Source organism: Streptomyces sp. NPDC028910 (assembly GCF_055564955.1).
The window spans coordinates 1-55,870 of sequence record NZ_JBVHVF010000028.1; the positions used below are offsets into that span (position 1 = coordinate 1).

Annotated in this window: 50 protein-coding genes (1 of these 50 cut by a window edge); 25 read left to right on the top strand and 25 right to left on the bottom strand. The window is 73.9% G+C overall.

The window, feature by feature from the left end; translation table 11 throughout:
• Positions 1–96: 96 nt before the first annotated feature.
• Complete coding sequence (locus ACZ4TV_RS27430; RefSeq protein ID WP_468137667.1) at positions 97–1,485, bottom strand: DUF6777 domain-containing protein; 1,389 nt, start codon at positions 1,483–1,485, stop codon at positions 97–99.
• 300 nt (positions 1,486–1,785) lie between these two features.
• On the opposite strand from ACZ4TV_RS27430, the gene ACZ4TV_RS27435 reads away from it, so the two are divergent.
• A complete protein-coding gene (locus ACZ4TV_RS27435) occupies positions 1,786–3,072 on the top strand; it encodes a streptophobe family protein (protein ID WP_468137668.1) in 1,287 nt (428 codons plus the stop codon).
• Positions 3,073–3,153: 81 nt separating this feature from the next.
• Here the strand turns inward: ACZ4TV_RS27435 and ACZ4TV_RS27440 are convergent, their stop codons facing one another.
• On the bottom strand, positions 3,154–3,855 hold the full coding sequence (locus ACZ4TV_RS27440; RefSeq protein WP_468137669.1) for a hypothetical protein: 702 nt from the start codon (positions 3,853–3,855) through the stop codon (positions 3,154–3,156).
• A 7-nt stretch (positions 3,856–3,862) separates the two neighbouring features.
• A complete protein-coding gene (locus ACZ4TV_RS27445; protein ID WP_468137670.1) occupies positions 3,863–6,205 on the bottom strand; it encodes an FHA domain-containing protein in 2,343 nt (780 codons plus the stop codon).
• A gap of 178 nt (positions 6,206–6,383) precedes the next feature.
• Between ACZ4TV_RS27445 and ACZ4TV_RS27450 the strand changes: the two genes are divergently transcribed.
• The 5 genes from ACZ4TV_RS27450 to ACZ4TV_RS27470 all read left to right on the top strand — a co-directional run bounded on the left by ACZ4TV_RS27450 (position 6,384) and on the right by ACZ4TV_RS27470 (position 11,663).
• Positions 6,384–7,466 carry a cation diffusion facilitator family transporter gene (locus ACZ4TV_RS27450; protein WP_468137671.1) on the top strand — a complete coding sequence of 361 codons (1,083 nt, stop codon included), beginning with the start codon at positions 6,384–6,386 and terminating at the stop codon, positions 7,464–7,466.
• Positions 7,467–7,520: 54 nt separating this feature from the next.
• Positions 7,521–8,000 carry an NUDIX hydrolase gene (locus ACZ4TV_RS27455; protein WP_468137672.1) on the top strand — a complete coding sequence of 160 codons (480 nt, stop codon included), beginning with the start codon at positions 7,521–7,523 and terminating at the stop codon, positions 7,998–8,000.
• A gap of 48 nt (positions 8,001–8,048) precedes the next feature.
• A complete protein-coding gene (locus ACZ4TV_RS27460) occupies positions 8,049–9,302 on the top strand; it encodes a Tm-1-like ATP-binding domain-containing protein (protein WP_468137673.1) in 1,254 nt (417 codons plus the stop codon).
• A 157-nt stretch (positions 9,303–9,459) separates the two neighbouring features.
• Positions 9,460–11,049 (top strand): serine/threonine-protein kinase, encoded by a 1,590-nt coding sequence (locus ACZ4TV_RS27465; RefSeq protein ID WP_468137674.1) that lies wholly within the window; start codon positions 9,460–9,462, stop codon positions 11,047–11,049.
• Entirely contained in the window at positions 11,046–11,663 is a 618-nt protein-coding gene (locus ACZ4TV_RS27470; protein WP_468137675.1) for a hypothetical protein, read from the top strand. The genes ACZ4TV_RS27465 and ACZ4TV_RS27470 overlap by 4 nt, the downstream gene beginning before the upstream one ends.
• Before the next feature lie 167 nt (positions 11,664–11,830).
• Here the strand turns inward: ACZ4TV_RS27470 and ACZ4TV_RS27475 are convergent, their stop codons facing one another.
• Positions 11,831–13,120, bottom strand: coding sequence for an ATP-binding protein (locus ACZ4TV_RS27475; protein WP_468137677.1), 1,290 nt, complete (start codon positions 13,118–13,120; stop codon positions 11,831–11,833).
• A 160-nt stretch (positions 13,121–13,280) separates the two neighbouring features.
• Here ACZ4TV_RS27475 and ACZ4TV_RS27480 point away from each other — a divergent pair, with 160 nt between their 5' ends.
• Both ACZ4TV_RS27480 and ACZ4TV_RS27485 read left to right on the top strand, forming a co-directional pair.
• Positions 13,281–14,744 carry a glycosyltransferase family 39 protein gene (locus ACZ4TV_RS27480; RefSeq protein ID WP_468137762.1) on the top strand — a complete coding sequence of 488 codons (1,464 nt, stop codon included), beginning with the start codon at positions 13,281–13,283 and terminating at the stop codon, positions 14,742–14,744.
• 112 nt (positions 14,745–14,856) lie between these two features.
• Positions 14,857–15,633, top strand: a complete 777-nt coding sequence (locus tag ACZ4TV_RS27485; RefSeq protein WP_468137678.1) for a trypsin-like serine peptidase — start codon at positions 14,857–14,859, stop codon at positions 15,631–15,633.
• 15 nt (positions 15,634–15,648) lie between these two features.
• Here ACZ4TV_RS27485 and ACZ4TV_RS27490 read toward each other — a convergent pair whose 3' ends face one another.
• The 5 genes from ACZ4TV_RS27490 to ACZ4TV_RS27510 form a co-directional block, all read right to left on the bottom strand.
• A complete protein-coding gene (locus ACZ4TV_RS27490) occupies positions 15,649–16,839 on the bottom strand; it encodes an acyltransferase family protein (protein WP_468137679.1) in 1,191 nt (396 codons plus the stop codon).
• A 155-nt stretch (positions 16,840–16,994) separates the two neighbouring features.
• Positions 16,995–17,480: an NUDIX hydrolase gene (locus tag ACZ4TV_RS27495; RefSeq protein WP_468137680.1), complete on the bottom strand. Its 486-nt coding sequence runs from the start codon at positions 17,478–17,480 to the stop codon at positions 16,995–16,997.
• A gap of 82 nt (positions 17,481–17,562) precedes the next feature.
• Positions 17,563–19,212 (bottom strand): apolipoprotein N-acyltransferase, encoded by a 1,650-nt coding sequence (gene lnt, locus ACZ4TV_RS27500; protein ID WP_468137681.1) that lies wholly within the window; start codon positions 19,210–19,212, stop codon positions 17,563–17,565.
• A gap of 163 nt (positions 19,213–19,375) precedes the next feature.
• The gene (locus tag ACZ4TV_RS27505; RefSeq protein ID WP_468137683.1) at positions 19,376–19,891 is read right to left on the bottom strand and encodes a hypothetical protein; all 516 of its coding nucleotides are present in this window, start codon (positions 19,889–19,891) and stop codon (positions 19,376–19,378) included.
• A 194-nt stretch (positions 19,892–20,085) separates the two neighbouring features.
• A complete protein-coding gene (locus tag ACZ4TV_RS27510; protein ID WP_468137764.1) occupies positions 20,086–21,105 on the bottom strand; it encodes an FAD-dependent oxidoreductase in 1,020 nt (339 codons plus the stop codon).
• Between the two features lie 206 nt (positions 21,106–21,311).
• Here ACZ4TV_RS27510 and ACZ4TV_RS27515 point away from each other — a divergent pair, with 206 nt between their 5' ends.
• Both ACZ4TV_RS27515 and ACZ4TV_RS27520 read left to right on the top strand, forming a co-directional pair.
• Positions 21,312–21,905: a TetR/AcrR family transcriptional regulator gene (locus tag ACZ4TV_RS27515; protein ID WP_468137684.1), complete on the top strand. Its 594-nt coding sequence runs from the start codon at positions 21,312–21,314 to the stop codon at positions 21,903–21,905.
• Positions 21,902–22,828, top strand: a complete 927-nt coding sequence (locus ACZ4TV_RS27520) for an ADP-ribosylglycohydrolase family protein (protein ID WP_468137686.1) — start codon at positions 21,902–21,904, stop codon at positions 22,826–22,828. Before ACZ4TV_RS27515 ends, ACZ4TV_RS27520 begins: the two co-directional genes overlap by 4 nt.
• Here ACZ4TV_RS27520 and abc-f read toward each other — a convergent pair.
• Together abc-f and ACZ4TV_RS27530 are read right to left on the bottom strand one after the other, a co-directional pair.
• A complete protein-coding gene (abc-f, locus tag ACZ4TV_RS27525; protein ID WP_468137687.1) occupies positions 22,798–24,408 on the bottom strand; it encodes a ribosomal protection-like ABC-F family protein in 1,611 nt (536 codons plus the stop codon). The genes ACZ4TV_RS27520 and abc-f overlap by 31 nt on opposite strands.
• A 165-nt stretch (positions 24,409–24,573) precedes the next feature.
• A complete protein-coding gene (locus ACZ4TV_RS27530; protein ID WP_468137688.1) occupies positions 24,574–25,380 on the bottom strand; it encodes a glutamate racemase in 807 nt (268 codons plus the stop codon).
• A 939-nt stretch (positions 25,381–26,319) separates the two neighbouring features.
• Here ACZ4TV_RS27530 and ACZ4TV_RS27535 point away from each other — a divergent pair.
• The 5 genes from ACZ4TV_RS27535 to ACZ4TV_RS27555 all read left to right on the top strand — a co-directional run bounded on the left by ACZ4TV_RS27535 (position 26,320) and on the right by ACZ4TV_RS27555 (position 32,664).
• Positions 26,320–27,498, top strand: a complete 1,179-nt coding sequence (locus tag ACZ4TV_RS27535; protein WP_468137689.1) for a glycosyltransferase — start codon at positions 26,320–26,322, stop codon at positions 27,496–27,498.
• Between the two features lie 247 nt (positions 27,499–27,745).
• Positions 27,746–28,255 (top strand): DUF6643 family protein, encoded by a 510-nt coding sequence (locus ACZ4TV_RS27540; protein WP_468137690.1) that lies wholly within the window; start codon positions 27,746–27,748, stop codon positions 28,253–28,255.
• Positions 28,256–28,304: 49 nt separating this feature from the next.
• The gene (locus ACZ4TV_RS27545; protein ID WP_468137691.1) at positions 28,305–29,129 is read left to right on the top strand and encodes an MOSC domain-containing protein; all 825 of its coding nucleotides are present in this window, start codon (positions 28,305–28,307) and stop codon (positions 29,127–29,129) included.
• 300 nt (positions 29,130–29,429) lie between these two features.
• The gene (locus ACZ4TV_RS27550; RefSeq protein WP_468137692.1) at positions 29,430–30,047 is read left to right on the top strand and encodes an Rv1733c family protein; all 618 of its coding nucleotides are present in this window, start codon (positions 29,430–29,432) and stop codon (positions 30,045–30,047) included.
• A gap of 157 nt (positions 30,048–30,204) precedes the next feature.
• Positions 30,205–32,664 (top strand): right-handed parallel beta-helix repeat-containing protein, encoded by a 2,460-nt coding sequence (locus tag ACZ4TV_RS27555; RefSeq protein WP_468137693.1) that lies wholly within the window; start codon positions 30,205–30,207, stop codon positions 32,662–32,664.
• Here the strand turns inward: ACZ4TV_RS27555 and ACZ4TV_RS27560 are convergent.
• Entirely contained in the window at positions 32,606–35,011 is a 2,406-nt protein-coding gene (locus ACZ4TV_RS27560) for a hypothetical protein (protein WP_468137694.1), read from the bottom strand. The genes ACZ4TV_RS27555 and ACZ4TV_RS27560 overlap by 59 nt on opposite strands.
• Before the next feature lie 274 nt (positions 35,012–35,285).
• Between ACZ4TV_RS27560 and ACZ4TV_RS27565 the strand changes: the two genes are divergently transcribed.
• Entirely contained in the window at positions 35,286–35,774 is a 489-nt protein-coding gene (locus ACZ4TV_RS27565; protein WP_468137695.1) for an SRPBCC family protein, read from the top strand.
• A 25-nt stretch (positions 35,775–35,799) separates the two neighbouring features.
• Here the strand turns inward: ACZ4TV_RS27565 and ACZ4TV_RS27570 are convergent, their stop codons facing one another.
• On the bottom strand, positions 35,800–36,972 hold the full coding sequence (locus ACZ4TV_RS27570; protein WP_468137696.1) for a PLP-dependent cysteine synthase family protein: 1,173 nt from the start codon (positions 36,970–36,972) through the stop codon (positions 35,800–35,802).
• Between the two features lie 199 nt (positions 36,973–37,171).
• On the opposite strand from ACZ4TV_RS27570, the gene ACZ4TV_RS27575 reads away from it, so the two are divergent.
• The gene (locus ACZ4TV_RS27575) at positions 37,172–37,720 is read left to right on the top strand and encodes an ATP-binding protein (protein WP_468137697.1); all 549 of its coding nucleotides are present in this window, start codon (positions 37,172–37,174) and stop codon (positions 37,718–37,720) included.
• A gap of 115 nt (positions 37,721–37,835) precedes the next feature.
• Here the strand turns inward: ACZ4TV_RS27575 and ACZ4TV_RS27580 are convergent, their stop codons facing one another.
• The gene (locus ACZ4TV_RS27580; RefSeq protein WP_468137699.1) at positions 37,836–39,095 is read right to left on the bottom strand and encodes an ROK family protein; all 1,260 of its coding nucleotides are present in this window, start codon (positions 39,093–39,095) and stop codon (positions 37,836–37,838) included.
• A gap of 43 nt (positions 39,096–39,138) precedes the next feature.
• Entirely contained in the window at positions 39,139–39,792 is a 654-nt protein-coding gene (locus ACZ4TV_RS27585) for an alpha-ketoglutarate-dependent dioxygenase AlkB family protein (protein ID WP_468137700.1), read from the bottom strand.
• Positions 39,793–39,830: 38 nt separating this feature from the next.
• On the opposite strand from ACZ4TV_RS27585, the gene ACZ4TV_RS27590 reads away from it, so the two are divergent.
• From ACZ4TV_RS27590 to ACZ4TV_RS27600, 3 genes are all read left to right on the top strand, one after another.
• On the top strand, positions 39,831–40,574 hold the full coding sequence (locus tag ACZ4TV_RS27590) for a maleylpyruvate isomerase family mycothiol-dependent enzyme (RefSeq protein WP_468137701.1): 744 nt from the start codon (positions 39,831–39,833) through the stop codon (positions 40,572–40,574).
• A 102-nt stretch (positions 40,575–40,676) separates the two neighbouring features.
• Positions 40,677–40,928: a DUF6332 family protein gene (locus ACZ4TV_RS27595; RefSeq protein WP_468137702.1), complete on the top strand. Its 252-nt coding sequence runs from the start codon at positions 40,677–40,679 to the stop codon at positions 40,926–40,928.
• Between the two features lie 67 nt (positions 40,929–40,995).
• Complete coding sequence (locus ACZ4TV_RS27600; protein ID WP_468137703.1) at positions 40,996–41,487, top strand: hypothetical protein; 492 nt, start codon at positions 40,996–40,998, stop codon at positions 41,485–41,487.
• Here the strand turns inward: ACZ4TV_RS27600 and ACZ4TV_RS27605 are convergent.
• Positions 41,478–42,470, bottom strand: a complete 993-nt coding sequence (locus ACZ4TV_RS27605; protein ID WP_468137705.1) for a spherulation-specific family 4 protein — start codon at positions 42,468–42,470, stop codon at positions 41,478–41,480. The two genes, ACZ4TV_RS27600 and ACZ4TV_RS27605, sit on opposite strands and share 10 nt — an antisense overlap.
• Positions 42,471–42,635: 165 nt before the next feature.
• Positions 42,636–43,334, bottom strand: coding sequence for a TetR/AcrR family transcriptional regulator (locus ACZ4TV_RS27610; protein ID WP_468137706.1), 699 nt, complete (start codon positions 43,332–43,334; stop codon positions 42,636–42,638).
• Positions 43,335–43,495: 161 nt separating this feature from the next.
• Here ACZ4TV_RS27610 and ACZ4TV_RS27615 point away from each other — a divergent pair, with 161 nt between their 5' ends.
• Positions 43,496–43,954, top strand: coding sequence for a nitroreductase/quinone reductase family protein (locus tag ACZ4TV_RS27615; protein WP_468137707.1), 459 nt, complete (start codon positions 43,496–43,498; stop codon positions 43,952–43,954).
• A gap of 85 nt (positions 43,955–44,039) precedes the next feature.
• Here ACZ4TV_RS27615 and ACZ4TV_RS27620 read toward each other — a convergent pair whose 3' ends face one another.
• Together ACZ4TV_RS27620 and ACZ4TV_RS27625 are read right to left on the bottom strand one after the other, a co-directional pair.
• Complete coding sequence (locus ACZ4TV_RS27620) at positions 44,040–44,282, bottom strand: hypothetical protein (protein ID WP_468137708.1); 243 nt, start codon at positions 44,280–44,282, stop codon at positions 44,040–44,042.
• A 272-nt stretch (positions 44,283–44,554) separates the two neighbouring features.
• Positions 44,555–45,901, bottom strand: coding sequence for a geranylgeranyl reductase family protein (locus tag ACZ4TV_RS27625; protein ID WP_468137709.1), 1,347 nt, complete (start codon positions 45,899–45,901; stop codon positions 44,555–44,557).
• Between the two features lie 181 nt (positions 45,902–46,082).
• Here ACZ4TV_RS27625 and ACZ4TV_RS27630 point away from each other — a divergent pair, with 181 nt between their 5' ends.
• Together ACZ4TV_RS27630 and ACZ4TV_RS27635 are read left to right on the top strand one after the other, a co-directional pair.
• Positions 46,083–47,447, top strand: coding sequence for a M20/M25/M40 family metallo-hydrolase (locus ACZ4TV_RS27630; protein WP_468137710.1), 1,365 nt, complete (start codon positions 46,083–46,085; stop codon positions 47,445–47,447).
• A 115-nt stretch (positions 47,448–47,562) separates the two neighbouring features.
• Positions 47,563–48,258 carry an MBL fold metallo-hydrolase gene (locus ACZ4TV_RS27635; protein ID WP_468137711.1) on the top strand — a complete coding sequence of 232 codons (696 nt, stop codon included), beginning with the start codon at positions 47,563–47,565 and terminating at the stop codon, positions 48,256–48,258.
• A gap of 67 nt (positions 48,259–48,325) precedes the next feature.
• On the opposite strand, the gene ACZ4TV_RS27640 is transcribed toward ACZ4TV_RS27635, so the two are convergent.
• The gene (locus ACZ4TV_RS27640) at positions 48,326–49,363 is read right to left on the bottom strand and encodes an NUDIX hydrolase (protein ID WP_468137712.1); all 1,038 of its coding nucleotides are present in this window, start codon (positions 49,361–49,363) and stop codon (positions 48,326–48,328) included.
• 198 nt (positions 49,364–49,561) lie between these two features.
• Between ACZ4TV_RS27640 and ACZ4TV_RS27645 the strand changes: the two genes are divergently transcribed.
• On the top strand, positions 49,562–50,548 hold the full coding sequence (locus ACZ4TV_RS27645; RefSeq protein ID WP_468137765.1) for a LacI family DNA-binding transcriptional regulator: 987 nt from the start codon (positions 49,562–49,564) through the stop codon (positions 50,546–50,548).
• A 185-nt stretch (positions 50,549–50,733) separates the two neighbouring features.
• On the opposite strand, the gene ACZ4TV_RS27650 is transcribed toward ACZ4TV_RS27645, so the two are convergent.
• From ACZ4TV_RS27650 to ACZ4TV_RS27670, 5 genes are all read right to left on the bottom strand, one after another.
• Complete coding sequence (locus ACZ4TV_RS27650; protein WP_468137714.1) at positions 50,734–52,032, bottom strand: DUF6986 family protein; 1,299 nt, start codon at positions 52,030–52,032, stop codon at positions 50,734–50,736.
• Between the two features lie 174 nt (positions 52,033–52,206).
• The gene (locus ACZ4TV_RS27655; protein ID WP_468137715.1) at positions 52,207–53,169 is read right to left on the bottom strand and encodes an electron transfer flavoprotein subunit alpha/FixB family protein; all 963 of its coding nucleotides are present in this window, start codon (positions 53,167–53,169) and stop codon (positions 52,207–52,209) included.
• A gap of 58 nt (positions 53,170–53,227) precedes the next feature.
• The gene (locus ACZ4TV_RS27660; protein ID WP_468137716.1) at positions 53,228–54,013 is read right to left on the bottom strand and encodes an electron transfer flavoprotein subunit beta/FixA family protein; all 786 of its coding nucleotides are present in this window, start codon (positions 54,011–54,013) and stop codon (positions 53,228–53,230) included.
• Positions 54,014–54,213: 200 nt separating this feature from the next.
• Positions 54,214–54,783, bottom strand: a complete 570-nt coding sequence (locus tag ACZ4TV_RS27665) for a flavin reductase family protein (RefSeq protein ID WP_468137717.1) — start codon at positions 54,781–54,783, stop codon at positions 54,214–54,216.
• Positions 54,784–55,062: 279 nt separating this feature from the next.
• Positions 55,063–55,440 carry a TlpA family protein disulfide reductase gene (locus ACZ4TV_RS27670; protein ID WP_468137718.1) on the bottom strand — a complete coding sequence of 126 codons (378 nt, stop codon included), beginning with the start codon at positions 55,438–55,440 and terminating at the stop codon, positions 55,063–55,065.
• Positions 55,441–55,679: 239 nt separating this feature from the next.
• Here ACZ4TV_RS27670 and ACZ4TV_RS27675 point away from each other — a divergent pair, with 239 nt between their 5' ends.
• Positions 55,680–55,870 carry the 5' end (the start) of a lysophospholipid acyltransferase family protein gene (locus ACZ4TV_RS27675; protein ID WP_468137720.1) on the top strand. Its footprint extends 532 nt past the window's final position, so only the first 191 of its 723 coding nucleotides appear in the window; the start codon lies at positions 55,680–55,682; its stop codon lies off the right edge, out of view.

Sequence of the window (55,870 nt, forward strand, 5' to 3'; positions counted from 1 at the left end):
AGGGAGAAGAGAAGAAACCGAACGGCGCACGCTCCCCCCCCCCCCCCACCCCCCTCCCCCCCCCCCCCCCCCCCCCCACCCCCCCCCCCCCGCGGGCTACTGCTGGATGCTGTCGCCGGGCAGGACCGGCGAGGGCGGCGGCGGAGGCGGCGGCGCGGGCGGAGACGGAAGCTGAGGCTCCGGGACCGTGAGCTCCGGTTGGGGCTGCGGCGCGGCCGTGGTCGGCGCCGGGAGCGGCGCAGGCGTTCTCTCCTCGCCCGGCGGGGTCCTGTCGACCGGCGCGGTCGGTGACGGGGGTGGCGGGGTCGGCGACGGGGTCGGCTCACCCGGCGGGGTCCTGTCGACCGGCGGCGACGGGGTCGGCGACGCGGGCTTGTCCGTCGGGGACGGCGCCGGGGTCGGCGACGCGGGCTTGTCCGTCGGACTCGGCGTCGGCGACGCCGGCTTGTCCGTCGGAGTCGGCGTCGTGGTCGGCGTGGTCCGGTCGGTCGCCGTCGGCGTCGGCGTCGTGGTCGGCGTCGTGGTCGGCGTCCTCCCGTCGGTCGGCGTCGCGGTCGGCGTCGTGGTCGGCGTCCTTCCGTCGGTCGGCGTCGTGGTCGGCGTCCTCCCGTCGGTCGGCGTCGTGGTAGGCGCGGTCGGGAACGGCGTCGTCGGGAACGGCGTGGTCGGGGGCGTCGGGATCACCGGCGGCGGGACCTGCTTGTCGCCCTTGCCCTTGTGGTCACCGCGGTCGCGCTCGTACCAGCGCCGGTGGTGGTGGTCGTAGATCACGAACTTGTTCACGACGGTCACGGACGGTGCGATCACGACGACCTTCGAGGGCTGGTACGTGTTCCACGCCTGCCCGAAGCGCTTCGGATTGGCCTTCAGCGCCACGGGCGGATCGAGCGGGTTCCCGCACGCGCAGCGCACCCGGGGCACCCCTCGGTCGTCCACCAGCACGGCCGTCCCGGCCTGGAGCACGGCCTGGTAGCTGGTGGCGCTGCCGTCGCGGTAGCCGTGGTTCGTGACTCGGGTGTCCATCCGGGTCTGGACCGGGGTGAGGGAGCGGAGGTAACCGGGGACGGCCGTCGGCTGGAGGCCGAGCGCCGAGCCGAAGGCGGCGTTCTTGGCGGGCTGCGCGGACAGCACGCTGACCTGCTTCTCGACGTCGCAGCTGGGGATGTTCTTGGTGCCTTCGTACACGCCTGGCGCGGCGCCGCTGACGCTCCTGGTGGCCGTCGTGGTGCCCGAGGTCTCGGTGCCCGTGTCGGGGGTGGTGCGGCCGGGGGACGGCGGCTGGGTCGGGGACGGCGGCCGGTCCGCCGGCGGCGGCGTGGCCTCCTTCGTGGCGGTCGACTCCGTGAACGGGTCGGGCCCGGAGGCGGCGGCCGGCTGGAGGAACACCTCGGCGCCGGCGTCGGTAGTGCCGTCGGGCCGGATCAGCACCACGGCCAGGGTCACTGCCGCCGCCACGGCCACCAGGGCGGTGGCGAGCCGGGGCACGGACCGCCACCAGGGTCCGCCGGACGGACCGCCGGAAGGGCCGCCGGGCCCACCGGGCCCGCCGGGCACACCAGGGCCGACCGGCCCACCGGGCGGCGCCGGTGGTGGCGGTGGTGGCGGCCCCTGCTGCCCACCGGAGAGCGGGCCGGAAGGGGGCCCGGTGGGGCGCTCTGATGACGGCGGCTTGCCGGAAGGTTGTGTGCTCACGGGCTCTTCTTCCCAGGAGGAGGGAGTTCCCTGCGGACCATTGTGTGCGCCGTCCGGGTGGTGCCCGCAAGCCGAGGATGTAACGGTTGCAGGGTGAGTCAGACGCCGAGATCGCCATCGTCCAGGGGCGCCGCCAGGGCATGGCGCGACGCCCTCGTCGCCGTCCTCGCGGGTTTCGCGGTGATGACCGCGGTCGCGGCGGCCGGTCTGGCGTCCGCGGGCGCGGGCGACCTGCCCGGCGGTGCGTTCCCCCGCGTGATCGCCGCGGTCGTCGTGATGGCGGCCGGCGGCTCGGTCGAGGTGGCGGGCGAGGCCGGTTTCCTGGCGGGGGCGGACGCGAGCCTGTCGGTACTCCCGCTCTCGGTGAGCCTGGGCGGCGCACTCACGGCCGGCTACTGCTTCCTGCGCCCCCTGCACAACCGGGCCGTGGCCCGGCCCCGCGAACTCGTCGGCCGCGCCGTCCCCTTGGTCGTTTTGTGGCTCCTCGCGCTGACCGGCGCCGGGCTCCTCGCCCGCCAGACCTTCGGCATCTCCACCGACGACTCCCCCCTCGGGACCATCAGCGAACTCCTCGACGCCGCCCCGACGGTGGGCTTCCGGACCGACGTGGCCGCCACGCTCGTCTTCGGACTGCTGTGGATCCTCGGCCTGTTGTTGATCGCCCTGCTGGTCTCGCGCCGTGCGCCGCTCCCCGCCGGGTTGGTCCGCTTCCACGCCGCGCTGCGCCCGGCCGCCTTCGCCACGATGCTGCTGCTCCTCGCCTACGTCGTCCTCGGCGTCGGCGTCGGCCTGGTGGTGGCCGCGACCCAGGGCCACCCCGCGCGGACCCTGGCCGTGGTCCTGCTCGGACTGCCGAACCTCGCCTGGCTCGCGCTCACCCTGGGCTTCGGCGGCGCGTGGAACGGCAAGGTCGAGGGCCCCTTCGGGCTGCCGATGCCGCAGCTGCTGGACCAGGTCCTGCGCGGCTCCGACCTGTCCACGGTCGACGTGGCCTCGCTCGCGGAGCGGGACTCCCGCGTGTGGTGGCTGGTCGCGGTGGCCGCCGTCCTGCTGCTCGTCACGGGCGTACTGGCGGCCGTACGGTCCCCCGCCCACGTCCGCCCCTGGCAGCACGCGGTCCACCTGGGCGTGGCGCTGGCGCTGGCCACCCTGGCGGTCTGCCTGCTCGGGCGCGTCCAGGCGCAGTTCGGGCTCTCCCTGCTGGGCATCGGCGAGGTGGACGAGCTCAGCGGCAAGGTCGGGCTGAGCCCCGTCCTGTGGCGCACGGTCGGCCTCGGCCTCCTGTGGGGTGCGGTGGCGGGCTTCCTGGGCGCCCTCCTGGCCCGTCCCCTGCACCGCCGCGGCCGGGTCGACGAACCGGCCGCGGCACGGAAGGCCTAGCCCTGAAGCCCCAGCCCTGACCCGGTCCCACCGACCCGCCGCAGGCCGCAGCTCGCCCCCCTCCCCCACCCCCCTTATTCCTCACTCTTCACCGGGCTCATTGGTTCCCACGATCAAGGTCGGGTCGTTCGGGTTGTGCGTCGCCACGATCCGGGTCGGGTCGTGCGCCACCTCCCGTTCGGGCCGCCCCACGGCCGGGCCGGCTGGTGGCTGATCCGCTCCTTCGGCGGGCACACCGCCCGCGTCCGTTTCCGCCGCTGCCCGCTCGCGCCCGGCGGGGGCCCCCGGTCCCGCGACGACCGCGTAGGTCGTCGGGCGGGTGCCGTCGTCGTACAGCCACCGTCCCGCCGTCTCGTCGTAGACCCACACCGACTCCCCGTCCAGGACCACCCCGGCCCGCAACCCGCGTACGGACCGCCGGAAGGTTGCGGCGTCGGCCCGCCCCGCGGCGAGGTCTTCCACGGCCCGCCGGTAGCGCTCCAGTGCGTCGGCGCTGCGCGTGAGCAGCGGCCGCGCGTCCTCCGCACGGCTCGCCGGCTGCCCCCCGGCCGTCGGCGGCGGCTGCGGCACGGTGACCAGCAGGCGCCCGTCCACCCAGGCGGACCACCCGTTGGAGCACAGGATCTCGCCCCACTCCCCGCGCCGGGACAGCAGCTGCACGGGCAGGAAGGGGTCCAGGCGCGCGGTCGGCCGGGACACGTCGGGTGCCTCCCAGGCGGCCAGTCCCTCCTGCGGCACGACATGGGTGGGGCGGAAGTCCAGGTCGCCCTCCGGGTCGGTCATATACGTCCTACTTCCGCATGATCGCGGGCTCGTGCCGGCGCAGCAGCCGGGCGATCAGCACTCCGAACAGTACGGACAGCGCCGCCAGCATGAAGGCGCTGAGCAGCCACAGCCCGGGATCGTGGTCGAACAGCGGGTCCTGGGCGAGCCTGCTGGGCACGATCGCGCCCACGTCGATGGTGCCTGCCATGGCGTTCATGGCCCAGCGTGACGGCACGAACCAGGCGAGCTGTTCGAGGACCAGGACGCCCGAGATCTTCAGCACGGCGCCGCAGAAGACGACATTCACGATGACGAGGAGGACCAGCAGCGGCATGGTGACCTCCTCCTTGCGCACGAGGGCGGAGACCAGCAGTCCGAGCATCATCGCGGTGAAGGACAGCACGGCCATCGCGAGGGTGATCTCGATCAGCGGCGGCAGGAAGACGCCCCTGCCGTCCGGGGCGCTGAGCTTCACTCCGGCGAGGCCGACCAGGGTGATGACCACGGCCTGGACGACCGTGATCGCGCCCAGCACCCCCACCTTGGACATCAGGTAGGCGGTGCGGGACAGGCCGACCGCGCGTTCGCGCTGGTAGATGACGCGTTCCTTGACGACTTCGCGCACCGCGTTGGCGGAGCCGGTCAGCACGCCGCCGATGTTCAGGATGAGCAAGGTGTTGAGCGCCGTCTCCGCGGTGAGGGCGCTGCCGGCCACCGCGCGGGCCATGGCTCCCATCACGAAGGGCAGCGCGACCATGATGACGAGGAAGATCCGGTCGGCACTGAGCGCCGCGACGTACCGCCGGATGAGGGTGGAGAGCTGGGAGCCCCAGCTCTGTGCCTTGGGCGGCGGTGGCCGGACGGTATCGGCGGCCCTGTCCGCGTCCCCGGTGAGGCGGGGCTGGCGGGCGGTGACCTCGACGTAGCGGTGGTGCAGCGGCGAGGCCCGGTACTCCCCCGCCCAGTCGCGGCCCCGCTCGTTCTCGAACGCCTCGAAGGCTTCGGGCCATTCGTCGAAGCCGAAGAAGCCGAGGGCCTCGTCGGGCGGCCCGTAGTACGCGGTGCGCCCGCCGGGGGCGAGGAGCAGCAGCCGGTCGCAGACGTCGAGGCTGAGCACGCTGTGGGTGACGACGATCACGGTGCGCCCGTCGTCGGCGAGGCCGCGCAGCATGTGCATCACGGAGCGGTCCATGCCGGGGTCGAGGCCGGAGGTGGGTTCGTCCAGGAAGAGCAGCGAGGGCTTGGTGAGCAGCTCCAGGGCTACGGAGACACGTTTGCGCTGACCGCCGGAGAGGCTGTGGATGGACTGGTCGGCGCGCTGTTGGAGGCCGAGTTCATTGATCACCTCGTCCACCCGGGCCCGGCGCTCGGCCTTGGCGGTGTCCTGCGGAAAGCGCAGTTCGGCGGCGTAGGTGAGGGCCCGCCGGACGGTGAGCTGGGTGTGCAGGATGTCGTCCTGGGGGACCAGCCCGATGCGGCTGCGCAGTTCGGCGTAGTCGTGGTAGAGGTCACGTCCGTCGTAGACGACGGCGCCCTGGTCGGCGGGGCGCAGTCCGGTGAGTGCGCCGAGCAGGGTGGATTTGCCGGCCCCGCTGGGGCCGACCACGGCGAGCAGGCACTTGGCGCCGACGGGGAAGGAGACCTGGTCGAGGAGGACCTTGCGGCCGTTGTCGACGGCGACGGTGAGGTCCTGGACGTCGAGGGAGATCTCGCCCGTGTCCACGAACTCCTGCAGCTGGTCTCCGACGAGGGACAAGGCCGAGTGGCCGATGCCGATGATGTCGCCCTCGGCGACGGGCGCCCGGTCGATGCGGGCGCCGTTGAGGTAGGTGCCGTTGTGGCTGCCGACGTCGACGATCTCGTGGCTGCCGTCGGCGAGGACGCGCAGTTCAGCGTGGCGACGGGAGACGACGAGATCGTCGATGACGAGGTCGTTGTCGGGGGCGCGGCCGATGCGCACGGCGGTCGTGGGCAGGGGCCGGACGGTGGTCGGCGCCCGGAAGGTGCCGGTCATCGCGGGGTTCGAGACGGCGGACGGCCGGGCGGCGGGAGGGGCGGTCACCACGGCGCGTGGACCGTCGGCGGCACTGCCGAAGCGGAGTTCGCTGCCGATGCCGAGATTCCACTCGTGGATGCGGCGGCCGTCGGCCCAGGTGCCGTTGGTGCTGCCCTCGTCCTCCACCGTCCAGTGGTCGCCTTCGGGGCGCAGGATCGCGTGGTGCCAGGAGACGCGGTCGTCCTGGAGGCAGATCTCGCAGTGCGGGTCCCTGCCGACGTGATACGTCCGGCTCGGGCTCATCGGAATGGAGCCCGTGTCGGTTTCCAGGAGGAGCTCGGGCGCGGTCGGCACACCGGGTCGCTGGACCATGAGCAAATTTTCCCACGATCACGCCGACCTGGCACCGGCCGAACATCACCGCAGGTCAGAGGGCTGTTATGGGTAATGACAACGGTCCCCGTTGCAGCCTTTGCCCATCGCGCCGGGGTGCGCTTCACTTCACGCGACGGGACCGAAGAGACGGTGCCGCGACGGGACGGGGGACGCCATGAGCGGGCACGACCACACGCACGGCGATCAGGGCCAGGAGCTCGGCCATGACCACGGGCTGAGCCACGCGGGCCACGCGGGTCACGCGAGTCACGCGGGTCACGCGGGTCACGCGGGCCACAGCCACGGTGTCGCCGCCGACGCCGACCGGCGCTGGCTCGCCATCGCGCTCGGCCTGATCGGCGCGTTCATGGCCGTCGAGGTGGTCATCGGCATCCTGGCGCACTCCCTGGCCCTGATCTCCGACGCGGCCCACATGCTGACCGACGCCGTCTCGATCGTCCTCGCGCTGATCGCGATGCGGCTGGCCGCCCGCCCCGCCCGCGGCGGATTCACGTACGGCCTCAAGCGGGCGGAGATACTCTCCGCCCAGGCCAACGGCCTGACGCTGCTCCTGCTGGCGGTCTGGCTGGCGTACGAGGCGGTGCGCCGGCTGATGGATCCGCCGCCGGTGGAGGGCGGGCTGGTCCTGGTGACGGCGCTCGCGGGCATCGTGGTCAATGTGGCAGCGGCCTGGTGCATCTCCCGGGCGAACCGCTCCTCGCTCGCCGTCGAGGGCGCCTACCAGCACATCCTGAACGACCTGTTCGCCTTCATCGGGACGGCCGTGGCCGGTCTGATCGTGCTGACGACCGGATTCCGGCAGGCCGACTCGATCGCCACGCTCGTGGTGGTGGCGCTGATGGTCAAGGCGGGCTACGGCCTGGTCCGCGAGTCCGGCCGGATCTTCCTGGAGGCCGCGCCGGCCCATGTGGACCCGGACGCGGTCGGTGACCGGCTCGTCGGGCACCCGCCCGTCACCGAGGTGCACGACCTGCACATATGGACCATCACCTCGGGACAGGCGGCGCTCTCCGCGCACGTGCTCGTGGAGCCGGCGGGTGACTGCCATGCCGTACGCCGGGACCTGGAGCGGCTGCTGGCCAAGGAGTACGGGATCACGCACACCACCCTCCAGGTGGACCACGCGCAGGACGCCCTCCTCACGGTCGGCCGCGCGGGCGAGGGCCCGTCGGCCCCGGACTCCCACTGTGCGGACGCGCACGGGCCGGTCCACCGGCACGGCCCGCACGAGCACTGACCGCGCTCGGGGCAGGATCACTGGCCGGTGTCCGTACGGGGCATGCATGGACCCATGACGTACAAGCGCAGTGCCGGACTGCTCCTGTTCCGGCGGACCGGCCGGGAGCCGGAGCCCGGAGTCGAGATCCTGCTCGGGCGCATGGGCGGCCCGCTCTGGGCAGGGCGGGACACCGGGGTCTGGGCCATCCCCAAGGGCGAGTACGCGCCGGACGAGACGCCCCGGGACGCGGCCCGCCGGGAGTTCACCGAGGAGATCGGGCTGCCCCCGCCGGACGGCGAGTACCTGCCGCTGGGCGAGGTACGCCTGAGCAGCGGGAAACTGGTGACCATCTGGGCGGTGGAGGCGGACCTCGACCCCGCGCTGATGGTGCCCGGGACCTTCACCATGGAGTGGCCGCCGCACTCCGGGAACGTACAGGAGTTCCCGGAGTTGGACCGGGTGGCCTGGTTCACTCCCACGGAGGCTCAAAACATGCTGATCCCCTCTCAACTTCCCTTCCTGGAGCGTCTGTTGGGGCTGCTGAAGGGTTGACCTGAGCTGGTACTTGCCAACATCCCCACCTGCGTGGACATTGCACACATGACGAACGTCGTGCTGGTGGGAACCCTGGACACCAAGGGTGTGGAGTACGGCTGGCTGCGCGAGAGGCTGCTGCGCGCCGGCGTCGAGGTGGTACTGGTCGACACAGGAATCATGGGCGAACCCCGGGTGCCCGCCGATGTACCGCGGGACGCGGTGGCCCGGGCAGCGGGAACGGAACTGTCGCACCTGCGCGCGGCCGCCGACCGGGGCGCGGCCGTGACCACGATGGCCCGGGGCGCGGAGGCGACCCTGTTACGCCTGCACGCGGAAGGCAGGCTGCACGGAGTGCTCGCGATCGGCGGCAGCGGCGGTACCTCCATCGCCACGCGGGCGATGCGCGCCCTGCCGCTGGGCGTACCGAAACTGATGGTCTCGTCCATGGCGTCGGGGAACGTCGCCCCGTACGTCGGCTCCTCGGACATCACGATGATGTACAGCGTGGTGGACATCGCGGGGATCAACAGCGTCTCCACACCGGTCCTGGAGAACGCCGTGGCGGCGATCACCGGGATGGCCAGGGCCTTCGCCCGGGCCTCCCGGTCGCGCCGCACGCCCCGGCTCGGAGCGGGCGCCCGCCCGCTGGTCGCGGCGAGCATGGCGGGCGTGACCACGGCCGGGGTGGACGCGGCGCGCGAGCGGCTCACGGAACTGGGCTACGAGGTACTGGTCTTCCACGTCAGCGGCACCGGAGGCCGCACCCTGGAGACCCTGGCCGGGCAGGGGGTGTTCGCGGGGGTCCTCGACCTCACCCTCAGCGAGCTCGCCGACGACCTGTGCGGGGGCATCCTGACCGCGGGCCCCGACCGGCTCAGCGCGGCCGGGCGGGCCGGAGTGCCGCAGGTGGTGAGCCTGGGCGCGCTGGACATGGTGAAGTTCGGCCCGCTGGAAAGCCTGCCCCGGCGGATCCGCGACCGGGGCGTGCACGTCCACAATCCGTCCATCACGGTGATCCGCACGACCGAGGCCGAGTGCGCGGAGCTCGGCCGCCGGGTCGCCGCCAAACTGCGCGCGGCGACCGGGCCCACGGCCGTCTGCGTCCCGCTCCGCGGGCTGTCCACGCTCGGCGCGCCGGGCGGCCCGTACCACGACCGCGGCGCGGACGGGGCCCTGTTCTCGGCGCTGCGCGACGGCTTGCGGGGCAGCGCCGTCCGGCTCCACGACTACGACACGCACATCAACGACCCGGCCTTCGGACGGGCGGCCGCCGACCGGCTGCACGCCATGATCGGCGCGATGTCGGCGGCGGCCTGAGGCGGCGGCCCGAGGCGCCCCGGGCGGCGGGAACCGGCCGCGGCGGAAACCACGTCCCAGGGGACGTGCGGTCCGGGGGGTGGCCGAAAACGGCCACCCCCCGGACCGGTCATCCACGTACGCACGGGCGCCAGACGGCAGGCAGGCGGCGGGAACGATGAGGAACACGTGGACGGTCCCCGGTTACACCGAGGTCCGGGAGCTCGGCTCGGGAGGCAGCGGCCGGGTGGTGCTCGCGGTCCACGACGGCACGGGCACGGCGGTCGCGGTGAAGTACCTCAGCGACCGACTGCGCCAGGACCCCGCCTTCGTCGGGGAGTTCCGGGCCGAGGCCCGGCTCCTCGGCGGGCTGGAGTCCCCGTACGTGGTGAGGCTGTACGAGTACGTGGAGGCGCCCGGCGGCGCCGCCATCGTGATGGAGCTGGTGGACGGCATCTCCCTGCGCGCCCTGATGAAGCAGGCCGGGCGGGCCGACGCCGAGGCCGCGCTGGTGGTCCTCAAGGGGTCCCTGCTCGGGCTGGCCGCGGCGCACCGGGCGGGCGTGGTCCACCGTGACTACAAGCCGGAGAACGTCCTGGTCGCGGCGGACGGCTCGTCGAAGCTGGTGGACTTCGGCATCGCGGCGGGCCGCGGCACCACGCCGGGCGTGGCCGGGACCCCCGCCTACATGGCGCCCGAGCAGTGGCAGGGCCGGCCGGCCTCGCCCGCGGCCGATGTGTACGCGGCGACGGCGACCTTCTTCGAGTGCCTCACCGGGCGCAAGCCGTACGACGGGGAGAACTTCGCGGAGCTCGCCGTCCAGCACGTAGAGGCGCCGGTGCCGGAGACCGAGGCCCCGGAGCCCGTACGGCCGCTGATCCGGCGCGGCCTCGCCAAGCGGCCGGAGCAGCGGCCGGAGAACGCCGAGGCGTTCGTGGCGGAGCTGGAGGGCGTGGCTCTGGCCGCGTACGGCCCACGGTGGGAGGAGCGCGGGCAGCGCAAGCTGGCGGCGCTGGCCGCGCTGCTGCCGCTGCTGTTCCCCTCGGCGGGCGCGCCCGCGGCGGGTACCACGGCGACGGCCACGACCACGCTGAGCGGCGGCTCGGGGTGGGCGCCCGGCCGCAGCGGCTGGCTGGCGGCGGGGGTGGCGCTGATCCTGGGGACGGTGCTGGTGCTCACCACGGACGCGATCGGCGCGGCCCCGGGCGGGGCCTCGGCGCTCAGTGCCTTCGCCACGACGAGCGCGGCCCCTCCCGGACCGGCTTCGCCGATCCCGAGCCCGACCGCGTCCCCCTCCCCCTCCCCTTCCCCGACTCCCTCGCCGAGTCCGAGTCCCTCCGCCTCACCGAGCGCTTCGCCGTCCCGGTCTCCCTGGCCGTCGTACAGCCCGACCCCGACGCCCAAGCCGACGTTCACCAAGCCCACGACGCCGCCGCCGTCCCCGACGGTGAACGTGTACGCGGCCGGGGTGAGTCTCACGCAGACGGCCCTGGACCGGGGACAGGCCGCGGTCACCCTGAAGGCCTCGGGCACGGGAACCGTGAAGGTCACCGTCCAGTGGTTCACCGGGGACGCGAACAACCCCTTCGCGTCGTCCGACGGCACCGAGGTGCACGAGTACACCGTCGGCTCCGCTCTGCCCTCGATCGCGCACACCTTCACCGGGGCGGGCTGCTACTGGGGCGTCAGGGTCACGACCGCGCCCGTGGCCGGTTCCGGTCCGGCGACGCACAGCATCCAGGCCAAGCGGAGGTGCGTCACCGCATGAGCAGCGGCATGAGCAACGGCATGAGCAACGGGGATGACGACTACAGCGCGACCGTCCTCGGCAGTCATTGGTTCAGCGGACCCCCGGCCGGTGGGGAGACGGTCGTCCCCGACCGGGTCGAGGGGTCCGTGCTGCGGTTCGGGCCCGGGGTCACCGCGGCCATGCCCGCGCCGTTCCCGGTGACCGCGGCCGTCGCCGCCCCGCCCCGGCGGCGCCGGGGCGCGGGACTGCGGCGGTACACCCTCGCCGCGCTCGTGCTGGCCGCGGTCCTCGCCTACCTCGCGTGGCAGCGGTTCGGGCCCGCCCTGGAGGTCCGGGAAGTGGCCGTGACCACCGATCCCCAGGGCCCGTCATGTGACGCGACGGCCGACGTCGTGGCCGTCGTGGGGACCAACGGGCGCCCGGGGACCCTCACCTACCGGTGGGTGCGCAGCGACGGCACGCGGTCCGAGCAGCTGACCGAGCGGGTGCCGCGCGGACAGCGGGAGGCCCGGCTGCACCTGCTGTGGACCTTCAAGGGCGCGGGGAGCTACGCCGCCAGGGCCGAGCTGGAGCTGCTGTCCCCCGGGCAGCGCACGGCCGCGGTGGACTTCACCTACCGGTGCCGCTCGTAGGCGCAGGCCCTCCGGTCACGCGGGGGCGCGGGAGGCCCGCAGCCGCTCGGGGGAGCGGCTGCGGGCCGTCTCACGATCCCGTCCCCCGCCGCAACCGGGGGACGGAGCCTGGGAGGCGCCGGAGCAAGCGCCCTGAGTAGGCGCCCTGAGTAGGCGCCTGGACGGGCCTAGAACCGCGCGTGCGCGGTGATGTCCGCCTCGAACTCGCCCGTCATCGCCGGCGTGACCGTCGGCCGGCACTGGGACACCGCCGCCAGGTAGTCCTCCGTGGTCGCGCCCAGTTGCGCGGCCGCCGCGCCCCGCGCGCCGACCGCCTCCAGGTCCCGCTCGAAGGACACCTGCGCCGCGATCCGCGCAGCGTGCTCGATGTCCGCCGGCGTGAACAGCTCGGTCGCGGCCACCAGGGCGCTCACGTCGACGTCCGCGCGCCCCGCCGTGTAGCGGGACCAGATCGCGGCGCGCGCCCCGGCGTCCGGGGTGCCGATCGGGATCAGGTAGTCGAAGCGCCCGGGCCGCAGGAAGGCCGGGTCGAGGGAGCGGATGGAGTTGGTGGCGCACACCAGCAGCCGTTCGTCGCCCTCCCGGAAGCCCGGTATCAGCTTCAGCAGTTCGTTCGTCACGCCGTGGATCCCGCCGGGCTGCGCGGGCTCGGTGCGCACCGGCGCGATCTCCTCGACCTCGTCGATGAAGACGAGGACGCGCTCCAGCTCGGCGATCCGGGCGAAGGCGTCGCGCAGCGCTGCGGCCAGGTTCCCCTCGTCGGCGAGGCGGGAGGGCAGCAGTTCCACGAAGGGCCAGCCGAGCCGGGAGGCGATGGCCCGGGCGAAGGTGGTCTTGCCGGTGCCGGGCGGGCCGAAGAGGGTGATGGCGCGCGGCGGCCGCACGCCGTGCGAGGCGGCCCGCTCCGGTTCGGCGAGCGGCAGCACCACGCGCCGCTCGATGAGGTCCTTCTCCTTCTCCATGCCGGCGACCTTGGCCCACAGGTCGTTCGGCAGGAAACGGCCGCCGAGGTCGTCGAGGAGGCCGGCGGCCGGTCCGTGCAACGGCTCGGTCTTCTCGAAGTAGGCGACGGCGGGCTGCCGGGTGTATCCGGCATTGAGGAGGCCCTCCCCGAGCAGGTCCTCCTCGGGCAGGACGTAGGCGATGCGGCCGACGCGTGCGGCGATGAGGCGTCGCTCCAGCTCGACGAGGAGGGCGCTGGCCAGGCCGCGGCCGCGCCAGCCGGCGGCGATCGCGATGCGCATGACCCAGGCCCGTTCCCCGGTGACGCAGGCGAGCGCGGCGCCGATGGGGACGCCCTGGTGGACGGCGACCACGCAGGGCTGTCGGCCGGTCAGCGCGCTGATGCACTCGGCGAGCGAGAAGACGGACTCCTGGCCGAGTTCGGCCGTGGTGTCGATCAGATGGACCACCGCTGCGAGATCGCTCTCGCGGTAGTCGTGGATGAGCCAGTTCACCGGGTACCGCCCCTCGTTCGTGCTCCTGCGGTGAGGCTAGGGGCGGCCGGGCCGGATGATCACGCTCCGTGGTGCACAACAGCAGGTCCGGAAACCGTCCGTGTCGTCCATAGACTGGTGGCTTCCGCCCACGCCCCGCACCGAGGACCAGCGCACCTTCATGCCTTCCGACATATCTGCCATATCTGTTTCCCGACGCCGGCACCTCGTGTGGCTGGTCCCCGTCCTGTGGACACTGGCGCTGGGGCTGTGGGGCCTCTCCCGGCAGGACAGCGTGTGGCGGGACGAGGCGGCGACCTGGCAGGTGGCCGGACGGTCGGCGGGCGAGATCTGGGCCATGCTCGGGAACGTCGACGCCGTGCACGGGCTCTACTACCTGCTGATGCACGGCCTCTTCGAGGTCTTCGGCGCGAGTACGACGACCCTGCGGCTTCCGTCGGTGCTGGCGGTCGCGGCCGCCGCGGCGTGTGTGGCGCTGATCGGGCGGCGCCTCGCCGGGTTCTGGGCGGGGCTCGGCGGCGGGCTGGCCCTCGGGCTGCTGCCGGCCGTCCAGTTCTACCTCCAGGAGGGCCGGCCGTACGCGCTGGTCGCGGCGGGGGCCGGGCTGTCGACCCTGTTGCTGGTGTCGCTCCTGGGGGGCGGGCCGGGGCGGCGGGTCTGGCCGCGCTGGACGGCGTACGGGCTCACCGTGCTGGTGTGCGCCCTGCTGAACTGGCTGTCGCTGCTGATCCTGCCCGCGCACGCGGCGACCCTGTGGTGGATACGGGCCGGGCGCGGTCCGTGGCTGCGCTGGGCGGCGTACGGCTCGGGGGCGGTGGCGGGGGCGCTGCCGCTGATCCTGTTCAGCCGCGGCCAGTCCGACCAGGTGTCGTGGATACCGCCGCTGACCTGGCACATGCTGATCGGGCCGGCGATCCTTCTCGCGGTCGGCGGCCTCGGCGCGTGGGCCGACCGCCCGGACCGGGCCGGGCTCTCGGCGGCGGCCGTCGGCTTGCCGCTGCTGGCGGCGCCGCAGCTGGGGCTGATCGGGCTGTCCCTGGTCCAGCCGCTGTTCCTGGACCGGTACGTGCTGTTCAGCATGGTGGGTCTGGCCCTGCTGATCGGCGCTGCCCTGGGCGCTGCCGTACGGGCCTGCGCGCCCCGGTTCCCGAGGGCGGCGAGCGTGCTCGTGCCGGGCGTGGTCGGGGTCGCGGCCTTGGCCCTGCTGCCGGTGGAGCTGGGCAAGCGGGCCCCGGCCAGCCGGGTCGACGACGTCCTGGCGGTGGCCGGCGAGGTGGCGCGGCTGAAGCGGGACGGGGACGCGGTGCTGTTCGTGCCGGCCGCGCGGCGGGACACGGCGCTGGTCTCTCCCGGGGCCTTCAGCGGTCTGAGCGACCTGGCGCTGGCCCGGACGCCGGTCGCCTCGGCCACCCTCAAGGGGGAGGAGGCGGACCCGGCGCGGATCCGGGCGGCGCTGCTCGGGCAGAGCCGGGTGCTGCTGGTGACGGACGCGGCGAAGGTCGCGAAGGCGCCGTCGGCGGAGCGGGACAAGGCGAAGGCGGCGGTCCTGCGGGAGCACTTCGCGGTGGTCGAGGACCGGCAGGTGCGGGGTCGGCGGGTGACAGTGTACGAGCGGCGCGGGTAGCACGTGTCCGGTCCGGCCGTGGCCCGCGTTTCACATCGGGTTCACGGGATGCACAGCGGATTCATACGGAATAGCGGCATCCGGACACAGGTTCGGCGGGCAGGGTCGGAACATGATCCATCGGATGCTCCCCCTGCCGGCCCGGCGCACCCGTGCGCGGCGGGCGTCACGGATCCTGCTCGCGCTGGCCGCGACGGCCGGGCTGATCAGCGTGGACGTGCCGGATCCGGCGGGCGGAGCGCCGCTCGGCGTCACCGCGCGGGCGCTGCCCGACGCCACGGCGGACCGGGTGGGCGCGCTCTTCGCGGGCGGGCTCGACGGCGGGCACTTCTGCACCGCCGCCGTGGTGCACAGCGAGGACCGCGATGTGATCGCCACCGCCGCGCACTGTCTGGACAGTCCGTACACCACCGTCTTCGCGCCGGGCTACCGGGACGGCAGGGCTCCGTACGGTCTCTGGAGGCTCACCGGCGTGTATCTCGCTCCGGAGTGGACGGACGGCCGGGACCCGGACGACGACATCGCCTTCGCGACGGTGGCCCCGGTGGACGGCGGGGCGACCGGCTCCGTCGAAGACCTCGTCGGCGGCTTCGCGGTCGCCGCCGGGCAGCCGGACGACGCCACGGTGACGGTCATCGGATACCCGCGGACCCTGGAGACCCCGCTGCGCTGTGCCAACACCACCGCCCTGCTCTCCGCGAGCCAGCGCCGGATCGGCTGCCCGGACCTCAGCGGCGGCACCAGCGGCAGCCCCTGGCTGGTGGACGGCGCGCTGGCCGGGGTGCTCGGGGGCCACGAGGGCGGCGGGAGCGTACCGGAGGTCTCGTACAGCGCGGTGATGGGCGACCGGGCGGTGGAGCTGTACCGGGAGGCGGCGGTCGCCGGCTGAGGGGCCGGACATCCCCTAGCGTATGGCCGGGATGCGTTGCGCTTCGGGTGCGGAGGGCTGCGGGGGAACCAGGTCGGCCGACGGCCGGGACCGGGTGGCCGATCGGATGTCGTGCACTCCGCGGCGCAGGCTGTCGCGCAGTACGCGGCCCAGCGGGCGTTCGACGAGCCGGTGGATGACCCAGGCGAGCAGCAGCATGAAGGCGGTCACGGCGATGACCAGGGGCACGGGCGCCATCTCGCGGCGGAAGTGGTGGATGAAGGTCAGCCCGGCCATCATGTGGATCAGGTAGAGCGGGTAGGTGACCGCTCCGGCGTGCGGGAGCCAGCGCCACTGGATGCCGTCGAGGGCGCCGAGCGCTATGGCCGCCATGACGGTGAAGCCGAGCACGATGATCACGTGGGCGGGCCAGGCAGGTGTCTGCTCGGTGGTGCTGCGGCCCAGGCTGGAGATCATGCGGGCGTGCACGTGGTACTGCGCGAGGAGGAACTGGACGCCGATCACGGCCCACAGGACGGCGTTCGGCCGGAAACGGCGCATCAGGTAGAAGGCGATTCCGGCGATGAAGTACGGGGAGTAGGACGAAACGGCGAAGAAGGACAGCACGCCGTTGTCGACGCTGGGGGCCACGACGCCGGCGAGGGTCCAGGCCCCGCAGAACAGGACGCAGTTGCGGTAGCTCACGCCGCGCATGACGACGACCGCGAACAGTACGTAGAACTTCAGCTCGACGAAGAGGGTCCAGTACGCGTCGTCGATGTCGGGGACGCCCATGCCGCCCTGGAGCATCGTCAGGTTCACCACGACGTGGCTGAACGCCTCCACCCGTCTCACCTCGGGCCAGTTGAACAGCACGAGCGAGGTGAAGGCCACGCCCGCCCAGTAGGCGGGGAAGAGCCGCGAGACCCGGGACACCGCGAAGTCCCCCACGGTGCGGCCCCAGGCGCTCATACAAATGACGAATCCGCTGACCAGGAAGAAGATCTCGACGCCGAGCCAGCCGTAGACGGCGAACCGGCGCGCGACCGGGAAGACGCCCGCCGTCGGTTCGCCCCACGCGCTCTCCAGGACCACGAAGTGGTAGAAGAGCACGGCGAGCGCGGCGAGGACCCGAACGCCGTCGAGGGCCGCCAGGCGCCCGCCAGGGCCCGCGGCCCGCGTACGGCCGTCCGGCTGTGGCCCTCCGGCTGAACTGCCCGCGCTCATCCCTCGACCGCCCCCTCGAAAAGTACGACCGTCCGATGACCGCCGTCAGATCTGCGAAACCCTACAGCGCAGGTCGGGGCGGTCCACCGGGCCTGCCGGTCAGCCGGTCAGCCGGTCAGCCGGACGGCTTGGGCCCGGTTCGCCGGGCGCGCGCCCTACTCCGCGATCTCGGCGGGGGTTTCGAACCAGGTGGGCTCGTCGCGCAGGGCCCGGTGGATCCGGTCCAGGGCGAAGGGCTCCAGCGGCGGCAGCGCGTCCACCTCGAACCAGGCCACTTCGAGGGACTCGTGGTCGTTGGCCCGCGCCTCGCCGCCGGTCGCACGGCAGCGGAAGGTGATGTCCTGGAACTGGCATATGTCGCCGTTGGGGTAGGTGATCGGCTGGAGCATTTGGACGAGGACCACCCGCTCGGGGACGCAGCGCACCGCCGTCTCCTCGTACACCTCGCGCACGGCGGTCTCGGCGGGCTGCTCCCCCGGTTCGGGGATTCCGCCGATCACGGACCACTGCCCGGTGTCGGAGCGCCGGCCGAGCAGCACCCGGCCCCGGTCGTCGAGGACGATGGCCGTGACCCCGGGCAGCAGGAGCAGCCGGTGCCCGGCGGTGGCACGGATCTCGCGGATGAAATCGGGTGTGGTCATCCCCTGACCCTACGAGGACCCGGCGCGGGCACCGCGCGGGCCCCGCGCCGACTCCGCGCCGACCCCGCACGGGCACCGGCCCTCAGGCTGTCCGGCGGGCGCGGGTCCGGCGGGTCAGGATCCAGCCGAACCCGCCCGCCGCGAGGAGGAGCAGCGCGTACTCCGGCAGCGGTCCCACGACGGTGGCCGGGGTGCGGCTGGAGCGCAGCGGGATCTCGGCGACCAGTGCGTCCGCGGTGAACATCTTCGTCTCCGCGCTGATCCTGCCGTCGGGGCGGATCACCGCGCTGACCCCGCTGGTGACGGGGACCAGGACGGTCCGGCTGTGCTCGACGGCGCGGACCCGGTCCATGGCGAGCTGCTGGTAGGTCATCTGGGTCCGGCCGAACGTGGCGTTGTTGCTGGGTACGGAGATCACCTGCGCGCCGTCCTGGACGGTGGAGCGGACGGCGTCGTCGAAGGCGGCCTCGAAGCAGGTGACCATGCCGATGCCGCTGCCGGCCATGTCGAAGACGCCCGGGTCCTTGCCGGGGCCGAAGTCGCGGCGCACCCGGTCCACGTCGGCGCTGAAGAGCCGGACGAAGGAGCGCATCGGGATGCGCTCCCCGAAGGGCTGGATCTTGCGCTTGTCGTAGGTATCGGTGGGGCCCGCCACCGGGTCCCAGAGGATCATCGTGTTGCGCAGCGGACCGGTCTCGGGGGACACGACGGCGCCGATGGCGACCGGCACGCCGATGGCCTTGACCGCCTGGTCGATGACGGCGTGGGCGTCGGGTTCGGCGTACGGGTCGAGGTCGGAGGAGTTCTCCGGCCAGACGACGAAGTCGGGCTTCGGGGCGCGGCCGGCCTTGACGTCCTCGGCCAGCTGGATGGTGCGCTTGACGTGGTTGTCGAGGACGGCGCGGCGCTGGGAGTTGAAGTCGAGGCCGAGGCGCGGCACGTTGCCCTGGATGACGGCGGCGACGACGGTGCCGTCCTCGGCCGCGTCGGAGACCAGCGGACGGGCGGCGAGGCCGGCGCCGATCGGGGCGGCGATGGTGAGCGCGGCCAGCGCGGCGGTGGTGCGGCCGGGGTGGGCACGGGCGATGCGCAGGGCTTCGTAGAGGCCGAATCCGCAGAGGGCGACGCCGAAGGAGAGCAGCGGTGTGCCGCCGAGGGCGGCGAGCGGGGTGAAGACGCCGTCGGCCTGTCCGAAGGCGAGCTTGCCCCAGGGGAACCCGCCGAAGGGGGCCCGGGCGCGCAGGGCCTCGCCCGCGACCCAGACGGCGGCGGCGAACAGCGGCCAGGCCGGGAGCCGGCTGACGAGGGCGATGCCGAGGCCGGCGAGGCCGATGAGGAGGGCTTCGAGGGTGGCCAGCGCCAGCCAGGGCACCGGGCCGACCTCCTCACCCGTCCAGACGAGGAGCGGAAGCAGGAAGCCGAGCCCCGCGAGGAATCCGAGGCCGAAGCCGGCCCGGGCGCGGCCGCCGTGGAGACAGCCCGCGAGCAGGGCGAGGGCGAAGGGGGCCAGCCACCACAGGGGGCGCGGCGGGAAGCTGAGGTAGAGCAGCACTCCGGACAGCGCGGCGAGCACGGCACGCACCCGCCAGGATCCCGTCCGCTTCACGGCGGCCGGGGTGGTGGCGGGGCTGGTGGGAGGGCCGGTGACCGGGGGCGCGGAGCCTTCGGTCCGGAGTCCGTCGGCGGGCTGCGAGGGCTCGTTCCCGGCCGCGCGGGTGACACTGCTGCTCATCTGGCGGAGTGTACGTCCCCGCGCCCCGGAGACGCGTAAGCGCACAGGACGTACGCGGGCGCCCCGACCACGCGGCGAGGTGGCGAGGGGTCGTGCCGGGAGGCAGGGCAGGGGCCCGCGAAGATTTCCCGGACGGGGCCGGTGATCGGCAAGACGACACCACTTAGCGTGCGAGGGCGCGCAGGTGGGTGCGGATGACCCGGACGGCGTTCTCGGCGTCGTCGACGGTGACCGTGAACAGCTTCCCGTCGCCGAGCCTCAGTTCCAGTCCCTCGCCGCGCCGGACGATCACCGCGGTGCCCTTCTCGGGGCGCCAGCGGTAGCCCCAGCCGCCCCACTGCTGCGGGGTGATCCGGGGAAGGAACTCGGCGGAGGCCACATCGGTGAGCTGGATCTTCCGGCGCGGCAGCCCGATGTGGCCACAGCGCACGACCAGGGCCTCGGCGTCGACGGTGACGGCGACGTACACGAAGGCGATCGTGCCGTAGAGGATGAGCAGCCCGGCGGCGAGGCAGCCGACCACGGCCATGAGGAGCGGGACGATGCCGTTGGTCCAGGCGTTGCCGACGGCGAGCTCGATGCCGAGCGCCAGACAGCCCGCACCGGCCACCGCGAGCAGCCACTGCGCGCGGTTGGAGGCCCGTCCCGTCCAGAGCGGACCCGGGGGGTGATCCGTCATGTCAAGCAGCGTACTCACGTTCCGCGCGTACGCCACCGCCTCTGGCCCACCCGGTGCGCAGCGGCGCCTGGGCGCCCGGGAACCCGGCGGTGAGCGCGTCGGCGACGGGGTCGTCACCGCGCATCGGGCCTCGTCCGGACGGGTGACTGGCGGCCGGCCTCCGAGTGAGGCGCTGGCCCGGCGCCCGCGCCCGTTCAGCCGGGCAGCAGGCTGATCAGTGCGTCGCGCAGGGCCGGCCGGCGGCCGGTCATGAAACGGTGCAGGTTGCGCGAGCCGAAGGCGACGCGCTGGGCGCTGCGACGGCGCTCGGCGTCATAGGCGCGGAGGGCGCCGGGCAGCCCGGCCGGTCCGGTGGCGGTGACGGCGCGGGTCAGGGCCTCGGCGTCGAGGAGGGCGGTGCAGGCGCCCTGGCCGAGGTTGGGCGTCATGGCGTGGGCGGCGTCGCCGACGAGGGCGACCCGGCCGTCGGTGACGAAGGTGGGGAGCGCCGGGTAGAGGTGGCGCATCTCGTACCGGATCCAGGTCGCCGGGTCGGTCTCGGCCAGGACGCGCGGGACGGGGTCGTGCCAGTCGGCGAAGGCGTCCCGGACTTCTTGGGCGGTGGTGGCCGCGGGAACGGTCGCGTACCAGTTGGTGCGGCCGGGCTCCACGGGGGTCATGCCGAAGAAGCGGCCGTCACCCCAGGTCTCGCCGTACAGGCCGGTCTCGAATCCGGCGATGCCGATCCAGGCGACCGTACCGATCGGGCGCGGACCGCTGCCGCACCCGAAGTGCGCCGTGCGGACCACGCTGTTGATCCCGTCGGCGCCGACGAGCAGATCGGCGGTCAGTCCGGCCGGGTCGGTGAGGCGCTGCCCGTACGCGATCCGCACGCCGCCGAGCCGGTCGAGCTCGGCGAGCAGCGCGTCGATCAGGTAGGGGCGGGATATGAGCAGTTCGGGCCGGCCCGCCTTGCGCTCGATCCGTTCCAGCGGGAGAGCGGCCAGCACCCTGCCGTCGGGGCGCCGGATGCGGGCGTCGCGGTACGGGACCGCGCGCGCCCGCAGCGCGTCGCCCAGGCCGAGCCGGTCGAGGGCGCCCTGGGCGGTGGGGTGGATCCCGAGGGCGGTTCCGTAGCGTTCGAGCGCGGTCCGCCGTTCCAGGACGGTGACCGCCCAGCCCGCTCGGCGCACGCCGACGGCGGTGGCGAGCCCGCCGACTCCCGCCCCGACCACGACGGCCGTGCCGGCGCCCGGCCGGCGGCCTCGCCCTGGCCCTTGCCCTTCCCCGCTCCCGCTCCCGCTGCCGGTTTTGGTCTCCGTCTCGGTCTCGGTCTCGTCGCTCATGGCCCACCAGCCCCTTCGCCCGCGGCTCCCACTCCCACGACACCACGGCCGTGGTACTACACCTGTGGTACCACGGGCGTGGTTAAACTGGCAACGTGAATCAGGACCGGAGGGACCGGCTGCGGGACGCGGCCATCGCCGTACTGGCGGAAGCGGGCGGGCGCGGGCTGACGCACCGGGCCGTCGACGCGGCCGCCGCCGTGCCGACGGGCACGGCCAAGAACTACTTCCCGACGCGCGACGCCCTGCTGCGCGCGGTGGCCGAGCGCTGCGTGGAGCAGTACCGGGCGCTGGCCGCGGCCCTGGCGGGGGCCGGGCCGGGGCCCGCCGACGCGCAGCAGCTCGCGGCGCTGCTCGCGGGGCTGCTGCGGGATGTGGCCGGGCCCGGGCGCCCGCGCGTCCTGGCCTATCTGGAGCTCCTCACCGAGGGGACGCGGCGGCCGTGGCTGGCCGCCCTGCTCGATCCGATCGCCGCGGCGGACTTCGCGGCGCACGCCCGCCTGCTGCGCGCGGCCGGACTGCCGGCCGGACCGGAGCAGGCCCGCGCCCTCACCCTCGCCCTGCACGGCGCGATCCCTCACCTGCTGACCGGCGCCCCGGCCACCCTGGCGGCGGCCGGCCTGGAGGACCTGGACCTCTTCGCGCGCACGCTGCTCGCCTCCGTGTGCTCCTCCGGGGAGATGCCGTGACCGGGCGGCTCGACCGGGCGGTGGGGGCCGTACTGGGCTCGGCTGTGGGAGACGCGCTCGGCGCTCCCTACGAGTTCGGCCCCGCCGGGCAGTTGAGCGAGCGGGCCGAGGAGATGCGCGGGGGCGGCGGCTGGGATCCCGGCGAGGCGACCGACGACACGCAGATGGCCGTCCTGGTCGGCGAGTCCCTGCTGGAGCGGGGCGGCCTGGAACTCCCGGACGTCTTCGCCCGGTTCCAGCAGTGGGCGGCCGGGCAGCCCAAGGACATCGGCCTGCAGACGGAGGACGTACTGACGAACGGCGAGCCGTGGAACCTCGCCGCCGCCCTGCACTTCCGGGTCAACGCCCGGGCTGCGGGCAACGGTTCCCTGATGCGGGCCGCCACCTCGGCGGTGTACTTCGCCGCCGCCGGGCGGGAGCGGACCATAGACGCCGCCCGGCGGATCGCGGCGCTGACGCATGGCGACCGGGCCGCCTGGGAGGGAACGGCGATCCTGCACGAGCTCGTCCGCGTCGCCCTCGACGGAGCCGATCCGCTCGCCGCCCTGCCCGCGACGCTCGCCGCGGTGCACCCGGACCACCGCGAGCGGTACGGCCGCGTACTCGCCCCCGACTGGCATCCCGGTCTGGCCACCGAGTTCAACGGCGCGGTGTGGCCCTGCCTGGGTTCGGCCGTGTGGGCGCTACGGACGACATCCGGGTTCGCGGAAGCGGTGCGGGCCTCCGTGGACTTGGGCGGTGACACGGACACGGTGGCCGCGGTAACGGGGATCCTGGCCGGGGCCCGGTACGGCCAGGGGGCGGTCCCCGCGCACTGGACGGCCGCGCTGCACGTTCCGCTGCCCGGGTTCGGGGAACGGGTCCTGGACGCGGACGACCTGCGTGCGCTGGCTCAGCGGCTGGCGGCGGCCGGCTCCCGCTGAAGCTCCAGGCGGCGGCCCCGAAAGGCCGCGCGCAGCCGCCGGTCGTGCGTGACCAGGACGAGGGTCCCGCCGAAGTGGGCCAGGGCGGCCTCCAGTTCCTCCACCACGGCCGGGGCCAGGTGGTTCGTCGGCTCGTCCAGCAGCAGCAGGTCGAGCGGCCGCGCCAGCAGCCGGGCGAGCTCCAGCTTGCGGCGCTGACCGGCCGAGAGGGCGCCCACCGGCCGGTTGAGGTCGTCCGGGGCGAGCAGGCCGTGCCCGGCGACCTGGTCGGCGTACTCCTGGCCGAACACCTCCACCGCCGAACGCAGTTCGCGCGCTCCCCGGTCGTCCTGCCGCAGCACCCCCACGCGTGGGGGTGTCCGTACGAAGCCTTGCGCAGGCTTGAGTTCACCGGCCAGCAGGTGCAACAGGGTCGACTTACCGGCTCCGTTGGGTCCGGTCACCAGGAGCCGCTCCCCCGGGGCGAGCGTGAGCGAGACCGGTTCGAGTCGCCCCGGCACGGTCGCACCGGCGGTCTCCACCACGGCGGCGGAGCCTTCGGTGAACCGGCCGGTGAAGCGGAGCGGGCGCGGGGGCGGCGGAAGCGGGTTCTCGGTCAGCCGGTGCAGCCGTTCGCGGGCGGCGCGCACGCGACTCGCCGCGCCGTGGGTCCGCGACCGGGCGCGGAAGGCCCCGGCTCCGCTGAAGCCGCGGGGCAGCTTGCGCGGGATGGCGGCGAACCGCCCGATGTTGGTGTCGGCGAGCCGCTCGGCGCTCCGGACCTCCTCGCGCCACTCCTCGTACTCCCGCTCCCAGCGGGCCCGTTCGGCGGCGCGGGCGGTCAGGAACCCCGCGTAGCCGTTGCCGTAGCGGCGTACGGTCCGGCGGTCCCGGTCCACCTCCAGGATGGCGGTCGTGACGCGGTCGAGGAAGAGCCGGTCGTGGGTGACGGCGACGACCGTTCCGCGGTGGGCGCGCAGGCGCTCCTCCAGCCAGGTCACCGCCTCGTCGTCGAGGTCGTTGGTCGGCTCGTCCAGCAGCAGCAGTTCCGGCTCGGCGGCGAGGGCCGCCGCGAGCGCGAGCCGGGAGCGCTGACCGCCGGGGAGGGTGCCGAGCCGGCGGTCCGGGTCGAGGTCGGTCCGTTCGCCGAGGCGGCGCAGGGTGGTCGCGACGCGCCGTTCGGCATCGTGGCCGCCGCGGGCGTCGTAGGCGGCGAGGAGGTCCCCGTACGCCGTGAGTTCCTCGGGACCGGCCCGGTGCAGGCGGGACTCGGCGGCGCGGATCCGGAGCTCCAGGTCGCGCAGGTCGGCGAGCGCGAGGTCGATCGCCTCCCCGACGCGGGCGGCAGGCGGGAGGTCGAGGGTCTGCGCGAGGTGCCCGAGGCCGCCGGGGGCGGTGACGGTGACCTCGCCGTGGTCGGGCCGCTCCCGCCCGGCGAGGAGCCGCAGCAGGGTGGACTTGCCGGAGCCGTTGTCGCCGACGACGCCGACCCGCTCGCCGGGCCGGACCGTACAGCTGACGCGGTCCAGGACGACGTGGGTGTCGTAGCTCTTGGTGACCTCGGACAGGACGATCTGGGTGGGGGCTTGGGGAGCACGCAAGGGCGGTCCCTTCGGAACAGCGGGTGGAGACGAACCGTTCCGTCTCGTAACACTGGCAACCGTAAACGACGAACGCACGCCACGCAAGACGATTCGTCTCGCCAACGGCGGCCGGGTGCCGGGGTGCCGGCTGCGGGACTGCGGGACTGCGGGGTGCCGTCGGGGTCAGCCGACGGGCGCGCCCTCGACGGTCGCGCCCTGGCCCACGAGCAGCCGGCCCTCGGCGTACCTGAGCGCGGCGTCGGGCAGGCTCCCCTGCCGCCCGCTGCGCAGGACGGTCAGTCCGCCCGTGCCGGGCAGGGCGGGCTCGGGCAGGACGCCGAGACGGCGCAGCGCCTGGACGGCGACGGGCTCTGCGGAACCGTGGTAGACGAGCCCGGCTCCCCCGGTCCGCGCGGCCAGGGCGGCCCGGATGGGGCCCTCGACCAGCTCGTAGTGCGTGCAGCCGAGCACCACGTCGGTGACGTCGGCCGGGGTCAGCGCGGCAGCCGCGGCGACGGCGGCCGTCACGGCGTCGTCGTCGGCCGCCTCCACGGCGTCGGCGAGCCCGGGGCAGGGCACCTCGGTGACGCGGGCCCCGGCGGCGAAGTCGCGGATGAGCCCGCGCTGGTAGGGGCTGCCGGTGGTGGCCGGGGTGGCCCAGATCGCCACGCGGCCGCCGGCGGCCGCGGCGGGCTTGATCGCCGGTACCGTCCCGATGACCGGGAGGCCGGGCTCCAGTTCCGCCCGCAAGGTGGCCAGGGCGTGCACGCTGGCGGTGTTGCAGGCCACGATCAACGCGTCCGGGCTGTGCGCGGCGGCGGCCCGGGCGACGGCGAGCGCCCGCGCGGTGAGGTCGGCGGGGGTCCGCGGGCCCCACGGCATCCCGTCGGGGTCGGAGGAGAGGACCAGATCCGCGTCCGGCCGCAGCCGCCGCACCACCGCGGCCGCCGCGAGGAGGCCGATTCCGGAGTCCATGAGCGCGATCTTCACCCGGCCACCTTAGTCGACCCCACCCCCGCCCGAACCCGCCGCCCACAACACCCCACCCCTGAATCGACCCCGATCACCCCGGGTCAGCAACGCCACCCATCCCGCCCCGACCACAGGCCGCCGCACGCGAGCCGCGCCTGAGGCGCAGCGACGGAGCCGGGCCCGCCACCCGGGGGCGAGGGTGGAGAGCGCCGCCCCGGGGCCGCACCGGAAACCGCAGCACCGGGATGGGGGTGGAGACCGCCGCCCCGGGGCCGCACCGAAATCGGCAGCACCGTGACGCAACGGAGGCTGCCGCCCCGCGCGCCGGGACCAAACGCCACCGCCCGGGGCTCGGGCCGAAGACCGCCGCCCGGGGCCGCGCCGGACGCCGCAGCACGGGAGCCGGGCCTGAGACCGCCGCATTGGAGCGGGACCCGGAGGCGACCCGTACCGGGGTCCGCCCGACCCGCCACACGGGACCGGGCCGAAGGCCGCCACACGGGGGCCGGACCGAAGGCTGACGCACCACGGCCGAGCCGAAGGCCGCCGTACGGGAGCCGGGCCTGCGACCGCCGCATCGGGGCCGGACCGAAGGCCGCCGCACCAGGAACCTGCCGGACGCTGACACGTGGCCAGGTCGAACGACCGCACCGGGCTCGGGCCCGAGACCGCCGCACCACGGCCGAACCAAGGCGACCGCACCGGCGCCCAGCCGGAGACCGCCACACCACGGCCGGGCCGAAGGCGGCCGCAGCGGAGCCGGGCCGGAGGCCGTCGTGCCGCGGGCGGGCCGAACGTGAGCGCACCATGGCCGGGCCGGAGGCAGCCTCACATCAGCCGGGCCGAGCGAATGCACCGGGGCGCGCCGGACGTTGCCGCGGCCGGGCCGAGGCGGGCGCAGCGCACCCGGCGGCGCGGGTGCGCGACACGTGCGGCCGGGCGCGGCACACTGCCGCCATGGGCCTCCTCACCGCCGCCTGCGCGGCCTACGCGTCCCTCGCCGCCTGGCTCTGGCTCACCCTCGCCCAGGGCATGTTCTGGCGGACCGACGTCCGCCTCCCCCCGCGCACCGCCCCCACCCACTGGCCGTCCGTCGCGATCGTCGTACCCGCGAGGGACGAGGCCGAGGTGCTGCCCCGGAGTCTTCCCTCGCTCCTCGCCCAGGACTATCCCGGCGAAGCCGAGGTGATCCTGGTCGACGACGGCAGTACGGACGGCACCGGCGGCCTCGCCCTCCGGCTCGCCCGGGAGCAGCCCGGGCTGCCCCTCACCGTCGTCTCCCCCGGCGACCCCGCCCCCGGCTGGACCGGCAAGCTGTGGGCGCTCCGCCACGGCATCGCGATCGCCCGCACCGCGCACGCCGCCGAGCCCGACTTCCTCCTCCTCACCGACGCCGACATCGCGCACGAGCCGGACAGCCTGCGCGAACTGGTCGCCGCCGCGACCTCCGCCGACCTCGACCTCGTCTCCCAGATGGCCCGCCTGCGCGTCGCCGGGCTCTGGGAAAGGCTCATCGTGCCGGCGTTCGTCTACTTCTTCGCCCAGCTCTACCCCTTCCGCCGGATCAACCGGCCCGGCGGGCGCACGGCGGCGGCCGCCGGCGGCTGCGTCCTGCTGCGCACCGAGGCCGCCGTACGGGCGGGGGTCCCCGACTCCATCCGCCAGGCCGTCATCGACGACGTCTCCCTCGCCCGCGCGGTCCAGCGCTCCGGCGGCCGGATCTGGCTCGGACTGGCGGAGCGGGTGGACAGCGTGCGCCCGTACCCCGCCCTCGCGGATCTGTGGCGGATGGTCTCGCGCAGTGCCTACGCGCAACTGCGCCACCAGCCCCTCCTGCTGGCCGGGACGGTCGCCGGGCTGGTGCTCGTCTATCTCGTACCCCCGGCCGCCCTCCTGGCGGGCCTCGCGACCGGACACCCCGCCATCGCCTGGGCCGGCGGCCTGGCCTGGCTGTTGATGGCCGGCACCTATCTGCCGATGCTCCGCTACTACGGTCAGCCGGCCGCGCTCGCCCCGCTGCTTCCGTTCACGGCGCTGCTGTACCTCCTGATGACCGTCGACTCGGCCGTTCAGCACTACCGGGGCCGCGGCGCGTCCTGGAAGGGCCGTACCTATGCCCGTCCCAGCGACGCCTGAAACCGCGAACTGCTGCCCGAGACAGAGTCATCCGAGGTCACCGCGTTGTGACGCTGCGTCAGCACGAAGTCGGTGCAACACACAACCGGTGGGCACGAGTAGGAGCAAGGTGGGGTGGAAGTGGTGAAATCGTGCACGTGAACGTCAAGTGAAAGCTGTGGCCCTGACCTGCGAATATGCAGGTCAGGGCGGTGTTGACGACACCTCGCTATGGACCCGGTGAAGTCGTGGGCTTAACTTAGGTCCCATGACCTCCCCCCGCTCCACTTATGGCGGCGGTTACTACTCCGCGCCCTCCTTCCCGGACACCCCCATCTACGACTCCCTCGTCGCCGAACGCGGCACTCCGCAGATCGCCCCGATCCGCGTCCCGGCCGCCTACGAGTCCCCGAGTGCCGGCTACTCGAGCGGTGGGTACCTCCCGGCCCTCGCCTCGGCGCTGCCCGCGCTGCCGCCCGCGGCGCCCCAGCAACAGCACGCCCCGGCGTACGGATACCCGTACCAGCAGCAGGCCGCTCCGCAGCCGATGCCGCTGCAGCACGCGCCCGCCCCGTACATCCCGCAGCAGCAGGCGGTCGGGGCCCGCGGCGGATACGTACCGCAGCCCCATCCGCAGCAGCCCCGCCCGGTCGCCGCGGCCACCGGGTACGAGGCCATGCGCCCGGCCGCACCGCGTCCGATGCAGGCTCCCGCGCCGGTCCCGGCCGCCTCGTACGAGGACCCGTACGGCCGCCCCTACCAGGGGCGTGGTTACTGACCGGTCGGCTGACACGCGGGGCGGCGCGAGGGGCTGGCAGTATTCCCCCATGTCGAACTTGCGCGTTCAGGCGCTCCACGTCCATCCCGTCAAGTCGGTAGCGGGGACCGCTCCCGACGAGGTGGCCGTGGAGCCCTGGGGTCTTGCCGGGGACCGGCGGTGGGCGCTGGTGGACACCGAGGGCACGGTCATCACCCAACGGCGGCACCCGCGACTGGCCTTGGCGGCGGCCCGTCCGGTGGGCGGCGGCCGGATCGCGGTGACGGCGCCGGGCATGACGGAGCTGGTGGTGGAGGTGCCCGAGCCGGGTCCGCTGGAGCCGGTCGTACTGTTCGGGAAGAAGGTCGAGACCGTGGTCGCGGCGAACGCCGCGGCCGACTGGTTCAGCGCGCACCTCGGGATGCCGGTGCGGCTGGTGCACATGGACGATCCGGCGGTACGGCGTCCAGTGGATCCGGATTACGCACTGCCGGGCGAAATGGTCAGCCTGGCCGACGGCTATCCGCTGCTGATCACCACCCTCGCCTCGCTGGACGCGCTCAACTCGCTGATCGCGCAGGGGGACCATCCCGAGGAGGGTCCGCTGCCGATGAACCGTTTCCGCCCCAACGTGGTGGTCTCCGGGGCCGAAGCGTGGGCCGAGGACGACTGGCGGCGCGTCGCGATCGGCGACGCCGTCTTCCGCGGGGCGCGCGAATGCGGCCGGTGCGTGATCACCACGACCGACCAGGGGACGGCGGAGCGGGGCAGGGAACCGCTGAAGACCCTGGCCAGGCACCGGCGGATCGGCCGGTCGCTGGCGTTCGGGCGGCTGCTGGTGCCGGTGCGGCTGGGGACGGTGCGCGTCGGCGACGAGGTCCACGTCCTCGAATGACGCTTCCGGCTCGCTCCGGTCCGTTCCGGTCCGAAGGCGCTGCGCAGACCACGCAGCCCCGATCGGCCGACCGGAATGACTCCTTCGGGGGGCTCCGGCCTCCGGCTGGAACCAAGCGGCACGACAACGCCGTTGGATCAGTCAGACAGGTGAGCACCCCGCCGGTACGGCACCGTCAGGGACCGGATCCGGATCGGGTGATCACATGTCTCGTGCGTCCCGGAATGCGCGTCCCGGGGCATGCGGAAGGCCGGGACGCGCAGGCAGGCGGAGACTGGCGGATGCAGGGGGAGCCGGACCGTGTGGACAGCAATGGGTGTATGGCGCTGGCGGCGCAATCCGCTGCGCCGGCCGACCGATCTCTTCGAGGCGTGGGTGGCGTTCGCCGCACTGGTGTGTGTCCTGGTGGTGGCGCCGGCCGCCGGGTGGGGCGCGGGCCTGCGGGTGGACGGCACCCTGCAGCAAGCCGCGCACGAGCAGCGGCAGGAGCGTCATCTCGTTCCGGCGGTGGTGGTCCGGCCGGCCCCGGAGTCGGCCGCCGCCGCGTCCGCGGCCGCCGACCCGTCGGCGCAGCGGACGGCCCCGCGCCGTACGCGGGTCGTGGCCTCGTGGACCGCGCCCGACGGCAGCAGCCACGAAGGCACGGTGCCGGCCGCGGAGGAACCGCCGCGCCCCGGCGACCGGTTCCGGATATGGACCGATGCGCACGGCCGGCTCGTGGGGCAGCCGCTCGACCCGTCCGCCGCCGGCTTCCACGCGGGGATGGTGGGTGTGGCCGCCGCGATCGGCGTGGCCGCGCTGGTCGAGACGGTCCGGCGGATGGTCGTACGCAGGCTCATGCATCGGCGGTACCTCCGTCTGGACCGGGCCTGGGCGGCTGCCGGACCGGACTGGGGCCGGGCGGGCGCGGGCGGTTGACCTGGCGGCCCATCGGCTCCGCGCGCGCTACCGTGGGGCGGCCGGATCGGTCGCTCCAGTAGCTCCATCGGCTTCAATGTGGCTTCAGTGACTTCAGGTTCCAGTGGCTTCGGTCGCATCGGCAGCGCGAGTACGAGGGTGGGGGCACGACAGCACCATGGTTCAGGGCACGGTCCAGGTGACGCACGGCGGGTCTTCGCGGTGGCGGCGCCGCTCCGGTGAGTATCCGACGCTGACCGCCGCGCTCGCCGTCGCGGGCGACGGAGACGTGCTGTCCATCGCCCCCGGCACCTACCGGGAGAACCTGGTGCTGCACCACGCCGTCACCCTGCGCGGGCCCGAGGGCGGGCTGGGGTCGGTGCGGATCGCCCCGCTCGACGGGGTCGCGCTGACCGTGCGCGCCTCGGCCGTGGTCCAGGACCTGTACCTGGAGGGGCAGGACCGGGCGGCGCCCGCCCTGCTGGTGGAGGACGGCTCCCCCGAGCTCACCGATCTGCGGGTGAGCACCCACTCCGCGGCCGGCATCGAGGTACGCGGATCCGGGGCCCGGCCCCTGGTGCGGCGGTGCACGGTGGAGAATCCTACCGGCGTCGGGATCGCCGTACTGGACGGCGGCGGCGGGGTGTTCGAGGAGTGCGAGGTCGTGGCCGCCGGGCAGAGCGGCGTCTCGGTGCGCGGCGGCGGCCGGCCCCGGCTGGAGCGCTGCCGGATCCACCACGCCACGGGCGCGGGGATCGCGGTCACCGGCGAGGGTTCGGGCCTGGAGGCCCTGGGCTGCGAGGTGTACGAGGTCAAGGGCACCGGGGTGCAGATCGCCGCCCGCGCCACGGCCCGGCTCACCGACTGCGCCGTGCACCGGACCTCGGCCGACGGGGTCACGCTCGACACCGACGCGGTGCTCACGCTGGCCGGTTGCGACATCCACGACATCCCGGAGAACGCGGTCGACCTGCGGTCCCGTTCGGTGCTCACCCTCAGCCGCACCACGGTGCGCCGGTTCGGCCGCAACGGTCTGTCCGTATGGGACCCGGGCACCCGGGTGGACGCCGAGTCCTGCGAGATCCACGACAGTACGGGCGACTATCCGGCCGTGTGGATCAGTGACGGGGCCACCGCCTCCCTGGACTCCTGCCGGGTGCACGACGTGCCGGACGCGCTGTTCGTGCTGGACCGGGGTTCGCGCGTCGACGTGGTCGACAGCGATCTGTCCCAGGTGCGCAACACCGCCGTCTCGGTGAGCGACGGGGCCACGGCCCAGCTCGACGACTGCCGGATCCGCGAAGCGGCCACCGGGGCCTGGTTCCGCGACCACGGCAGCGGCGGCACCCTCGCCAACTGCACCATCGACGCCGTGCAGACCGGCGTGATCGTCACCAAAGGCGCCGACCCGGCTCTGGAGCGGTGCACGGTCACCTCCGCGGCCGAGGCCGGTTTCTACGTGTCGGCGGGCGGCCGCGGCACCTTCACCGCCTGCCGGGTGACGGGCAGTTCCGGCTTCGGTTTCCACGTCATCGACGGCTGCCGCACCACGCTGACGCGCTGCCACACCGAGCGCTGCGCCCGCGGGGGCTACGAGTTCGCCGAGGACGGGCCGCTCGCCGAGGGGTGCACCAGCGACGAGTCCGGCCCGCGGCTGGCGGCCCAGTCGGCCCCGGCCGGCGGATCCGCCGGGGCGCAGGCGGGGATCCGTACGGTCACCGCGTCGCAGAGCCCCGTGGCGACACCGGCGGCGCAGGCGTCCGTACCGGCGCCCGCGGACCGGCCGGAGGGCGGCGCGGCGGCCGCCGCGCGGGGCTCCGGAGAGGTGCTGGGACAGCTCGACGCGCTGGTGGGACTGGAGAGCGTCAAGCGCGAGGTGCGCGCGCTCACCGACATGATCGAGGTGGGCCGGCGACGGCAGCAGGCGGGCCTCAAGGCCGCCTCGGTGCGCCGGCACCTGGTCTTCACCGGCTCCCCCGGCACGGGCAAGACCACGGTCGCCCGGCTGTACGGGGAGATCCTCGCCTCCCTCGGCGTGCTGGAGCGCGGGCACCTGGTCGAGGTGTCCCGCGTGGACCTCGTCGGCGAGCACATCGGCTCCACGGCGATCCGTACGCAGGAGGCCTTCGAGAGGGCGCGCGGCGGGGTGCTGTTCATCGACGAGGCGTACGCGCTGGCTCCGGAGGATTCGGGACGGGACTTCGGGCGCGAGGCGATCGACACCCTGGTGAAGCTGATGGAGGACCACCGGGACGCGGTGGTGGTGATCGTCGCCGGGTACACGGCGGAGATGGATCGCTTCCTGACCGTCAACCCGGGTGTGGCCTCGCGTTTCTCCCGGACCATCACCTTCGGCGACTACGGTCCCGAGGAGCTGCTGCGGATCGTGGAGCAACAGGCGGAGGAGCACGAGTACCGGCTCGGGGAGGGCACGTCCGAGGCCCTGCTGACGTACTTCACGGAGCTGCCCAAGGGGCCGGCCTTCGGCAACGGCCGTACCGCGCGCCAGACCTTCGAGTCGATGGTGGAGCGGCACGCGGGGCGGGTGGCCCAGCTGTCGGAGCCCAGTACGGACGAGCTCACCCTGCTGTTCCCGGCGGATCTGCCGGCGCTGCCCGCCCTGCCGGCTCCTTGCTGACGCCGGCCCGCTGACCCGGGGCGCCGGCCCGCTGACCCGGGGCGCCGGCCCGCTGACCTGGTACGTCGGCCCGTGCGGCCGCGTCCAACCGGGCGAGCAGGGCGTCGCGTTCGGCAGCGAAGGCCGGATCGGCCTGGTAGTCGCCGTGGCCGAGGATCGGCGCGGGCAGCGGGTGGCGGGCGCTGCGCCCGTAGGCGACCGGGTCGGGGAGCGGGCCGCGGTCCACCTCCTGGGCAGCGCCGGGAAGTGCGGGGCCGCCGATGGGGTCGGTGGCACGCCACAGGTTGCGCCAGCAGTCGAGCTCGCCGTGCAGGGCGGTGAGCGGCCCGCGGCCGAAGTAGGCGGGGAACCAGCGGCCGTAGAGGCGGCCGAGCGGGGATCCGTACGTGAGCAGGGCGACCCGGCGGCGGGCGGGCGGCGGCAGTTGCCAGACGGCCGCCGCGGCGAGCACGCTGCCCTGGGAGTGGCCGGAGATCACCAGGCGGCCGCCGGTGCGGCCGGTCCAGCCGGCCATCCGCCAGGTCAGGTCGGGGACGGCGCGCTCGGCGTAGCAGGGTGGCGCGAAGGGGTGGGCGGCGCGCGGCCAGAAGGTGCCGACGTCCCACAGGATGCCGATGGTCCGGCGGGCGGCGGGGTCCCGGTAGGCGCGGCGGCCCCAGGTGACGAAGAGGACGAAGCCGAGGCCGATGAGCCAGGACCCGGCGTCCTGAGCGGCGCGGGCGGCGGCTTCCAGCAGCGGCTGCGTCCCGCGGGCCGCCTCGCCCGGCACCCGTCCGCTGAGCCAGGCTCCGGCGAGTGCGCCCGCGCCGAGCACCAGGGTGATCCCGGAGACGGCCGCCACGAACCAGGGCGCGGAGTCGGTGAGCGCGGCGGCGCTCCGCGCTCCGGCGATCCGGCGGCTGCGGGCCGGGTCCGGCGTCTCCCCCGGGTACTCCTCGGCCACGGTCCTGGCCAGCCGGCTGCGGGTCCGGGCCCCGCGCACCGCGAACCAGGCGGCGAGCAAGGCCAGTACGAGGAGCAGCGGCGGCAGCACGGCGGCCTGCCAGGACAGCAGCACGGGCGGCCCGGGCAGCGGGGCGCCGGCCATCCCGGGCGTGGCTCCCCCGTCCAGCCAGTCGGCGACGCGCTGGGCGACCCCGCCGGACATCACCCCGCCGAGGGCGCAGCCCAGCATGGCGACGGCGGGCCCGCCGAGGCCGTGCAGGGCGGCCGACGGGTCGGGGGCCCGGCGGTGCAGGTACCGGGCGACGGCGGCGAGGGCGAGCACGCAGGCACCCTGGCCCAGCATGAGCACGCCGAAGGCGAAGTCACCGGGGAGCCGTCCGGTGGAGGTCCAGCCGGGGCGCGACCAGCAGGCGTGCAGGAGGACGGCGGCGAGCAGGACGAGCGCGGCTCCGGGCAGCAGGGTGACGGCGGCCCGGTCGAGCCGGTGGTCGGCCCGGGCCTCGGTACGGCCGCGCCGGCAGACGACCCAGGCCACGGTGACGGCTCCGGCGGCGAGCAGTGCCTGCGTGACCCAGCCGAGGGCTTCGAGGGCGGGGACGCCGGCCCGGCGGTCGTAGCGGGCGGTCGGCGCGGCGACGGCCACCGCCACGGTGAGCAGCCCGGCGGCGGTGTGGGCGGCGCGCAGCCGGGCCACGAGCCGGCGTCCGTACCAGAATCCGGGGCGGCCGAGCGCGGGCGCGGAGTCCGACGCGGTGTCCGGGTCGGCGGCGCCGGCGGGCGGCGGCTGGGATTCGTAGGCGCTCCAGGTGCGGTTCGACAGGAACCAGAGCAGCCCCGTCAACGCGGCGGGCACCAGGGCCCCGAGGGCGAGGCGGCGCCCGGGCTGGGCCCACCAGCCGCCCCCGGGCGAGAGGAAACCGAGCCAGGAGCGGGAGCCGGTACAGGTGCCGGAGGCCGCGCACTGCCAGGCGAAGAGGTCGAGCGCGACCTCGCAGGCGGCCGCGATCAGCAGCACGGTCAGGCTGAGCGCGATGATCCGTACGAGGACCCCGTACGCGCGCACCGCGCGCGGCGCCGCCTCGGCGGCGGGCGTGGCCGGCCGGGCCCAGTGGGCGAGGTTGGCCACCATGAAGGGCAGGAGCAGCAGCCACAGGGCGCGGGCGCCGTTGCCGGAGGTGAGCCGGGACCAGCAGTAGGCCTCGGGGACGGGCCGCCCGGCGTACCGCTCGGGGTGGGCTTCGGCGTCGGCGTCCTCGGTGCGGCGGAAGACGGCGGCGGTGGAGTCGCCGGTGACGCGGACGGTGCGCGGGTCGCCGAGCAGCTCGCCGGGGGCGGCGCCGGCCACTCCGTGGACCAGGAGTTCGAGGGCGAGGGGCGTGTCTGTCTGGGGTCGGTCCGGCACACGGGCCTCCGCTCGCGGGACAGGATCGGCGCGGCTCCAGCATCCCGCGCGACGCGTCCCCTGCCCAGGGGGATGTCTTGCCGATCATGACGCGCTCGCGGCGCGCTCGACAAGACACCACCGGGCACCGCGCCGGGCAATCCGTCCCGGCGGGCGATCGGCCGGGATCGGGGCGCTGGCGCAGCGGACATCGCTGGCGCAGCGGACATCTCGAGGGCGTCCCGCTATGGTGACGCGCACACGGGTTCAAGACCTCACCCCAGGGGGTACCGCCATGGCTCGCCGACTCCGCCCGGTGGGGCTGGACTTCATCGACGACGCGCCGATACGGCTGGTCTTCGCCAGCGAGGCCGCGGCGCCGCCCGAGGCCGTGTACCAGGCGCTCGCCGAGGAAGTGGAGGGCTGGGCGGGCTGGTTCAGGGCGGTGACCCTGGCCCGCCCCACGCACGGCGGCGCGGGCCGGGAGATCAAGCTGCTGGGCGGGGTGCGCTTCCAGGAGACGGTCATGGCGGCGGATCCCGAGCAGCGTTACGCGTACCGGGTCGACACCACCAACGTCCCCGGGGTGCGGGCCCTGTTGGAGGAGTGGCGGCTGACGCCGGCCGGCTCCGGCACGCACGTCCGCTGGACCTTCGCCGCGGACGGCTCGGCCCCGTTCCGCCTCGGCATGGCCGCCGCCCGCCCGGGCCTCGGCCACTCCTTCCGCACGGCGGTCCGTACGCTGGACGGCAGGCTCGCCGCGCGGCGCGGGGCGGACCAGTAGCCGGGGCGACGCCCGGCATGCCCTGTCAGGCGGCCGGTTCGCGCCAGACGCCGGTCGTCAGCAGCGTGTCGATGGTCTCGGCGTAGGGGGCGATGTCGATCCGCTGCGCCGCCAGCCATGCGTCGGAGTAGTACTTGTCCAGGTAGCGGTCGCCCGGATCGCACAGCAGGGTGACCACGCTGCCCGTACGGCCCTCCGCCACCATCTCCGAGATGATCTTCAGGGCGCTCCACAGGCCGGTGCCGGTCGATCCGCCCGCCTTGCGCCCTATGGCCGTCTCCAGCGCGCGGCAGGCGGCGACGCTCGCGGCGTCCGGGACCTTCATCATCCGGTCGATGGCGCCGGGTACGAAGCTCGGCTCCATCCGCGGCCGGCCGATGCCCTCGATGCGCGAGCCGCAATCGCTGGTGGCGTGCGGGTCGTTGCGGGTCCAGCCGTCGAAGAAGCAGGAGTTCTCGGGGTCCGGGACGCAGATGCGGGTGTCGTGCTGCATGTAGTGCACGTAGCGCGCGATGGTCGCCGAGGTGCCGCCGGTGCCGGCGGTCGCCACGATCCAGGCGGGCTCGGGGAAACGTTCCAGCTTGAGCTGCTGGTACATCGACTCCGCGATGTTGTTGTTGCCGCGCCAGTCGGTCGCCCGCTCGGCGTACGTGAACTGGTCCATGTAGTGCCCGCCCGTACGGGCGGCGAGCTCCGCCGATTCCTCGTACATCTTCATCGAGTCGTCCACGAAGTGGCATGCGCCGCCGTGGAATTCGATGAGGCGGCACTTCTCCGGGCTGGTCGTGCGCGGCATGACGGCGATGAAGGGGACACCGATCAGCTTGGCGAAGTACGCCTCGGAGACGGCGGTGGAGCCGGAGGAGGCCTCGATGACCGGACGGCCGGGGCGGATCCAGCCGTTGCAGAGCGCGTACAGGAACAGCGAACGGGCGAGGCGGTGCTTGAGGGAGCCCGTCGGGTGCGTGGACTCGTCCTTGAGGTAGAGGTCGATGCCCCAGGCCTCGGGGAGCGGGAAGCGCAGCAGGTGGGTGTCCGCGGAGCGGTTGGCATCGGCCTGGACCTTGCGGACGGCCTCCTTCAGCCAGGCACGGTAGTCCGCGTCGCTGCGATCGACGTCGATGGTCGTGGCAGTCGTACCGGTGGTGCTGCCGCCGGTGCCGGTGCCGGTTCCGGTGGTGGTGCCGGTGGTGCTCATGTGCGCCGCGCTCCTTCATGGGTGTACTCGCCCCTGCTTTCGCAATGTACCTCCCTCACCTGCGCAAACAGTCGCTTTGGGTTTCCATGCGGATCCCTTTCGATCGCGTTCGGTTGCACTGCGGCGCACCGTGGGTGACCCTGGTGGAGCATTACAGAGGGTGCAGCACCCGTAACACTCATGTCGGGGAGTCGCAGCCGTGATCAGTCATTCCCGCAGGCACTGCGTCGTCGAACTGCAGGCCTTGCCGTCGCGGATCGGCCAAATCCGCAGGATCGTTTCTGCACAGCTGCGCCACTGGCAGCTCGATCCGCTCATCGACCGGGCCGCTCTCGGCGTGACGGAACTGCTCAGCAACGTCCACCGCCACGCGCAGCCGGACAAGACCTGCACCGTAGAGATCGAACTGCGCCTGGGGCGCCTCACGGTCTCGGTCATCGACAGCGATCCGCGGCTACCGGTGCTCCACCCGCCGCAGGCGGACGCGCTGGAGACCTGCGGGCGCGGGCTCGCCCTCGTGGAGGCGCTCAGCGAGGCCTGGGGCGCCCGGCACCAGCCCGACGGACCGGGCAAGGTGGTGTGGTTCTCGCTCACGGCTGCCCCCGCCCCGGCGCCGCCGCCGCGTCCGGTACGGATCGGGGCCAAGCCCGTACGGGAACCCGCGCGGGCGGTGGTCGTCACCGTCGATCCGAGCGCCGTCGCGCCGGGCCTGCCGGCGGCCTCGCCGGTCGGCGCCCGGCCCGGGTAGCCCGCGCCCACCCCTGCCGGAGCCGTCACCGGAGCCCTCGGCGGAGCCCGCTCCCGGCCGCGCCCAGTGGGCGCGACGGGAGCCGAGGCCGTGGGGGCATAGGCCCCCGTACGGCCTAAGCCAAAGCCCTCAGCGGGTCGTCGAGCACCGGCTGCCACGCCAGCTCCGCCGCGCCGACCAGGCTGTTGTGGTCCAGGGTGCACGGCAGGATGGGCACGCCGCCGCTGCGCCCCCACAGGCTGCGGTCGGCGACCACCGCGCGCAGCCGCTCCGGGTCGGCGTGCAGCAGCTCCCGGTGCAGCCCGCCCAGGATGATCCGGTCCGGGTTCAGGATGTTCACCAGGCCCGCGAGGCCGAGGCCCAGCCGGTCGATCAGCTCCTCCGTGGCCGCCCGTACCGCCGGCTCGGCGGGCTCGTCGCGCAGCAGGTCGCGGGCCTGCTGGAGCAGCGAGACCTCGGGGCCGGGGCTGCGGCCGGCAGCGGTGAGGAAGGCCAGCGGGTCCGCCTCCACGTCCAGGCAGCCGCGGCCGCCGCAGTGGCAGGCCCGCCCCTCGGGATTCACCGTGAGGTGACCGACCTCCAGGGCGAGGCCGGAACTTCCGCTGTGCAGGCGGCCGTCGAGGACCAGCGCGCCGCCGACCCCGCGGTGTCCGGTGGCCACGCACAGCAGGTGCTGCGCGCTGCGTCCCGCGCCGTGCCGGTGCTCGGCCAGGGCGGCGAGGTTGACGTCGTTCCCGGTCAGGGCCGGGCCGTCGATCCCGGCCGCCTTCACGCACTGCGCGAAGATCGCCCGTACGGGAGAACCGGCCGGCCAGGCCAGGTGCAGCGGGTTCAGCGCCGTACCCTCCGGCTCCGCCACCGCCGACGGGACCGCGAGCCCCGCGCCGACACAGCGGCGGCCGCTCTCCGCGAGCAGCGCGGCGCCCGCCTCGACCACCGCGCCGAGCACCTGCGCCGGGTCGGCGGAGACGGTGACCTTGCCGGGGGCGGTGGCCACGATCCGGCCGCCGAGCCCGACCAGGGCGGCCCGGAAGCCGTCCGAGTGCACCTGGGCGGCCAGGGCCACCGGGCCGTCCTCGGCCACCGCGAGGCGGTGCGAGGGCCGGCCCTGTGCGCCGCCGGCGCCGCCCGGGCGGGAGTCGACGCGGATCAGCCCGAGCGCTTCCAGCTCGGCGGCGACGGCTCCGGCGGTGGCGCGGGTGACCCCGAGCTCGGCCGTCAGGACCGCGCGGGTCGGGGCGCGGCCGGTGTGGACGAGCTCCAGCGCCGGCCCGAGCGCGCCGCGCCCGCGTTCCAGTCTGGTCCGCGTGGCTGTCGTGGACGCGGATGGCGTGGTCACATCCCCCACCTGCGGCGGGGCCCCGTTGCCGTTCATGGCATCGATCCTCGCATGATCGGAGGGCGCGGGGCGCCGTCGTTCAGCCGAGCCCGCCGACCCGGAGTGTGATGTTCAGCCGCCCGGTCAGCCCGAGCCCGCGCGGGCCCGTGCCCGGCAGGACCTTCGGCACCCCGTGATAGGCCAGACGGCTCGCGTCCCCGAAGACGAAGAGGTCCCCGCTGCGCAGCTCGACGTCCTGGTAGGGGCGCCCGCGCGAGGCGGTGTTCCCGAAGCGGAAGACGCAGGTGTCGCCGAGGCTGAGCGAGACCACCGGCGCAGGGGACTTCTCCTCGGCGTCGCGGTGCATGCCCATGCGGGAGTCGCCGTCGTAGAAGTTGATCAGCGCGATGTCGTACATCACCGCGGGCTCGGGCGGTTCCCCGTAGGCGGCGGCCACCGCTTCCCGCCCCAGCTCGGCGAGCCAGGGCGGCATCGGCTTGACCGGGGCCCCGTCTCCGTCGACGGCGGTGCGCGCGTACCCGTACGGATACCAGTGCAGCCCCAGGCACACCTGCCGGGCGGTCATCACCCCGCCGCCCGGGGTGCGTACGGTGCGCAGGCCGGCCGGCGGGCGGGCCCACGCGCGGCAGGCCGCCAGCAACTCGCCCTGCTCCCCGGCCCCGAGCCAGTCGGGCACGTGCACGGCCCCGGGGGCGATCACGGTCCGCTCGCGCGGGAAGAGTTCCCCGTCCATTCCTCCATTGTCGGCGGCGGGCTGATAAGAATCCCGGTATGGACATCAGCGAACATGTGAAGATCGTGGCGCGGGAGGGCGAGCTGCTCGCCGGTGTGGCCGAACAGGCCGGTACGGACGCCTTGGTTCCCACCTGTCCGGGGTGGCACGTCACCGACCTGCTGCGTCACACCGGGGCGGTGCACCGCTGGGCGGCCGGACACGTCGCGGAGCGGCGGCTGGAGCCCATGGACTTCCCGGAGGCACCGGAGCTGGCCGGCGGCGAGCTGCTGGCGTGGTTCCGGGATGGTCACGCGGACCTGGTGCGCGTCCTGACCGAGGCCCCGGCCGATGTGCAGTGCTGGACCTTCCTGCCGACGGCCCCGCCGTCGCCGCTGGCGTTCTGGGCGCGGCGGCAGGCCCATGAGACCACCGTGCACCGGATGGACGCGGAGGCGGCGCGCGGTGTGGCGTTCTCGCCGGTGGAGCCGGCGTTCGCGGAGGACGGGGTCGACGAGCTGCTGACCGGTTTCCATGCCCGGCCGCGCAGCCGGGTGCGGACTCCCGAGCCGCGGGTGCTGCGGGTCCGGGCCGCGGACACGGGCGCGGTGTGGACCGTGCACCTGTCGCCGGAGCCCGCCCGTACGGTACGGGGTGACACGGACGAGGCGGCCGACTGCGAACTGACCGGCGAGGCGGCCTGGCTGTACGCGGCCCTGTGGAACCGGATCCCGCTGACGGGTCCGGGCGTGACGGGCGACGCGGCGTTGGCCCGGCTGTGGACGGAGACGGCCGGGATCTGAACCGGGCGGCGGAGGGGCGGGATGCCGGGGCGGCGGGACGGGGGGCGGTGGGGCGGCGCGGGCGCCCTTGTGGCGGACCGTGCGCGCTGTGACACTGTACGGATGGGGCGAAGGACGCAGGCGGACCGGGACGCGATCACCATCGAGATCGGCTACGCCTTGGTCAGCGCCTGCCTCGCGGCGGCCCTCGCCTTCGGCGCGGTGTACGGGCCGGTGCTGGCGTTCTCCCTGTCCCCGGCGACGGGCCGGATCCTGGCAGTGGCGGGCGTGGCCCTGGCGGCGGCGGTGTTCGTGCTCCGGGTCGTCCACGTGCTGCTCGGATTCGCCCGGCGCCCGGAGAACGACGGCGCCTGAGCCCTGCTTGTCGTGCTCACGCGGCCTGCGGCTAGGGTCTACTCCTCAACCATGATGGGGGTAGTCGATGTTCGGTTCCACGGTGCGCGGTGCGGCGATTCTCGCGGTGGCTCTGGCGGGGTTCGCGGTCTCCTGCGGCGGGGACCCGGCCGCCGCACCGCCCGCCGCGTCCTCGTCGCCGAGCGCGGCGGGTTCCAGCCCGGCGGTCGCTCCCACGTCCACCGGCGCACCGTCCGCCCCCGCCACCCCGCCGGCCGAAAGGGTCCGGGACGCCTTCGCGGGACTCCAGGCGACGCTCGACGATTCGTGCACGCCGGCCAACTGCGCCTACTTGTTCGGACGGGTCTACGACGAACTCCACCGCATGGACCGCGCGATGAAGGCGGACCCGAAGGGCCCCGGCCACTTCCCCGAGCCGATCGCCCTGATCGCGAAGCTCGACCGGGAACTGGGCGGCGACCGGAGCTTCGAGAACCTGAAGAAGCACCAGACCTCGCTGATCGGCACCCGCGACAAGATCAACACGTGGATGCAGGGCCACCCCGACGACTACCGCTGAGGGCGCCGGCCGCCGGGTGCCGGGGAGACGGCCTGGCCGAGGCCGGCCGCGTAGGCGGTCTGGGCGCGGAAGGTCCATGCCGGGCCCTCGTTCCACGGGTTGGGCATGACCGTGCTGGTCGCGTACGCGTAGCCCGCGCCGCGGTCGAAGGCCGTGCGCAGGGTGGCGCGCATCGCTTCGGCGTCGGGGACGTCGTGGACCAGGTGCCAGAAAGCCGTTCCGTCCGGGTCGAGTTCGCCGCCGGCGCGGTATCCGGAGAAGTGGTCGAAGACGTTGCCGCCGAGCCAACCGCCGCCGGTGTAAGCGGCGTACGTGCCCTCGTAGGTGACGAAGACGTCCGCGGTCCGGCGGCCCGGCTCCAGGTAGCAGTCGGCTATGGCGGTGCCGGGGTTGTTGACGACGAGGGCGGGGGCGGCCGGGTCGACGGCGCTCATGGTGGCCCGGACGTAGCGGCGCAGCTCCGCGTAGTGGTCGCGGGTGGCGTGGGCGGGGCCGCAGTCGCGGCTGACGACGTCGAAGAAGATGCCGTCGACGTGGAGGCGGCCGTCGGGGGTCTTGAGGTAGTTGTCGACGGAGGCTTTGACGGCGGCGACGTCGCGCTCGCCGTGGTCGGTGTGGACGTAGCCGAGCACCCTGGTCCGCTCGCCGGTGGAGGTGGCGCCGCCACGCAGCGCGTCGGCGCGGGCCCGCCAGCGGGCGTCGAACGGGGCGTCGCCGTTGCCCGGGTTCAGTACGACCACCGAGGCGGCCGGACCGGTGCCGGTGAGGTCCGTCAGCATGGGGTCGTCGGCCCAGACGTACGCGGGAACGCCGATCTCCAGGCCACGCACGCCGGGCATCCGGGGTGTGGGGGGCGGGGCGGTGGCCGGGGGCGGGGCGGCGGCCGGGGGCGCGTCGCGCGCCGACGCGGTGACGGCCGGCGCCGGCGCGGCCAGTAAGACGGTGACCAGGACGGCGTACAAGGCCTTCACGGCGCGCGGCATGAACGTTTCCTCCGGCGGCGGCAGGGGGCGACCGGAGGAACACTAGACGGGCAGCGCCTCGTTCAAGAGTGCACCGCCCGCATTGGGCGTGGGGAACAGCAGAGCGAGTCACCGCCCGTCACGTGAACTCCGGGAGGGATCCGCCCGCCCGTCCCCGTCCGCCCGTCATACGGCGGGCAGGCCGACCCCGTGCGCCAGCTGGGCAGCGGCGTGCGCGAAGAAGGCGGCCCGGTCCTCGACGACCCGGTTGAACTGGCCGAACAGCTCGAAAGAGACCAGCCCGACCAACTGCGCCCAGGCGGCGACCAGCGCGGCCGTGACCGCCGGGGGCAGGCCTTCGGCGAATTCGGCGGTCATCCGGTCGGCCTCAGCGCGCAGGGCGGGCGGCAGCGGCGGGAGGGCGAGGCCTCGCCCCTCGTACCCGGCGCGGAGGATGCCGATGAGGGCGTTGGCGACCCGTGAGGCCGGGCCGATGGTGTCCTGGGGGGCGCTGTAGCCGGGGACGGGGGATCCGTAGATGAGGGCGTACTCGTGCGGGTGCTCCAGCGCCCAGCCGCGGACGGCCTCGCAGACCGCGATCCAGCGGGCGCGGGGCGGGGCGCCGGCCGCCAGGGCGCGGGCGTCGGCCTCCTCGGCTGCGGCGCCGACGCTGTCGTACGCGTCGATGATGAGCGCGGTCAGCAGCTCGTCACGGCTGGGGAAGTACCGGTAGAGGGCTGAGGAGACCATGCCCAGCTCGCGGGCGACGGCGCGCAGGGAGAGTTTGGCGGCGCCCTCGGCCGCGAGCTGGCGCCGCGCCTCGTCCTTGATGGCGGCGGTGACCTCGATGCGGGCCCGTTCCCTGGCCCCTCGCACGGTGTTCATGCCGATCAGTGTGCCATGCGGGCGGAGCACTGCCCAAAAAACGGATCTCCGCTCCACTCCGAGAGCACTGCTCTTGTTTTGGCGCGCCGATCCGTGCACACTGATCTCAAGCGAGAGCAGTGCTCTCTCTTCTCCGCAGATGACGGCCACGGAGGTCCACCATGAACGCGCCCACCCCGTACTACGTCCAGGCCGGCCCGCTCGCCACCCGCTTCAACGCGCTCTTCGGCAAGCTGGCCCGCATCGGCATCAGCCTCGCCGGAACAGCCGAGCTGTCGGTCCGCGGCCGCACCTCCGGCGAGATGCAGCGGATCCCTGTCAACCAGCACACGTACGAGGGCGCCCAGTACCTGGTCTCGGCCCGCGGCCACTCCCAGTGGGTCCGCAACATGCGCGTCGCGGGCGGCGGCGAGCTGCGCGTGGGCCGCAAGGTACGCACGTTCACCGTCACCGAGATCACCGACCCGGTCCAGCAGGCCGCCGTCCTGCGGGCCTACCTGGAGAAGTGGGGCTGGGAGGTCAACCGGTTCTTCCAGGGCGTCACCGCGAAGTCCTCCGACGCGGAGCTCCGCGCGGCCGCCGGCGACCACCCGGTCTTCCGGATGACGGTGGCGAGCTGACCCCATGGAGGCGGCCGGCGCAGCCGCCCCCGCAGCCGTTCGCCCAGCTGGTGCTGTGACCGGAAAGGTTCACCCGGTCACAGCACTAGGTGCCGCCCCTCCGGCGCGGCCGCTCCCGGTGCGGCAAGAAGGACCACAAGCCGTCGCCGGCCTCGTCGCCCGGGGCCCGCGCGCAGCAGTTCCGGATGCGCCGGTCCATGGACAGCCCCGCCGCGGGATCGGGGTGGTCGCGCGCCGACGCGACGACCCCCACGCCGACGGACCTCTCGCCGCGCTCGAAGGCCGCGAGGACCTGCTCCGGGCCGGATCCGCCCCGTTCGGGTTCCACCCGCCTGGTCAGTCCAGCCCGCCCGCCCAGCCCGCTGGCCCCGCACCCGCACCCGCCCCGGCACCGGCACCGGCACCGGCACCGGCACCGGCCAACGCTCGGGCTCCGGCGCCTGCTCCAGCTCCGGCTCCGGCTCCGGCTCCGGCTCCGGCTCCGGCTCCGGCTCCGGCTCCGGCTCCGGGCCAGCCCCTACCCCGGGACCGGGACCGGCACCGGCCCGGCCCCGCCTTCGAGCGCGAGCCCGCCCTCGCTCCCGGCCCCCCGGGCGCTTCCTATCCCCGGCCGCCGCCGTCCCGGGCCGCCGCCTGCCTGGCGTCCAGCACCTGCAGCGCCTTGCGGGCCAGCGGGTACGTACGCACCAGGTCGGCCAGGGTCGTCGAGCCCCGCGTGATGCGGGCGAAGGCCCGCCACGCCGGACGGAAGCCGGTGATCGTCGCGTGCAGCATCCGCGGCCGGGCCTCGAAGACGGCCAGCATCCGCTTGCCGACCCCCATCTCCACACCCAGCCCGGCCTTCACCGCGAAGGCGTAATTGAGGGCCTGGCGACGCGCGTCCACCGCGTCCTGAGCCTCGGAGATCTTCACCGCCCACTCCCCCGCCAGCCGCCCCGAGCGCAGCGCGAAGGAGATGCCCTCCCGGGTCCACGGCTCCAGCAGTCCGGCGGCGTCGCCCGCCACCAGGACCCGGCCGCGCGAGAGCGGCGAATCGGGCTTGCGGCAGCGCGTCAGGTGCCCGGAGGAGACGGCCGGTTCGAAGCCGGCGAGCCCGAGCCGGGCGATGAAGTCGTCCAGGTAGCGCTTGGTCGCGGCCCCCTCGCCCTTGGCCGAGATGACCCCGACGGTGAGGGTGTCGCCCTTGGGGAAGACCCAGCCGTAACTGCCGGGCAGCGGGCCCCAGTCGATCAGCACCCGCCCCTTCCAGTCCTCCGCGACCGTCTCGGGCACGGGGATCTCCGCCTCCAGGCCCAGGTCGATCTGCTCCATCTCGACCCCGACGTGCGCGCCGATCCGGCTCGCGCTGCCGTCCGCGCCGACCACCGCGCGGGCCAGGACGGTCTCCCCGTCGGCGAGGACCACGGCGACGGTGCGCCGGTCGGGCACGGCCGCCCCGTGCTGTTCGACGCGGGCCACGGCCGTACCCGTACGGACGGTGGCGCCGGCCTTCTCGGCCTCGGCGACCAGTCCGGCGTCGAACTCGGGGCGGTTGATGAGCCCGAAGAGCATCTGCTTCGAGCGCCGGGTGCGGGCCAGCTTCCCGTCCATCGAGAAGGTGACCGCGTGGACGCGGTCCTTCAAGGGGAGCACGAAGCCCGGCGGCAGGGCGTCGCGCGAGGGACCGATGATGCCGCCACCGCAGGTCTTGTACCGGGGCAGTTCGGCCTTTTCCAGCAGCAGGACGCGCCGCCCGGCCGTCGCCGCCGCGTACGCGGCCGAGGACCCGGCCGGTCCGGCCCCGACCACGACCACGTCCCACACTTCGCCGGTCTCCCCGGTCTCCCCGGTCCCCCCGGCCGCCTCGTCCTCCGCCCCCTGCACGGCCTGCCCCGCGCCTGCGTCATCTGCACCCGCACCCGCACCCGCGTCTGCACCTGCGTCGCGTACGTCGTCGTCGCTGCTCACGATGTGTTGCTGCTCCTGATCACCCGGTTGCTCCGATGCCGGGGAAATCCTACGGCGAGACGCCGCCCCGCCCTGCTGTGCGAGGATCGGATTGTCTTTTCGCCGTACCCGGCATACGCACACCCCGCGGATGCGGGCGGCGTACACGGAGAACAACGTCGCACCCAAAAGGAGCGTGCCCATGTCCCAGAATCCGATCGCCGAGACCATCGCCTCGCTGATGCCCCGCGCCAAGCAGGAGCTGACGGAGTTGGTGGCCTTCCAGTCGGTGGCGGACTGGGCGCAGTTCCCCAAGAGCGAGAGCGAGGCCGCCGCGAACTGGGTGGCGGACGCCCTGCGCGTCGAAGGTTTCCAGAACGTGGCGCTGCTCGACACCCCCGACGGTACGCAGTCCGTGTACGGCTTCCTGCCCGGTCCCGAGGGCGCGCCGACCGTTCTGCTCTACGCGCACTACGACGTCCAGCCGCCGCTGGACGACGCCGCCTGGATCTCCCCCGCCTTCGAGCTGACCGAGCGCGACGGCCGCTGGTACGGGCGCGGTTCGGCCGACTGCAAGGGCGGGTTCATCATGCACCTGCTGGCGCTGCGCGCGCTGAAGGCCAACGGCGGTGTGCCGGTGAGCGTGAAGATGATCGTCGAGGGCTCCGAGGAGCAGGGCACCGGCGGCCTCCAGCAGTACGCCGAGGCGCACCCGGAGCTGCTGACCGCCGACACCATCGTCATCGGCGACGCGGGCAATTTCCGCCTCGGCCTGCCGACGGTGACGGCCACCCTGCGCGGCATGTGCCTGCTCAAGGTGAAGATCGACACCCTGGGCGGCAACCTGCACTCCGGCATGTTCGGCGGCGCCGCCCCCGACGCGCTGGCCGCGCTGATCCGGGTGCTCGACTCGCTCCGGGCGGCGGACGGTTCGACGACCGTGGACGGGCTCGCCTCGGACGCGGTGTGGGACGGCCTGCAGTACCCGGAGGCGGACTTCCGCGCCGACGCGAGGGTCCTGGACGGGGTCGAACTGATCGGTGAGGGCACGATCGCGGACCGGCTGTGGGCCCGCCCGGCCGTGACGGTGCTCGGCATCGACTGCCCGCCGGTGGTCGGCGCGACGCCCTCGGTGCACGCCGGTGCCGGGGCGCTGATCAGCCTGCGGGTGCCGCCGGGCGTGGACACCAACGAGGCCATCAAGCTGCTGCAGGCCCACCTGGAGGCGCACACTCCGTGGAAGGCGCGCCTCGAACTCGAGGTGGTGGGCCAGGGCCAGCCGTTCCAGGCGGACACCGACAGCCCTGCGTACGCGTCGATGCGGGCGGCGCTCGAGGCCGCGTACCCCGGCCAGGAGATGCAGATCAGCGGCATGGGCGGGTCGATCCCGCTGTGCAACACGCTGACGTCCCTGTACCCGGGCGCGGAGATGCTTCTGATCGGGCTGAGCGAGCCGGAGGCGCAGATCCACGCGGTCAACGAGAGCGTGTCGCCGGAGGAACTGGAGCGCCTGTCGGTGGCGGAGGCCCTCTTCCTCGTCAACTACGCGGAGTCCAAGCGCGCCTGACCCGGGCCGGGTCGTCGGCCGTGTGTGTACGCCCAGGGCGCAGTGCGCCCTGGGCGTACTGCGCTCCCGGTGAAGTTCCGTGCCGGGGGCGGTCGGCCGTGCGTACGGTCGCCCCATGGATCTCGTCGAAGTGCTTCCGAACCGGCTCCACATGCTCCGCTTCCCCATCGGCCAGGCGTACCTCTGGCAGGACGGCGGAGCCCTCACCCTGATCGACGCGGGCAACGTCGAATCCGCCGCCGACATCGAGGGCGCGATACGTTCCCTGGGGCTGCTGCCCGAGCGGCTCGAGCGGATCGTCCTCACGCACTGCCACCGCGACCACGTCGGCGCGGCCGGTGAACTCGCCGCCCGCTGGGGCGCGCGGGTGCTGGCGCACCGCCTGGATGCGCCCGTGGTCCGGGGCGAGCGACCGGTTCCCGAACCGGTGCTGCTGGACTGGGAGATCCCGCTGTACGCGCACGGTCTCACCGTGCCCGAGGCCCCGCCGACCCGGGTCGACGGTGAGCTGGAGGACGGCGACGCGCTGGGCTTCGGGGACGGGGCGTACGTCGTCCACGCCCCCGGCCACACGGACGGCAGCATCGGGATCCATCTCCCGGCCTACGGTGTGCTGTTCGCCGGCGACTGCATCGCCGCCGTCGGGCCGCCGATGCTGGGCGTCTTCAACGTGGACCGCGGCCGGGCGATCGATTCCTTCCACCGACTGGCCGCGCTTGCCCCGGCGATCGCCTGCTTCGGCCACGGCGATCCCCTGACATCGGACACGGCGGCCGCCCTGACCAAAGCCGCCGCCGACACCGCTGCCTGAGGCCCGGGCGACACGAGCCGGCACGAAGCGCCCCGGAGGCGAACCGAGCCCAAAAAAGGGGGGGCGCTCAGCCGACCGGGGTGCCCGCCTCCAGGTACAAGGGGCGTCCGCGTTCCCGGGCGCGCAGGGCCCAGCGCAGCCGTTCGTACCGGTGCTGCGGGAGGAGGCCGGCGGCCTCGGCTTCCGTGACGAAGCGCCAGGCGCGCAGTTCCGGGCCCGGCAGCCGGAGCCGGGCCGTCGCCTCCGCGGAGAGGCGGCCGCCGTCGAAGAGCAGGCGCAGGCCTCCGTACCCGGGCGGCTGCGGGGGCTCCCAGTCGACCACGAGCAGGCCGGGCGTCCGGTCCAGTACGAGGCCCAGTTCCTCGGCGACCTCCCGTACGCCCCCGCAGGCCGGGGCCTCGCCCGCTTCGACGACTCCGCCCGGGAACTCCCAGCCCGCCTTGTACGTCGGATCAACCAGCAGCACCCGGTCCTGCTCGTCGAAGAGCAGCACCCCGGCCGCCACCGTCTCCCGCGTGGGCTCCGGGGTCTGCACGATGTCGCAGACCCGGGCCGTTTCCGAGCGGACGGCTTCGGCGATCCGCTCCGCCGTCTCCCGCGGGGTCAGGCTGCCGTTGTCGATGACGTGTGCGTCGCCGGTGAGCCAGCCGAGGGCCTGCTGGTAGGCCGGGATGTGGTCGTACGCCCACTGGCGGACCCGGAGGTCCACGTCCTGTGGCTCCCCCGGCTCTTGCCGCGTCGCGATCCGCTCCCGCAGGATCGTTTCCTCAGGAGCGAGCAGCACATGCCGGACCGGGATCCGACGCGCCGCCAGCCCGCCGAAGATCTCGTCCCGGTAATCCTGGCGCAGCAGCGTCATCGGTACGACGAGCACACCGCCCACTTCCGCGAGCATCGCCGCCGCGGTGTCCACCACCAGGCGCCGCCAGCTCGGCAGGTCCTGGTAGTCGGTGACCTCCGCCAGCCGTTTGGGCGGCAGCAGCACGCGCAGCGCGTCGCCGACGAACTCCGGGTCGAACAGGGTGCTGTCCGGCAGGATTCGGGCCAGTTCGCGGGCCGTGCTGGTCTTTCCGGCGCTGAATGTGCCGTTGATCCAGACAATCACGTCTACCCCTCTCCGCATGGCTCGTCCGGAGCCCCCAGTGGCTTGCCCGCACCACCCTGCCACGGAAACCTCACTATCGGTCGAGTGCTTATCCTCAAGGTCACAGCCGTCACGGCCCCGCCCGAGAGCTCCGGAGGATTCACGACCGTGCCCCACAACCGCCGCCCGTCCGAGCCCCGCTACGGCAACCGGCCGACCATGAAGGACGTGGCGGCCCAGGCGGGCGTCGGCCTGAAGACGGTGTCGCGGGTGGTCAACGGCGAGCCGGGAGTCACCCCCGAAACGGAGAAACGGGTCCAACAGGCCATCGACGCCCTGGGCTTTCGCCGCAACGACAGCGCCCGCGTGCTGCGCAAGGGCCGTACCGCCACCGTGGGCCTGGTCCTGGAGGATCTCGCCGACCCCTTCTACGGTCCGCTGAACCGGGCGGTGGAGGAGGTGGCCCGCGCGCACGGGGCGCTGCTCATCAACGGTTCCAGCGCCGAGGACCCGGACCGCGAGCGGGAGTTGGCGCTCGCGCTGTGCGCCCGCCGGGTGGACGGCCTGATCGTGATCCCGGCCGGAGACGACCACCGCTATCTGGAGCCGGAGATCCGGGCGGGGGTGGCCACGGTGTTCGTGGACCGTCCGGCGGGGCGGATCGAAGCGGACGTGGTGCTGTCGGACAGCTTCGGCGGCGCCCGGACCGGGGTCGCCCACCTGATCGCGGGCGGCCACCGCCGGATCGGTTTCATCGGCGACCATCCCCGCATCCACACGGCGACGGAGCGCCTGCGCGGCTACCGCGCGGCCATGGCGGACGCGGGCCTGGCGGTGGCCGAATCCTGGGTCGCCCTCGGCTCGACGGACCCGGACCGGGTCGCGGCGGCGGCGAGGGCGATGCTCGCGGGCCCGGAGCCGGTGACCGCCCTCTTCGCCGGCAACAACCGCGTGACGGTCACGGTGGTACGGGTCCTCGCCGCCCGGGAGCGCCCGGTGGCCCTGGTCGGCTTCGACGACTTCGAGCTGGCCGACCTGCTCCGCCCCGGCGTCACGGTGGTCGCCCAGGACCCGGCGACGCTGGGCCGCGTGGCGACGGACCGCCTCTTCCAACGCCTCGCGGGCGCCGACCTCCCCCCGTCCCGCATCGAACTCCCGACCCACCTCATCCCCCGCGGCTCGGGCGAACTCCCCCCGACCGCCTGATCCCTCACCGGATCAGTCCGCGCGGTCCGGGCCCCGGCCCCGCGACGGGTCAGCCAGCGCGCGGCGAAGTCGTGCCGGCCTGAACCCAACGGGTCGGTCTGCCCGCGGATGTGGGTCATCAACGCCGGGGAACGCGACGAGGCCCGGCCGGGGGTGAATCCGGCCGGGCCTCGCGAACGTCGGGCTCAGGCGGTCGCCGTCAGGGTCGCCGAGCGGCGGGGGATGGCGAAGGCGTCCAGTTCCGCGCGGGTCAGGCCGGTCAGGGCGGTGACCTCCTCGGCGCCCACGGCGCCGCAGTCGAGGCCGCGGACCAGGTAGCCGGCCAGGGCCTTGGCGGTGGCGGGCTCGTCCATGACGTCGCCCTCGATCTTGGCGACGTACGCCTTCAGGCGCGCGGCGGCGGCTTCGAGGCCCTCGCGGTAGAAGGTGAAGACGGCCGCGTAGCGGGTCGGCAGGTGCGCCGGGTGCATGTCCCAGCCCTGGTAGTAGGCGCGGGCCAGGGCGCGCCGGGTGAGGCCGTAGTGCAGCTTCCAGGCCTCGTGCACGTGCTCGGTGGTGCCGATCGGCAGGACGTTCGTGGAGCCGTCGGAGACGCGTACGCCGGTGCCGGCGGCCGCGACCTGCATGATCGCCTTCGCGTGGTCGGCGGCGGGGTGGTCGCTCGACTGGTACGCGGCGGAGACGCCGACGCAGGCGCTGTAGTCGAAGGTGCCGTAGTGCAGGCCGGTGGCGCGGCCCTTGGAGGCCTCGATCATCCGGGCGACGGTGGCGGTGCCGTCCGAGGCCACGATCGACTGGCTGGTCTCGATCTGGATCTCGAAGCCGATCCGCCCCGGGCGCAGGCCGCGGGCCGTCTCGAAGGCCTCCAGCAGCTTGACGAAGGCGCTGACCTGCTCGGCGTAGGTCACCTTGGGGAGGGTGAGGACGAGCCCCTCGGGCAGGCCGCCGTGCTCCAGCAGCCCGGAGAGGAAGATGTCCGTGGTGCGGATTCCGCGGTCGCGAACGTTGGACTCCATGCACTTCATGCGGATGCCCATGTACGGGGCGTTGGTGCCGTTGGAGAAGGCCTCCGAGACGAGGCGGGCGGCGCGGGCCGCGGCCTGGTCCTCCTCCTCGTCGGAGCGGACGCCGAAGCCGTCCTCGAAGTCGACGCGGAGGTCCTCGACGGGCTCGCTGCGCAGCTTGGCGCGGACGCGGTCGTAGACCGGTACGGCCAGCTCGTCGGAGATGCCGAGCACCTTGGCGAAGGTGGCGGCGTCCGGGGCGTGCTCGTCGAGCGCGGCGAGGGCCTGGTCGCCCCAGGAGCGGATGGTGTCCGCGGCGAAGACGTCACCGGGCACGTAGACCGTGTGGATGGGCTGCCGGGTGCCGGGGTCGCCCGGGTAGTGACGCGCGAGCTCCGCGTCCACCGGCGCGAGGGAGGCGCTGATGCCCTCGCTGACCGCGCCTGCGAGGCTCGTCGCCACCTTCTCCTGCTGACCCATCGTGCACTCTCCTCTTTTCCGCTTCACGGAAGCTTAGATCCGCATAGCAGAATTTAGTCATGGGGTTCCGCTCCGTCAATGGTCCCTCGGTCGTCCTGGACAAACGACTCGGGGCCGCGCGGTGACAATCACCACACGGCCCCGGAGAAGACGAAGCTGAGAGAGAAGCGCAGGTCAGCCCTTGCGGGCCTTGATCTCCTCGGTCAGCTGCGGGACGACCGCGAAGAGGTCGCCGACCACGCCGTAGTCGACGAGGTCGAAGATCGGGGCCTCGGCGTCCTTGTTGATGGCCACGATCGTCTTCGAGGTCTGCATGCCGGCCCGGTGCTGGATCGCGCCCGAGATGCCGGAGGCGATGTAGAGCTGCGGGGAGACCGACTTGCCGGTCTGGCCGACCTGGTTGGAGTGCGGGTACCAGCCGGCGTCGACGGCGGCACGCGAGGCGCCGACGGCCGCGCCGAGGGAGTCCGCGAGCTCCTCGATGATGTGGAAGTTCTCGGCACCGTTGACGCCACGGCCGCCGGAGACCACGATCGCGGCCTCGGTGAGCTCGGGGCGGCCGGTCGACTCGCGCGGGGTGCGACCGGTGATCTTGGTGCCGGTGGCCAGGGCGCCGAAGGTGACGGCGAGCGCCTCGACGGTGCCGGCGGCCGGAGCGGCCTCGACCGGGGCCGAGTTCGGCTTCACGGTGATGACCGGGGTGCCCTTGGAGACGCGGGACTTGGTGGTGAACGACGCGGCGAAGGCGGACTGCGTCGCGACCGGACCCTCGTCACCCGCCTCCAGGTCGATCGCGTCGGTGATGATGCCCGAGCCGATGCGCACGGCCAGGCGCGCGGCGATCTCCTTGCCCTCGGCGGAGGACGGGACGAGCACGGCGGCCGGGGAGACGGCCTCGTACGCGGCCTGGAGCGCGTCCACCTTCGGTACGACGAGGTACTCGGTGAACTCGGGCGCGTCGGCGGTGAGGACCTTGACCGCGCCGTGCTCGGCGAGCACGGCGGCGGTGTCGGCCGCGCCGGCGCCGAGGGCGAGCGCGACGGGCTCGCCGATGCGGCGGGCCAGGGTCAGCAGCTCGAGGGTGGGCTTGCGGACGGCGCCGTCCACGTGGTCGACGTAGACGAGAACTTCAGCCATGGGACTGCTCTCCTGCTATTGCGAAGTGTCTGGGGGCTTGTGAGAGTGGCCGGAGTTCTTAGATGAACTTCTGGCCGGCCAGGAACTCGGCCAGCTGCTTGCCGCCCTCGCCCTCGTCCTTGACGATCGTGCCGGCGGTGCGGGCCGGACGCTGGGCCGCGGAGTCGACCTTGGTCCAGGAGCCTTCCAGACCGACCTCGTCGGCCTCGATCTCCAGCTCCTCCAGGTCCCAGGACTGAACCGGCTTCTTCTTGGCGGCCATGATGCCCTTGAAGGACGGGTAGCGGGCCTCGCCCGACTGGTCCGTCACCGAGACGAGCGCGGGGAGGGAGGCCTCCAGCTGCTCGCTCGCGGTGTCGCCGTCGCGGCGGCCGGTGACGGTGCCGTCCTCGACCTTGACCTCGGAGAGCAGGGTGACCTGCGGGACGCCCAGGCGCTCGGCCAGGATCGCCGGCAGCACGCCCATGGTGCCGTCGGTCGACGCCATACCCGTGATGACCAGGTCGTAGCCGGCCTTCTCGATCGCCTTGGCGAGCACCAGCGAGGTGCCCATGACGTCGGAGCCGTGCAGGTCGTCGTCCTCGACGTGGATGGCCTTGTCGGCGCCCATCGACAGCGCCTTGCGCAGCGCGTCCTTGGCGTCCTCGGGGCCCACCGTCAGGACGGTGATCTCGGCATCGTCGGCCTCTTCGGCGATCTGCAGCGCCTGCTCGACGGCGTACTCGTCGAGCTCCGACAGCAGGCCGTCGACGTCGTCACGGTTGACGGTCAAGTCCTCGGTGAACTGCCGGTCGCCCGTGGCGTCGGGCACGTACTTCACACAGACAACGATCCTCAGGCTCACGCCGGCTCTCCTACCGCATCGTCTTTTCTGGTACCGCCTTATGCAGGCAGCATAGGCGCCTTGTCGGGCGGATCCCGGTCGGGGCGGCCCGCGCTCCGAAGGGAATGTTACTCGTCAGTACACCGTGGGTCCCGCCAAGTCGCAAGGCTGCTGAACTGTGATCTGCCCAACGCCGCCCGACCCGCCCAACCAGGGACGATTCAGTCCCGCAACGCGTTGAAGCGGCCCTGGTGGTACAGCAGGGGGCGGCCTTCCCCGGCCGGGTCCCCGATCACCGCCTCCGCGATGATCACACGATGTTCGCCTGCGGGCACCCGCGCCACCACCCGGCAGACCAGCCACGCCAGTACGCCGTCCAGCACCGGGACCCCGTGCGGTCCCGCGCTCCAGCCGGTGGCCGGGCCGAAGCGGTCGGCCCCGCTGCGGGCGAACAGGCCGGCCAGCTCCCGCTGGTGCTCGCCGAGTATGTGGACGCCGAGGTACTCGCTGTCGCGCACCGCGGGCCAGCTGGACGCCCCGGTGCCGATGGTGAAGGACAGCAGCGGAGGGTCGGCGGAGACGGAGTTGAGCGAGGTCGCGGTGAAACCCACCGGCCGCCCGCCGTCCTGGGCGGTGATCACGGCCACTCCGGCGGCGTGCTGCCGGAAGACGGAACGCAGGAGGTCGGGCGAGCCGGGGCGGGCGTCGCCGGAGCGGGGGGAGGCCGGGAGGGGGGAGGCCGGGCGGTGGGAGGCGGCCTTCGGGACCGTCGGGACCGTCGGAGCAGTCATCAGGGTTCTGCCTTCTGCCGCGGGACACGCGGGCGCTGTCGGGGATCAGGGGCCGGGGCGTTCAGTGATCCCAACAGCGCGCGCTCGCGTGGCGGACGAGGTCCACGTGGACCCGTCCGTAGAGCAGGAGTTCATACCGCATGCCGCCAGCGTGGCGATCTCCGGTGGACACAGTCAAGCGAGATCGGGCAGATGTCAGGCGCGTCACGCTGAGTGCGGGCGCGCGCACCGGCGCGTCCGGCACCGCGGCACCGGTCCGGCCGCCGGCCGTGCCGCTCGTCATACGGCGGCCCCGAGGGCGGCGATCACGTCGACCTTGCGCGGCATCCCGGCCGCCCGCCGGACGATCCGGCCCGCCGAGTCCAGAACGAGCACGGTCGGGGTCTTCTCGATCCCGAGGGCCCGCACCAGGTCGAGCCGGTCCTCCGCGTCGATCTCGATGTGAGCGACCCCCTCGATCATCGCGGCCACCTCGGCGAGGGTCCGCCGCGTGGCCCTGCAGGGCTGGCAGAAAGCGCTGGAGAACTGCACCAGGCTGGCCCGCTCCCCCGGCTCCGCGCCCAGTTCCGCGGCGCCCAGCCGCGCCCGCCCGTGTTCCGGCACGCCTTCCCGCCCGTCTTCCGACACGCCTTCCCGCCCGTCGTCCTGCCCGAGCATGCGCGCTCCCGTCGCCGCCTTCTTCCGCGTCCGCGTACATCATCGCCGTACGCTCGTACGTGGAGCGGAGCGCGCTGCGGGCCCGCGGCATTCCCGGCGTGATGAGAATCTCCCCGGGCGCGGGCCTCTGGGCTGGCCAGCAGCCCTCGTATGGGGCACGATCCCATGGTCGCGTACCTACGCTTCCGTAACTTCCGGCCGGGAGCACCTCCCCAGGCAGAAAGCGGGGTCTCCCCACCATGGCTGAGTTCGTCTACCCTCCCGTGATCGGCGCCGCCCACGGGCTGTTCCGTGCGCTCGACATCCGTATCGACATGCAGGGCACCGACAACATCCCCCGCAAGGGCGGTGCGGTCCTGGTGTCGAACCACATCGGCTACCTCGACTTCATCTTCGCCGGGCTGACCGCGCGGCCGCAGAAGCGCCTGGT

Bases quoted from the DNA above. Each gene is read 5' to 3' on its own strand.
- ACZ4TV_RS27570 (WP_468137696.1), bottom strand. From the start codon at position 36,972: ATGAGCACCACCGGCACCACCACCGGAACCGGCACCGGCACCGGCGGC.
- ACZ4TV_RS27565 (WP_468137695.1), top strand. From the start codon at position 35,286: ATGGCTCGCCGACTCCGCCCGGTGGGGCTGGACTTCATCGACGACGCG.
- lnt (WP_468137681.1), bottom strand. From the start codon at position 19,212: ATGAGCAGCAGTGTCACCCGCGCGGCCGGGAACGAGCCCTCGCAGCCC.
- ACZ4TV_RS27595 (WP_468137702.1), top strand. From the start codon at position 40,677: ATGGGGCGAAGGACGCAGGCGGACCGGGACGCGATCACCATCGAGATC.
- ACZ4TV_RS27540 (WP_468137690.1), top strand. From the start codon at position 27,746: ATGACCTCCCCCCGCTCCACTTATGGCGGCGGTTACTACTCCGCGCCC.
- ACZ4TV_RS27490 (WP_468137679.1), bottom strand. From the start codon at position 16,839: ATGAGCGCGGGCAGTTCAGCCGGAGGGCCACAGCCGGACGGCCGTACG.
- ACZ4TV_RS27630 (WP_468137710.1), top strand. From the start codon at position 46,083: ATGTCCCAGAATCCGATCGCCGAGACCATCGCCTCGCTGATGCCCCGC.
- ACZ4TV_RS27440 (WP_468137669.1), bottom strand. From the start codon at position 3,855: ATGACCGACCCGGAGGGCGACCTGGACTTCCGCCCCACCCATGTCGTG.
- ACZ4TV_RS27605 (WP_468137705.1), bottom strand. From the start codon at position 42,470: ATGCCGCGCGCCGTGAAGGCCTTGTACGCCGTCCTGGTCACCGTCTTA.
- ACZ4TV_RS27495 (WP_468137680.1), bottom strand. From the start codon at position 17,480: ATGACCACACCCGATTTCATCCGCGAGATCCGTGCCACCGCCGGGCAC.
- ACZ4TV_RS27645 (WP_468137765.1), top strand. From the start codon at position 49,562: ATGAAGGACGTGGCGGCCCAGGCGGGCGTCGGCCTGAAGACGGTGTCG.
- ACZ4TV_RS27460 (WP_468137673.1), top strand. From the start codon at position 8,049: ATGACGAACGTCGTGCTGGTGGGAACCCTGGACACCAAGGGTGTGGAG.
- ACZ4TV_RS27535 (WP_468137689.1), top strand. From the start codon at position 26,320: ATGGGCCTCCTCACCGCCGCCTGCGCGGCCTACGCGTCCCTCGCCGCC.
- ACZ4TV_RS27585 (WP_468137700.1), bottom strand. From the start codon at position 39,792: ATGGACGGGGAACTCTTCCCGCGCGAGCGGACCGTGATCGCCCCCGGG.
- ACZ4TV_RS27610 (WP_468137706.1), bottom strand. From the start codon at position 43,334: ATGAACACCGTGCGAGGGGCCAGGGAACGGGCCCGCATCGAGGTCACC.
- ACZ4TV_RS27480 (WP_468137762.1), top strand. From the start codon at position 13,281: ATGCCTTCCGACATATCTGCCATATCTGTTTCCCGACGCCGGCACCTC.
- ACZ4TV_RS27635 (WP_468137711.1), top strand. From the start codon at position 47,563: ATGGATCTCGTCGAAGTGCTTCCGAACCGGCTCCACATGCTCCGCTTC.
- ACZ4TV_RS27505 (WP_468137683.1), bottom strand. From the start codon at position 19,891: ATGACGGATCACCCCCCGGGTCCGCTCTGGACGGGACGGGCCTCCAAC.
- ACZ4TV_RS27455 (WP_468137672.1), top strand. From the start codon at position 7,521: ATGACGTACAAGCGCAGTGCCGGACTGCTCCTGTTCCGGCGGACCGGC.
- ACZ4TV_RS27450 (WP_468137671.1), top strand. From the start codon at position 6,384: ATGAGCGGGCACGACCACACGCACGGCGATCAGGGCCAGGAGCTCGGC.
- ACZ4TV_RS27670 (WP_468137718.1), bottom strand. From the start codon at position 55,440: ATGCTCGGGCAGGACGACGGGCGGGAAGGCGTGTCGGAAGACGGGCGG.
- ACZ4TV_RS27470 (WP_468137675.1), top strand. From the start codon at position 11,046: ATGAGCAGCGGCATGAGCAACGGCATGAGCAACGGGGATGACGACTAC.
- ACZ4TV_RS27445 (WP_468137670.1), bottom strand. From the start codon at position 6,205: ATGGTCCAGCGACCCGGTGTGCCGACCGCGCCCGAGCTCCTCCTGGAA.
- ACZ4TV_RS27555 (WP_468137693.1), top strand. From the start codon at position 30,205: ATGGTTCAGGGCACGGTCCAGGTGACGCACGGCGGGTCTTCGCGGTGG.
- ACZ4TV_RS27615 (WP_468137707.1), top strand. From the start codon at position 43,496: ATGAACGCGCCCACCCCGTACTACGTCCAGGCCGGCCCGCTCGCCACC.
- ACZ4TV_RS27465 (WP_468137674.1), top strand. From the start codon at position 9,460: ATGAGGAACACGTGGACGGTCCCCGGTTACACCGAGGTCCGGGAGCTC.
- ACZ4TV_RS27580 (WP_468137699.1), bottom strand. From the start codon at position 39,095: ATGAACGGCAACGGGGCCCCGCCGCAGGTGGGGGATGTGACCACGCCA.
- ACZ4TV_RS27600 (WP_468137703.1), top strand. From the start codon at position 40,996: ATGTTCGGTTCCACGGTGCGCGGTGCGGCGATTCTCGCGGTGGCTCTG.
- ACZ4TV_RS27545 (WP_468137691.1), top strand. From the start codon at position 28,305: ATGTCGAACTTGCGCGTTCAGGCGCTCCACGTCCATCCCGTCAAGTCG.
- ACZ4TV_RS27650 (WP_468137714.1), bottom strand. From the start codon at position 52,032: ATGGGTCAGCAGGAGAAGGTGGCGACGAGCCTCGCAGGCGCGGTCAGC.
- ACZ4TV_RS27590 (WP_468137701.1), top strand. From the start codon at position 39,831: ATGGACATCAGCGAACATGTGAAGATCGTGGCGCGGGAGGGCGAGCTG.
- ACZ4TV_RS27665 (WP_468137717.1), bottom strand. From the start codon at position 54,783: ATGACTGCTCCGACGGTCCCGACGGTCCCGAAGGCCGCCTCCCACCGC.
- ACZ4TV_RS27655 (WP_468137715.1), bottom strand. From the start codon at position 53,169: ATGGCTGAAGTTCTCGTCTACGTCGACCACGTGGACGGCGCCGTCCGC.
- ACZ4TV_RS27485 (WP_468137678.1), top strand. From the start codon at position 14,857: ATGATCCATCGGATGCTCCCCCTGCCGGCCCGGCGCACCCGTGCGCGG.